At 72.5% G+C, this 56,156-nt stretch carries 55 protein-coding genes (1 of these 55 running past the window's edge); 32 read left to right on the plus strand and 23 right to left on the minus strand.

The features are described 5' to 3' along the window. Positions 1-225: 225 nt before the first annotated feature. Positions 226-627: a rhodanese-like domain-containing protein gene (locus tag ACRDTB_RS09915; protein WP_431429738.1), complete on the plus strand. Its 402-nt coding sequence runs from the start codon at positions 226-228 to the stop codon at positions 625-627. A 23-nt stretch (positions 628-650) separates the two neighbouring features. Beyond that, positions 651-1,133, plus strand: a complete 483-nt coding sequence (locus tag ACRDTB_RS09920; protein ID WP_431429739.1) for an SDR family oxidoreductase — start codon at positions 651-653, stop codon at positions 1,131-1,133. A 39-nt stretch (positions 1,134-1,172) separates the two neighbouring features. On the opposite strand, the gene ACRDTB_RS09925 is transcribed toward ACRDTB_RS09920, so the two are convergent. The 4 genes from ACRDTB_RS09925 to ACRDTB_RS09940 form a co-directional block, all read right to left on the minus strand. Then, on the minus strand, positions 1,173-1,520 hold the full coding sequence (locus tag ACRDTB_RS09925; RefSeq protein ID WP_431429740.1) for a hypothetical protein: 348 nt from the start codon (positions 1,518-1,520) through the stop codon (positions 1,173-1,175). Beyond that, on the minus strand, positions 1,520-1,744 hold the full coding sequence (locus tag ACRDTB_RS09930) for a DUF397 domain-containing protein (RefSeq protein ID WP_431429741.1): 225 nt from the start codon (positions 1,742-1,744) through the stop codon (positions 1,520-1,522). The genes ACRDTB_RS09925 and ACRDTB_RS09930 overlap by 1 nt, the downstream gene beginning before the upstream one ends. A gap of 222 nt (positions 1,745-1,966) precedes the next feature. Then, complete coding sequence (locus tag ACRDTB_RS09935; protein ID WP_431429743.1) at positions 1,967-2,872, minus strand: helix-turn-helix domain-containing protein; 906 nt, start codon at positions 2,870-2,872, stop codon at positions 1,967-1,969. Positions 2,873-3,013: 141 nt separating this feature from the next. Then, positions 3,014-4,147 carry a S1 family peptidase gene (locus ACRDTB_RS09940; protein WP_431429744.1) on the minus strand — a complete coding sequence of 378 codons (1,134 nt, stop codon included), beginning with the start codon at positions 4,145-4,147 and terminating at the stop codon, positions 3,014-3,016. Between the two features lie 120 nt (positions 4,148-4,267). On the opposite strand from ACRDTB_RS09940, the gene ACRDTB_RS09945 reads away from it, so the two are divergent. The 3 genes from ACRDTB_RS09945 (at position 4,268) to ACRDTB_RS09955 (ending at position 10,034) form a co-directional block, all read left to right on the plus strand. After that, entirely contained in the window at positions 4,268-5,209 is a 942-nt protein-coding gene (locus ACRDTB_RS09945; RefSeq protein ID WP_431429745.1) for an MBL fold metallo-hydrolase, read from the plus strand. A gap of 46 nt (positions 5,210-5,255) precedes the next feature. Then, positions 5,256-9,620 (plus strand): AAA domain-containing protein, encoded by a 4,365-nt coding sequence (locus ACRDTB_RS09950; RefSeq protein WP_431429747.1) that lies wholly within the window; start codon positions 5,256-5,258, stop codon positions 9,618-9,620. Positions 9,621-9,713: 93 nt separating this feature from the next. Further along, complete coding sequence (locus ACRDTB_RS09955) at positions 9,714-10,034, plus strand: hypothetical protein (RefSeq protein ID WP_431429748.1); 321 nt, start codon at positions 9,714-9,716, stop codon at positions 10,032-10,034. 247 nt (positions 10,035-10,281) lie between these two features. On the opposite strand, the gene ACRDTB_RS09960 is transcribed toward ACRDTB_RS09955, so the two are convergent. The 5 genes from ACRDTB_RS09960 to ACRDTB_RS09980 form a co-directional block, all read right to left on the minus strand. Beyond that, positions 10,282-11,061: an IclR family transcriptional regulator domain-containing protein gene (locus ACRDTB_RS09960; RefSeq protein WP_431429749.1), complete on the minus strand. Its 780-nt coding sequence runs from the start codon at positions 11,059-11,061 to the stop codon at positions 10,282-10,284. Between the two features lie 16 nt (positions 11,062-11,077). Continuing rightward, positions 11,078-11,623, minus strand: a complete 546-nt coding sequence (gene pcaG, locus ACRDTB_RS09965) for a protocatechuate 3,4-dioxygenase subunit alpha (RefSeq protein ID WP_431429751.1) — start codon at positions 11,621-11,623, stop codon at positions 11,078-11,080. Next, positions 11,623-12,324, minus strand: coding sequence for a protocatechuate 3,4-dioxygenase subunit beta (gene pcaH / locus ACRDTB_RS09970; RefSeq protein ID WP_431429752.1), 702 nt, complete (start codon positions 12,322-12,324; stop codon positions 11,623-11,625). Before pcaH ends, pcaG begins: the two co-directional genes overlap by 1 nt. 299 nt (positions 12,325-12,623) lie before the next feature. After that, on the minus strand, positions 12,624-13,358 hold the full coding sequence (locus ACRDTB_RS09975; protein WP_431429802.1) for a CoA-transferase subunit beta: 735 nt from the start codon (positions 13,356-13,358) through the stop codon (positions 12,624-12,626). Between the two features lie 29 nt (positions 13,359-13,387). Beyond that, positions 13,388-14,206, minus strand: a complete 819-nt coding sequence (locus ACRDTB_RS09980; RefSeq protein WP_431429803.1) for a CoA transferase subunit A — start codon at positions 14,204-14,206, stop codon at positions 13,388-13,390. A 210-nt stretch (positions 14,207-14,416) separates the two neighbouring features. Between ACRDTB_RS09980 and ACRDTB_RS09985 the strand changes: the two genes are divergently transcribed. The 9 genes from ACRDTB_RS09985 to ACRDTB_RS10025 all read left to right on the plus strand — a co-directional run bounded on the left by ACRDTB_RS09985 (position 14,417) and on the right by ACRDTB_RS10025 (position 23,395). Further along, positions 14,417-15,349 carry an ABC transporter substrate-binding protein gene (locus ACRDTB_RS09985; RefSeq protein ID WP_431429753.1) on the plus strand — a complete coding sequence of 311 codons (933 nt, stop codon included), beginning with the start codon at positions 14,417-14,419 and terminating at the stop codon, positions 15,347-15,349. Positions 15,350-15,529: 180 nt separating this feature from the next. Continuing rightward, positions 15,530-16,306 (plus strand): ABC transporter permease, encoded by a 777-nt coding sequence (locus tag ACRDTB_RS09990; protein ID WP_431429754.1) that lies wholly within the window; start codon positions 15,530-15,532, stop codon positions 16,304-16,306. 208 nt (positions 16,307-16,514) lie between these two features. Then, positions 16,515-17,291, plus strand: a complete 777-nt coding sequence (locus ACRDTB_RS09995; RefSeq protein WP_431429755.1) for an ABC transporter permease — start codon at positions 16,515-16,517, stop codon at positions 17,289-17,291. Beyond that, positions 17,288-18,070, plus strand: a complete 783-nt coding sequence (locus tag ACRDTB_RS10000; protein WP_431429756.1) for an ABC transporter ATP-binding protein — start codon at positions 17,288-17,290, stop codon at positions 18,068-18,070. The genes ACRDTB_RS09995 and ACRDTB_RS10000 overlap by 4 nt, the downstream gene beginning before the upstream one ends. After that, positions 18,067-19,539, plus strand: a complete 1,473-nt coding sequence (locus ACRDTB_RS10005) for an aldehyde dehydrogenase family protein (RefSeq protein ID WP_431429757.1) — start codon at positions 18,067-18,069, stop codon at positions 19,537-19,539. Before ACRDTB_RS10000 ends, ACRDTB_RS10005 begins: the two co-directional genes overlap by 4 nt. After that, entirely contained in the window at positions 19,540-20,718 is a 1,179-nt protein-coding gene (locus ACRDTB_RS10010) for a 4-hydroxybenzoate 3-monooxygenase (protein WP_431429759.1), read from the plus strand. Beyond that, positions 20,715-21,836, plus strand: a complete 1,122-nt coding sequence (locus ACRDTB_RS10015) for a 5-methyltetrahydropteroyltriglutamate--homocysteine S-methyltransferase (protein WP_431429760.1) — start codon at positions 20,715-20,717, stop codon at positions 21,834-21,836. The genes ACRDTB_RS10010 and ACRDTB_RS10015 overlap by 4 nt, the downstream gene beginning before the upstream one ends. Positions 21,837-21,878: 42 nt before the next feature. After that, entirely contained in the window at positions 21,879-22,460 is a 582-nt protein-coding gene (locus ACRDTB_RS10020; protein WP_431429761.1) for a TetR/AcrR family transcriptional regulator, read from the plus strand. 74 nt (positions 22,461-22,534) lie between these two features. After that, on the plus strand, positions 22,535-23,395 hold the full coding sequence (locus tag ACRDTB_RS10025; protein ID WP_431429762.1) for an alpha/beta fold hydrolase: 861 nt from the start codon (positions 22,535-22,537) through the stop codon (positions 23,393-23,395). Positions 23,396-23,800: 405 nt separating this feature from the next. Here ACRDTB_RS10025 and ACRDTB_RS10030 read toward each other — a convergent pair whose 3' ends face one another. Genes ACRDTB_RS10030 through ACRDTB_RS10040 form a run of 3 tightly spaced genes read right to left on the minus strand, consistent with a single transcriptional unit; the run spans position 23,801 to position 26,528 of the window. After that, complete coding sequence (locus tag ACRDTB_RS10030; RefSeq protein WP_431429763.1) at positions 23,801-24,547, minus strand: sugar phosphate isomerase/epimerase family protein; 747 nt, start codon at positions 24,545-24,547, stop codon at positions 23,801-23,803. A gap of 10 nt (positions 24,548-24,557) precedes the next feature. Then, a complete protein-coding gene (locus tag ACRDTB_RS10035) occupies positions 24,558-25,322 on the minus strand; it encodes an NAD-dependent epimerase/dehydratase family protein (RefSeq protein ID WP_431429764.1) in 765 nt (254 codons plus the stop codon). Positions 25,323-25,331: 9 nt separating this feature from the next. Continuing rightward, positions 25,332-26,528 (minus strand): CynX/NimT family MFS transporter, encoded by a 1,197-nt coding sequence (locus ACRDTB_RS10040; RefSeq protein WP_431429765.1) that lies wholly within the window; start codon positions 26,526-26,528, stop codon positions 25,332-25,334. A gap of 89 nt (positions 26,529-26,617) precedes the next feature. Between ACRDTB_RS10040 and ACRDTB_RS10045 the strand changes: the two genes are divergently transcribed. The 3 genes from ACRDTB_RS10045 to ACRDTB_RS10055 all read left to right on the plus strand — a co-directional run bounded on the left by ACRDTB_RS10045 (position 26,618) and on the right by ACRDTB_RS10055 (position 28,860). Continuing rightward, the gene (locus tag ACRDTB_RS10045) at positions 26,618-27,391 is read left to right on the plus strand and encodes a tyrosine-protein phosphatase (protein ID WP_431429766.1); all 774 of its coding nucleotides are present in this window, start codon (positions 26,618-26,620) and stop codon (positions 27,389-27,391) included. After that, positions 27,392-28,081: an SDR family NAD(P)-dependent oxidoreductase gene (locus tag ACRDTB_RS10050; RefSeq protein WP_431429767.1), complete on the plus strand. Its 690-nt coding sequence runs from the start codon at positions 27,392-27,394 to the stop codon at positions 28,079-28,081. It abuts the gene before it with no gap. A gap of 83 nt (positions 28,082-28,164) precedes the next feature. Beyond that, positions 28,165-28,860 carry a class I SAM-dependent methyltransferase gene (locus tag ACRDTB_RS10055; RefSeq protein WP_431429768.1) on the plus strand — a complete coding sequence of 232 codons (696 nt, stop codon included), beginning with the start codon at positions 28,165-28,167 and terminating at the stop codon, positions 28,858-28,860. 7 nt (positions 28,861-28,867) lie between these two features. On the opposite strand, the gene ACRDTB_RS10060 is transcribed toward ACRDTB_RS10055, so the two are convergent. After that, positions 28,868-29,731, minus strand: a complete 864-nt coding sequence (locus tag ACRDTB_RS10060) for an LLM class F420-dependent oxidoreductase (protein ID WP_431429770.1) — start codon at positions 29,729-29,731, stop codon at positions 28,868-28,870. A 119-nt stretch (positions 29,732-29,850) separates the two neighbouring features. On the opposite strand from ACRDTB_RS10060, the gene ACRDTB_RS10065 reads away from it, so the two are divergent. The 5 genes from ACRDTB_RS10065 to ACRDTB_RS10085 all read left to right on the plus strand — a co-directional run bounded on the left by ACRDTB_RS10065 (position 29,851) and on the right by ACRDTB_RS10085 (position 34,192). Further along, on the plus strand, positions 29,851-30,786 hold the full coding sequence (locus tag ACRDTB_RS10065; protein ID WP_431429771.1) for an ABC transporter ATP-binding protein: 936 nt from the start codon (positions 29,851-29,853) through the stop codon (positions 30,784-30,786). Next, on the plus strand, positions 30,773-31,636 hold the full coding sequence (locus ACRDTB_RS10070) for a hypothetical protein (protein WP_431429772.1): 864 nt from the start codon (positions 30,773-30,775) through the stop codon (positions 31,634-31,636). Before ACRDTB_RS10065 ends, ACRDTB_RS10070 begins: the two co-directional genes overlap by 14 nt. Positions 31,637-31,788: 152 nt before the next feature. Continuing rightward, a complete protein-coding gene (locus ACRDTB_RS10075; RefSeq protein ID WP_431429773.1) occupies positions 31,789-32,679 on the plus strand; it encodes an ABC transporter ATP-binding protein in 891 nt (296 codons plus the stop codon). Next, positions 32,676-33,389 (plus strand): ABC transporter permease, encoded by a 714-nt coding sequence (locus ACRDTB_RS10080; RefSeq protein WP_431429774.1) that lies wholly within the window; start codon positions 32,676-32,678, stop codon positions 33,387-33,389. Before ACRDTB_RS10075 ends, ACRDTB_RS10080 begins: the two co-directional genes overlap by 4 nt. Positions 33,390-33,433: 44 nt before the next feature. Then, positions 33,434-34,192, plus strand: a complete 759-nt coding sequence (locus ACRDTB_RS10085; RefSeq protein WP_431429775.1) for an HpcH/HpaI aldolase family protein — start codon at positions 33,434-33,436, stop codon at positions 34,190-34,192. Between the two features lie 32 nt (positions 34,193-34,224). Here the strand turns inward: ACRDTB_RS10085 and ACRDTB_RS10090 are convergent, their stop codons facing one another. From ACRDTB_RS10090 to ACRDTB_RS10105, 4 genes are all read right to left on the minus strand, one after another. Next, positions 34,225-35,349 (minus strand): MBL fold metallo-hydrolase, encoded by a 1,125-nt coding sequence (locus ACRDTB_RS10090; RefSeq protein ID WP_431429776.1) that lies wholly within the window; start codon positions 35,347-35,349, stop codon positions 34,225-34,227. A gap of 68 nt (positions 35,350-35,417) precedes the next feature. Further along, entirely contained in the window at positions 35,418-35,918 is a 501-nt protein-coding gene (locus tag ACRDTB_RS10095; protein WP_431429777.1) for a hypothetical protein, read from the minus strand. Positions 35,919-36,121: 203 nt separating this feature from the next. Then, positions 36,122-37,444, minus strand: a complete 1,323-nt coding sequence (locus ACRDTB_RS10100) for a carboxyl transferase domain-containing protein (protein WP_431429779.1) — start codon at positions 37,442-37,444, stop codon at positions 36,122-36,124. Then, positions 37,437-38,882, minus strand: coding sequence for an acyl-CoA synthetase (locus ACRDTB_RS10105; protein WP_431429780.1), 1,446 nt, complete (start codon positions 38,880-38,882; stop codon positions 37,437-37,439). The genes ACRDTB_RS10100 and ACRDTB_RS10105 overlap by 8 nt, the downstream gene beginning before the upstream one ends. Before the next feature lie 51 nt (positions 38,883-38,933). On the opposite strand from ACRDTB_RS10105, the gene ACRDTB_RS10110 reads away from it, so the two are divergent. Then, positions 38,934-39,431 (plus strand): nuclear transport factor 2 family protein, encoded by a 498-nt coding sequence (locus ACRDTB_RS10110; RefSeq protein ID WP_431429781.1) that lies wholly within the window; start codon positions 38,934-38,936, stop codon positions 39,429-39,431. Here ACRDTB_RS10110 and ACRDTB_RS10115 read toward each other — a convergent pair. Continuing rightward, the gene (locus ACRDTB_RS10115; RefSeq protein ID WP_431429782.1) at positions 39,428-40,567 is read right to left on the minus strand and encodes a cytochrome P450; all 1,140 of its coding nucleotides are present in this window, start codon (positions 40,565-40,567) and stop codon (positions 39,428-39,430) included. The genes ACRDTB_RS10110 and ACRDTB_RS10115 overlap by 4 nt on opposite strands. Before the next feature lie 112 nt (positions 40,568-40,679). On the opposite strand from ACRDTB_RS10115, the gene ACRDTB_RS10120 reads away from it, so the two are divergent. From ACRDTB_RS10120 to rhaI, 5 genes are read left to right on the plus strand one after another with little or no spacing between them, the layout of a single operon-like run. Further along, on the plus strand, positions 40,680-42,194 hold the full coding sequence (locus ACRDTB_RS10120) for a sugar ABC transporter ATP-binding protein (protein WP_431429804.1): 1,515 nt from the start codon (positions 40,680-40,682) through the stop codon (positions 42,192-42,194). Then, entirely contained in the window at positions 42,191-43,231 is a 1,041-nt protein-coding gene (locus ACRDTB_RS10125; protein ID WP_431429783.1) for an ABC transporter permease, read from the plus strand. The genes ACRDTB_RS10120 and ACRDTB_RS10125 overlap by 4 nt, the downstream gene beginning before the upstream one ends. Beyond that, complete coding sequence (locus ACRDTB_RS10130) at positions 43,231-44,286, plus strand: ABC transporter permease (protein WP_431429805.1); 1,056 nt, start codon at positions 43,231-43,233, stop codon at positions 44,284-44,286. The genes ACRDTB_RS10125 and ACRDTB_RS10130 overlap by 1 nt, the downstream gene beginning before the upstream one ends. After that, complete coding sequence (gene rhaS, locus ACRDTB_RS10135) at positions 44,180-45,253, plus strand: rhamnose ABC transporter substrate-binding protein (RefSeq protein WP_431429784.1); 1,074 nt, start codon at positions 44,180-44,182, stop codon at positions 45,251-45,253. The genes ACRDTB_RS10130 and rhaS overlap by 107 nt, the downstream gene beginning before the upstream one ends. Before the next feature lie 21 nt (positions 45,254-45,274). Continuing rightward, entirely contained in the window at positions 45,275-46,441 is a 1,167-nt protein-coding gene (gene rhaI / locus ACRDTB_RS10140; protein WP_431429786.1) for an L-rhamnose isomerase, read from the plus strand. Here the strand turns inward: rhaI and ACRDTB_RS10145 are convergent. Beyond that, entirely contained in the window at positions 46,438-47,313 is an 876-nt protein-coding gene (locus ACRDTB_RS10145) for an amidohydrolase family protein (RefSeq protein WP_431429787.1), read from the minus strand. The two genes, rhaI and ACRDTB_RS10145, sit on opposite strands and share 4 nt — an antisense overlap. After that, complete coding sequence (locus ACRDTB_RS10150) at positions 47,310-48,263, minus strand: aldo/keto reductase (protein WP_431429788.1); 954 nt, start codon at positions 48,261-48,263, stop codon at positions 47,310-47,312. The genes ACRDTB_RS10145 and ACRDTB_RS10150 overlap by 4 nt, the downstream gene beginning before the upstream one ends. Positions 48,264-48,366: 103 nt before the next feature. Between ACRDTB_RS10150 and ACRDTB_RS10155 the strand changes: the two genes are divergently transcribed. Next, entirely contained in the window at positions 48,367-49,077 is a 711-nt protein-coding gene (locus tag ACRDTB_RS10155) for a FadR/GntR family transcriptional regulator (RefSeq protein WP_431429789.1), read from the plus strand. Between the two features lie 183 nt (positions 49,078-49,260). Here the strand turns inward: ACRDTB_RS10155 and ACRDTB_RS10160 are convergent, their stop codons facing one another. After that, complete coding sequence (locus ACRDTB_RS10160; RefSeq protein WP_431429790.1) at positions 49,261-50,010, minus strand: SDR family NAD(P)-dependent oxidoreductase; 750 nt, start codon at positions 50,008-50,010, stop codon at positions 49,261-49,263. Continuing rightward, on the minus strand, positions 50,007-51,302 hold the full coding sequence (locus ACRDTB_RS10165; protein ID WP_431429792.1) for an enolase C-terminal domain-like protein: 1,296 nt from the start codon (positions 51,300-51,302) through the stop codon (positions 50,007-50,009). The genes ACRDTB_RS10160 and ACRDTB_RS10165 overlap by 4 nt, the downstream gene beginning before the upstream one ends. 191 nt (positions 51,303-51,493) lie before the next feature. Between ACRDTB_RS10165 and ACRDTB_RS10170 the strand changes: the two genes are divergently transcribed. Further along, positions 51,494-52,855, plus strand: a complete 1,362-nt coding sequence (locus ACRDTB_RS10170; RefSeq protein ID WP_431429793.1) for an NAD(P)/FAD-dependent oxidoreductase — start codon at positions 51,494-51,496, stop codon at positions 52,853-52,855. Here the strand turns inward: ACRDTB_RS10170 and ACRDTB_RS10175 are convergent. Further along, positions 52,837-53,685 (minus strand): class I SAM-dependent methyltransferase, encoded by an 849-nt coding sequence (locus ACRDTB_RS10175; RefSeq protein WP_431429794.1) that lies wholly within the window; start codon positions 53,683-53,685, stop codon positions 52,837-52,839. The genes ACRDTB_RS10170 and ACRDTB_RS10175 overlap by 19 nt on opposite strands. Before the next feature lie 151 nt (positions 53,686-53,836). On the opposite strand from ACRDTB_RS10175, the gene ACRDTB_RS10180 reads away from it, so the two are divergent. Continuing rightward, positions 53,837-54,874, plus strand: coding sequence for a monodechloroaminopyrrolnitrin synthase PrnB family protein (locus tag ACRDTB_RS10180; RefSeq protein ID WP_431429795.1), 1,038 nt, complete (start codon positions 53,837-53,839; stop codon positions 54,872-54,874). Further along, positions 54,861-56,156, plus strand: the start of a protein-coding gene (locus tag ACRDTB_RS10185; protein ID WP_431429796.1) for an SDR family NAD(P)-dependent oxidoreductase. 6,390 nt of this gene lie beyond the right edge of the window; the window shows 1,296 of its 7,686 coding nt (coding positions 1-1,296); it begins with the start codon at positions 54,861-54,863; its stop codon lies beyond the right edge, outside the window. The genes ACRDTB_RS10180 and ACRDTB_RS10185 overlap by 14 nt, the downstream gene beginning before the upstream one ends.

Genomic DNA, 56,156 nt, shown 5'->3' on the forward strand with positions numbered 1-56,156 from the left:
TCCGGGGCAGGAGCCAGACGGAGGCGAGGGAACCGACAGCGGAGAGGTCACTAACCGGCGCTCGATGGCGCGTCCCCTTGTCATCGCTTCACGGTTCCGGGGAAGCCGGGGGCGGCAGTGTCATGAAAGCCCTCGAAGGGCGACCGACGCAGGCCGTCACCCCGACTTCCGCCTAGTTCCTACCACAAGCCCCCTTAGCGAGCCTGCACGGAAGAGGGTGCACTAGTGACCGACGTCGTGACGGGCCTGCTCCAGCGGGCCCGTGCGCGGATCACGCGGTACCAGCCGGCCGAGGCGGCCGAGGTGATGCGCCGCGGTGCCATCCTCGTCGATCTGCGGCCCACCGAGTACCGGTGGCGCTTCGGCGAGGTGCCCGGCGCGATCGCGGTGTCCCGGCACGTGCTGGAATGGCGGCTGGACGTCACCAGCGAGCACCGGCTCAAGGAGCTTCGCCGCGGCGACCCGGACCAGGAGGTGGTCCTCATGTGCAACGAGGGCTACACCTCCAGCCTGGCCGCGCACCAGGTGATGACGCAGCTCGGGCTGCGGCGGGTCGCCGACGTGGTGGGCGGGTTCGCCGCCTGGCACGCGGCCGGGCTGCCCACGGTGTCGCGGCTGACCAGGTAGCCGCGCCCGTACGAGGAGGCCACTTGGCACGGACCGCCCTGGTCACCGGCGGGGCCGGGTGCGCGACGCGGCTGGCCGCCGACGGGCTCGACGTGGTCACCGCGGACCTCACGACCGGCGCCGACCTCCGGCTCGACGTCACCGACGCGGGCCAGGTGGCCACGGTGGTCGCCGAGCCGGGGCCGGGTCGACATGCTGGTGAACAGCGTGCTCGGCCCGGCCAAGCCGCTCGCCGAGGTGACCGACGCAGGGTGTGCGGCGACGTTCCAGCTGAGCTCGCGACCACCGGCGTACTGGTCGACGCGGTCGCTCCCGCGATGATCGAGACACCGAGCACGGCGTCAGTCGAACCGGCGACGCTGGATCGGCTGGTGAGCCGGATCCCGATGGGCCGGCCCGGCCGCGCGGCGGAGGTCGCCGAGCTGGCCGCCTGGCTGGGTTCGGATCGTTGCAGCTTCTCCACCGGCTCGATCCACGACATCGGCGGAGGCAGGGCCGTGTACTAGGGACGCACCTGGCGGCCAGGGATTCCGCCAGGTGCGGCCCTATGCGCTCACCCGGGTGGGAACCAGCAGCGCGCCTGGGGTGTGGTCGTCCGGCAGTGCAAGCATCGCCGCGAGCACCTCGCTCGCCGGGCCGACCTCCCGCCAGAACACCTGGCGCGGGGCGAGCACGTCCTGGTCGGGCGGCATCCGTGCGGCGACCACCTCGTCCTCGCCGTGCAGCCGCACCACGTCCACGATGTTGTGGTGGGCCCGCACGCCGACGACCGCCAGCACATCGCCGTTGTCGTCTCTGGGGTCGATGAACCGGAAGCCGCGCGCCACCAGCGCGCGGAGCTGGGCATCGGTGCTGGCCGCGGTGGACACCCGCGACGCGGCACTGGAAGCCATCAGTCCTCCCGTTCCCGCACGTCGGCCAGGAAGGCCACGAGGTGGGCCCGGGTGTAGACGAGCACCGGGCCGTGCGGGTCGCGGGAGTTGCGCACTGCCGCCATCTCATCGCCGGGCCAGCTGAGCTCGACGCAGTTACCCTGGGCGCCGCTGCGACTGCTCTTGCGCCACACAGCGGCCTCGAGCCGGTCAGCCGGCACGCCGTTTCGAACTTCGCCCGCCATGGTCCCACCTTTCCGACTATCAACAGTGGGGGTGCACCTGCACGTGCAGCTGCATACACGGACGATAACACGGGCTTCTGCAGTGGTAAATGCACGTGCAAGTGCGGTTTGCGCGTACGCGCGGACCAAGATCCGTTACCACTGGTATTCGCCCAGGTTGAGTGCAAATTGCCGATTGCACAGACGTTCAACTACTGAACGTCATCACCCGATCGAGTGCCGTCAGAGCTCCTGGCGCAGCTTCGACATGAACTGTCTGCTGCGGTCCGGCGTCTCCGCGTCGACCGCGAGCCGGTCGATGACGCGGCTGTAGACCTCGATCTCGTGCGGCCGGTCGAGGTACAGCGCGCCGCTGAGGTGCTCGATGTAGACCACGTCCGGCAGCGTCGGCTCGGCGAACCGCAGGATGCTGAACGGGCCCTCCGCCGCGTAGCCGCTCCTGTCGTAGGGCACGACCTGCAGCGTGATGTTGGGTTGCTTGGTCACCTCGAGCAGGTGGTCCAACTGCGCGCGCAGCGCGGCGGCACCGCCGATCGGCCGGTGCAGCACCGCCTCGTCGATGACCGCCCACAGCCGCGGCGCGCCCTGCCGGAACAGCAGCTTCTGGCGCTGCAGGCGCAGCTGCACGCGTCGCTCGGTCTGCTCGTCGAGGTGCACCGGCTGGCCGTGGCTGACCACCGCCCGCACGTACTCCTCGGTCTGCAGCAGGCCGGGCACGAACAGCAGCTCGTAGTTCTGGATGAGGGAGGCGGACTCCTCCAGGCCGACGAAGTTGGAGAACCAGTCCGGCATGAGGTCGGTGTAGCGGTGCCACCAGCCGCGCTCGTTGGACTTGCGCACCAGGTCCAGGTAGAACGCGCGCTCGTTCTCGTCCTCGACGCCGTACATCGTGAGCAGGTCGACGACGTCGCGTTCCTTGAAGCCGACCCGGCCGAGCTCCATCCGGCTGATCTTCGAGTCCGAGCCGCGGATCGCCCACCCGGCGTCGGCGCGCGTGATGTCCGCCGCCTCGCGCAGGCGGCGCAGCTGGGCGCCGAGGACGATCCGGCGGGCGGTCGGCGCTCCGCTGACCTCCGCGCCGGGAGTGGGGGACTGCTCCACGCCATCGCGAGGATCGTCCACCGCCATCTCGGCCTCCAGTACTCGATCAGCTGGTCACCATCAGTCAACTCAGAGTACGCGTTCGCCCGCCGCTCCGGGAGTAGCACCGCTCGGCGAAACCCGGGTCGGGCACCGCCGCACCCGGGTGAGCGCGACGGTGCGTCCCGGCTACGCGGTCACCAGGGACAGCCCGTACACCGCGAGGATCTCGTTCACCGGCTGGAACCACGTCTGTCCACCGCTGCCGCAGTTGCCCCAGCCACCGGACGTCACGCCCTGGGCCTGGTCGCCGGAGATGAACGAGCCGCCGGAGTCGCCCGGCTCGGCGCACACGCTGGTCTTCGTCATCTGGTGCACCGCGCCCTGCGCGTAGTTGACCGTCTCGTTCTTCGCCAGCACGGTGCCGCAGTGCCAGTGCGTGGTGGAGCCGGACCGGCAGATCGACGCGCCCACCGGCGCCTCGCCCGAGCCGCGCACGAGCTGGTCGGGCACGGTGCCCCAGCCGAGCACGACCGGCACGGTCCACCAGCCGTGGCCGATGCGGATGAACGAGTAGTCGTTGTCCGGGAAGGAGGATCCGGCGAAGCTGCCCATCGCCGAGCCGTCCCAGCCGGTCACCGACGCGCCGACGCCGCCGCAGTGCCCGGCGCTGACGAAGCCGCCGTGCACCGAGAACCCGATGGAGCAGCGGACGTTGCCGTTGATGTAGTACGGGTCGCCGCCGACCGTGCCCGCCGCGAACGGACGTGGCAGGTGGTCGGTCTCCGCGACCGTCACCGGACCGGCCTTCCTCGCCGCGTCGAGGAAGCCGGACACGGCCGCGCTCGACCGGGCGCCCCGGCGGACGGTGACGACCACGCTCCCCGACCGCGGGTCGACCTGCCAGCCCGCCACGTCCGCGGGCGCGCGCAGCCGGTCCACCTCGGCCTTCGTGGCATCCAGCGACGCCTGAGTGTGCTCGACCATCGCCACCTCGGCGCCGGTCGCCCGCACCGCGGCCGCACTGTCCGATGTGGTCAGTCCAACCACGAGCCTGCCGCGCTGCGGGTCGAACCACGCGCCGCCGTAGGCCGGGCCGGCCGCCTCGCGGGCCGCCGGCCCGATCCCGATGGCGGTCGACTCCTGACGCAGCCGCGTCCGCGCCTGCGCCTCGGACAGCCCGAGGTCACGACTCATCGCCGCGACCACGCCCTCCGACGCGACCGCGACGCCGTCCGCGCCGGCCGCGGCCGTGCTCGTGGCCGTGCCCAGTACGACGAGCGCACACGCGCCCACCGACACAAGCGTTCTCGCTCGCTTCATGGTGCTCTCGTTTCTCAGCAGGGATGAGAGGTGAGAGCGCTCTCACGGTTCACCGTGGTACGTCCGACACGACCGCGTCAAGGGTCTAGACCAAATTTCGTCGGTCCTAGGGTGTGCGACATGAGCACGACCGCGCACGACGTCACCTCCCCCGGCCCGCCGCGCGTGGAGGAGGTGAGCGACGGCGTGTTCGCCTACCTCCAGCCGGACGGCACCTGGTGGATCAACAACACCGGCTTCCTCGCCGGCACGCGCGGGGTGGTCAGCGTGGACGCGTGCTCGACCGAGCGGCGCACCCGCGCCTACCTCGCGGCGATCCGCCGGGTCACGCCGCGGCCGGTGCGCACGCTGGTGAACACCCACCACCACGGCGACCACACGTTCGGCAACTTCCTGTTCCCCGGCGCGACGATCGTGGCGCACGAGGGCACCCGCGACAGCGTGCTCGCCTTCGGCCCGCCGATCGACGAGCCGATATGGAACAAGGTCGACTGGGGCGCGGTGGAGATCGAGCCGCCCTTCCTCACCTACCCCGAGGGCGTCACCGTCTGGGTCGACGACCTGCGCTGCGAGGTCCGGCACGTCGGCACGCCCGCGCACACGACGAACGACTCGATCCTGTGGATCCCCGAGCGCGGCGTCCTGTTCTGCGGTGACCTGCTCTTCAACGGGGGCACGCCGTTCCTGATGCAGGGCTCGGTCGCGGGCGCGATCTCGGTGCTCACCGACGTCGTGAAGCCATTGGGCGCCACGACGATCGTGCCCGGCCACGGTCCGGTCGCCGGCCCGGACCTGATCGACCATGTGCTGGGGTACCTGCGGTTCGTGCAGGACAGCGCGCGGGCCGGGAAGGCCGCGGGGCTCGCGCCGCTGGAGGTGGCGCGCGAGCTCGACCTCGGTGCGTACGCCGGGCTGTCCGACCCCGAGCGGATCGTCGGCGACCTGCACCGCGCGTATGCCGAGGTGGACGGGGCCGCGCCGGGCGTGCGGCTCGACTCCATCGCGATGCTGCGGGACATGGTGGCCTACAACGGCGGAAAGCCGTTGTCCTGCCTGGCATAGCGCGAACCCTGTATCTTGGTGTCCTCCAAGGCAGGTGGTGGACCGGGTGACCGAAACGCACCGGGGGGCGAACCAGGAGGCCGACCCGATGGTCGGCCGCGCCGTGCGGCTGTTCGAGTTCCTCGGCCGAACCCAGCAGCTGCGCAACCTCCCGCCGCGAACGGTCGAGGGCTACCGCTCGGTGCTCTGGCTCGACGAGCTCCCCGACCACCCGGCCGTCACCGCCGCGCACCGCGGCGAGCCCGGGCTCGACGACCCGATCCTCACCGTCGACCGGGTCGCGCGCGTCGAGCCGCCGCCGCCCGATGGGTTCAACCTGGACCGCTGGGACGACCCCGACCTGCCCCCGGTGCCGCCCGAGGATCCGGTCCTGCGCGAGCGGTTCGACGAGTGGCTCGTCGACTGGCGGGAGTGGGCCGATCGGGAGCGTCGCGACCGGCCGGTTCGTGCCTGGTACGGCCAGCTGTTCGCCACCTACGTCGCGGCCACCGGCAACCCCGAGGAGCTGGAGCTGGTCGTCGGCGTCGGCTGCCTCGCGTGGGCGCCGCCCGGCCACCCCGAGGTGCGCCGGCACGTGCTCACCGCGCCCGTGACGATCACCCTCGACGACGACACCGGGCGGCTCGCCGTGTGCCGGGTGGAGTCGGTCGACGTGGCGGACGTCGAGCTGGACATGCTCGACCCGGGCGTGATCCCGAACCCGCGGCACGCCAACGAGATCCGCACTCAAGCCCGCGAGTTCGCCGGCCACCCGCTGGACCGCACGGAGGCCGGCGCGCTCGTCCGCCGCGTGGTGCACACGCTCGACGCCGCCGGCGAGTACCGCGACGCCGACTCGGTGCCCGCGGCGGCGGACCACGCGGTGGCGGCGTTCGCGCCGGCGGTCATCCTGCGCCGACGCTCGCAGCAGGGCCTGGTGGAGATCTTCTCGACGATCGTCGACCAGCTCACCGAGTCCGGCGAGGTGCCCGACGGGCTGCGCCCGCTCGTGGACCCGGACCACCACCCCGCCCCACGAGCCGCCGCCCCCGCCGGTGACGGCACAACGGGCGCGATGGTGCGGGTGGACGACGACGAGTTCCTGCCGCTGCCCGTCAACGACACGCAGCTGCGGATCATCCGGCAGGTCGACACCCAGGCACAGACCCTCGTACAGGGCCCGCCGGGCACCGGCAAGACGCACACCGCCGCCGCGCTGCTCTCGCACCTGCTGGCGCAGGGCAAGCGGGTCCTGGTCACCGCGCACACGGACCGGGCGCTGCGCGAGGTGCGCGACAAGCTGCCGGCCGCGATCAAGCCGCTGTCGGTCGGCGTCGTGGGCACGTCGCGGGAGGACATGTCCGACCTCAAGGTGGCCGTCGAGCGGATCGCCGCGGCGGCCACCGAGCACGACGAGGCCGTGGCCGCGCGGACCGTGCGCGGCTGCCTCGACGAGATCGAGCGGCTCCGCGGCCGCCGCGAGGACCTGCACGAGCAGCTCGTCGCGGCCCGCGAGGACGAGGTCCGCGAGCACTCCCACGCCGGCTACCACGGCACGCTCGCGGCGATCGCGCGAGCGCTGGAGGCGCGGCGCGAGCGGTTCGGCTGGCTCGCCGAGCACGTGGACGTCCGACCCGACGAGGCGCCGCCGCTGACCGGTGACGAGCTCGTCGAGTGGCGTGAGCTGCTGCGTGACAAGGCGCTGTCGTCCGACGAGCTCGAGGCCGGCGGCCGGCTCGTCGACCTGACCACGGTGCCCGAGTCTCCCCAATTCGCCGACCTGGTGGCCGCCGAGGAGGCCGCGGCAGCCGCCGACCAGGAGCGCGACCCGGAGAAGGGCCACCTGGCGTTCGACGCGATCCGCCGGATCGACGCGGCCGCGCGCGAGCAGCTGCGCCGGCGGCTGAGCGAGCTGGCCGACGAGGCGGACGACCTGGCACGGCGCCGCGAGACGTGGATGAACGACGCGCTCGGCGACATCCGGTCCGGCCGCGGGCGGGCGTGGCACGGCCGGGCGCAGCAGATCGGCGCGCTGGTGGCCCAGGCGAACCAGCTCGTGGCGCAGCTTGGTCCACTCACGACGGTCGAAGTGGACGGTAACGCGACGCTGCTCGTGCCGCCCGCCCAGCAGCTGGGTGCCCACCTCGGCGGCGGCGCGCTGAAGACCGGGCCGGACGGCATGCCGAAGCTCGGCGCGCTCACCCCGCGGCCGGTCAAGCAGGCACAGGCGCTGTTCGCGCAGGTGCGGGTGGACGGGCTGCCGCCGACCAACGCCGGGCAGGTGGCCGCGTTCCTGGTGTGGGCGGAGCTGACGAAGGTCCTCGCCGCGCTCGACCGGTCGTGGCCGGCCGGGGTGGCGGTGTCGGGCGGGTCGGTGCACGAGCGGGTCCAGTGGCACAGCACGGAGCTGGACCAGCTGCACCGGGTGCTGCGGCTGTCGGAGGCGCTGGAGACCGAGCAACGCCTGCTGGCCGAGGCCGGACTGCCGCGTCCCGATTGGACGGACCTGGACGCGGTGCGCGCGTACGTGAAGCTGGTCGACGTGGCCGCGGCGGCGGACGCGCACGCGGCGGCGACCGTGCCGCTGCACCGGATCGAGGCCACGCTGTCGGTCGCGGCCGGGCACGCGGACGCGGCGCCGTGCGTGCGGGCCCTGCGCGATGCGGCCCGCCGGCGCGACCCGGACTCGTACGCGTTGGCGCACAAGCGATTGGAGCGGTTGCACGAGGTGCGCCGGCTGGTGGGGCGGCGCGACGAGCTCGCGGCCCGCGTGCCCTCGCGGCTGCGGACCGCGATCGAGGCGACCGCCGACGAGTCCACCTGGGATGGTCGGCTGCCGTCGTTCGCCGAGGCGTGGGCGTGGGCGGCGACCGGCTCGTGGGTGCTCGACCAGGGCGCCGCGGACGTGAACGCGCTGCAGGCGGAGATCGGGCTGACCGAGCAGCGGATCCGCGGCGAGGTCGAGACGCTGGCGGCGACGCGGGCGTGGGGGCACGCGGTGTCGCCGGACCGGCTGACCGGGCAGGCGCGGGCGAACCTGGAGCACTACGCGTACCTGGTACGGCGACTGGGCAAGGGCACCGGTCGGTACGCGCCGCAGCGGCGGGTCGAGGTGCGCCAGGCGATGGACCGCTGCCGGCCGGCCGTGCCGGTGTGGATCATGCCGGTGTACCGGATCGCGGAGCAGCTGGCGATCCGCCCGGGCATGTTCGACGTGGTGATCGTCGACGAGGCGTCACAGGCCGGGCTGGAGGCGACGTTCCTGCAGTACCTGGCCCCGCGGATGGTCGTGATCGGGGACGACAAGCAGGTGTCGCCGTCCGCCGTCGGCGTGGACCAGCAGCAGCTGCGCGACCTCGCCGGCCAGTACCTCGCGGACGACCCGTACCGGTCCGCGTGGCAGGACCCGCAGCGCAGCCTGTTCGACGAGGCGAAGATGCGCTACCGCGGGCTGCTCACGCTGACCGAGCACCGGCGGTGCGTGCCGGAGATCATCGCGTTCTCCAACCGGGTCGCGTACGAGCCGGACGGGATCCGGCTGGTGCCGGTGCGCCAGTACGGTGCCGACCGGTTGGAGCCGATCCGCCCGGTGTACCTGCCGGACGGGCACGTGGTGGGCACGACGAACAAGGTCAACCCGGTCGAGGTCGAGGCGGTCGCGGAGGCGCTGGAGAAGTGCATCGCCGACCCGCGCTACGACGGGCTGACGTTCGGCGTGATCTCGCTGCTGGGCACCGCGCAGGCGAAGGCGATCGAGCGGCGGCTGCTGGAGCGGATCACGCCGGAGGAGTGGGCGGCGCGGCGGATCCAGTGCGGTGACTCGGCGGACTTCCAGGGTGCCGAGCGGGACGTGATGTTCCTGTCGATGGTGGCGGCCGGGCCCACGCAGGTGCCGCTGACGCGGGAGCTGTTCGTGCAGCGGTACAACGTCGCGGCGTCGCGGGCGCGGGACCAGATGTGGTTGTTCCACTCGATCCCGCCGGGGGCGCTGGACAACGCGGAGGACATGCGGTTCCAGCTGCTGGACCACTGCTACGGGGTGGTCGCGACGCCCGCGGACTCGTTCCTGAGCCTGCCGTCGCCTCCGGACACCCTCGTGGAGCCGTTCGACTCGCTGTTCGTCCAGCACGTGGCGAACCGGCTGGTGGAGCTGGGGTATTCGGTGGTGCCGCGGTACTCGGTGGACTCGGTGGTTCTGGATCTGGTGGTCGTCGGCGCCCGGTCCCGCCTGGCCGTCCTGTGCGAGGGCGACGAGTGGCGGGGCGCGGCCGCGTACGAGCGCGAGCTGGCGCGGCACCGGGACCTCGAGCGGTGCGGGTGGCGGTTCTTCCGGGTCCGGGCGTCCTCGTTCTACGTCTCGCCCTCGGCGGTGCTGGACCGGCTCGTCGCGACGCTGGGTCAGCTGGACATCCAGCCCCGCGCACACCACTAGTCCGCCAGACGTGCCCTAGGGGCGACCCGGAATCTTCCCGGATCTGTGCCGTTCGCCCTGTCCAGCGGCGTGGTGCGGGGTGACCCTGGGAGTATGAGTCACGAGTTGAGCAGCGCGGACCTGCGGGCCATCGCACAACTGGCCGACGACCCGGCGCGCCGCTACGAGCTGTCCGCGGAGATCACGATCATCGTCCACGACCTGGACGCGCTCCGGGCGGCGGCCAAACGGGCGTTCGACCACGGCCGCTTCGCGAGCGAGGCCGAACGCACCCGGGCCTGGCAAGCGATCGAGAACAACCCGACCGGCCTGATCTCGCAGGCGATCGACTTCGCCCGCCTGACCGAGGACATCCCCGGCATCCTGGGCCACACCGCCGACTGGCGGGTCCGCCCCGCCACCGACGCCCCCTGACCACGGTGAACGGCGCCACTCGCCGCCGGAACCTGTCCACAGCCCAACCCGCACACCCCGAAACCGTCGGCCCTCGCCGATACGCTGGAAAACGGGGCCCCCGCGCCGGCCGGGGTTGTCCACAGAGCTTGGTCGGCGGAGCAGGAATTGTCGGTGCCCGCTGGAAGAATGGATGCCGGGGGCCGGAGGCCAGCACCCACCCGATCCCGGCGAGACGACATTCCGCGCCCGTGACCCGCGCAGGCGGTCAGGTGCGGCGGGTGCGGGCGGGTAGGTCCGCCTCCACGCGGGCGGCCGCCTTCAGCAGCGGAGGCAGCAGGTCGCGGCGCATGGCCTCCAGGGACGTGCGGCTCGCGTGGGCCGAGACGTTCACGGCGGCCACGACCTTGCCCGTCCGGTCGCGGATGGGGACCGCCAGGGCACGCAGGCCCTCCTCCAGCTCCTGGTTCACCAGCGCCCATCCCTGGCCGCGCACCCGCGCGAGCTCGCCGCGCAGTGCCGCCACCGACGACACCGTCCGGGCCGTCAGCCGCTCGAGCCGCACCGACGACAGGTACGCCGCCAACTCCGGCTCCGGCAGGCCGGCCAGCAGGACGCGACCCATCGACGTCGCGTACGCCGGGAAGCGGGTGCCCACGCTGATCGACACCGTCATGATCCGGCTCACCGGCACCCGCGCCACGTACACGACGTCCTGACCGTCCAGCACGGACACCGACGACGACTCGTTCACCTCGCCGACCAGCGCCTCCAAGTGCGGCTCCGCCACGTCCGGCAGCGACAGGCTCGACAGGTACGCATACCCCAGCTCCAGCACCTTCGCCGTCAGCGAGAAGAATCGACCGTCGGACCGGACGTACCCGAGCGACGCGAGCGTCAGCAGGAACCGGCGGGCGACGGCCCGCGTCACGCCCGTCGACGCGGCGACCTCACTCAGCGTCAGCTCCGGATGCTCGTGGTCGAAGGCACGGATCACCGACAGCCCACGCTCGAGCGACTGCACGAAGTCCGACCCGCTCCCCGCCACGACACGCTCCTCACAGCTAGACACTGAAGAAGACTGTCTCACGCTCACCCTGGAGCCGGATGTCGAACGCGTACCCGTCGTCGGTCAACCTGGCCACCAGGGTGCTGCGTCCGGGCTCCGGAATGGACGAAAGTACCGGATCGTCTACGTTGGACGGCTCATCCGGAAGGTACACCCGGGTCACCACCCGGTCGAGCAGGCCACGGGCGAACACGGACAGGTCGATGTGCGGCGCCTGCGACCGGCCGTCCGCCCCGGGCACCCGCCCCGGCTTGACCGTGCGAACCTCCCAGCGGCCCTCGTCGTCGGTGGCGCACCGCCCGAAGCCGCGGAAGCCCGGCACGGCCCCGCGAGGGTCGTCCGGGTGGTCGAAACGGCCGTCGGGTGCGGCCTGCCAGCTCTCGACCAGCGCGTCCGGAACCGGCTCACCCGCACCGTCGAACACCCGCCCGCGCAGCCAGAACGCGCCCGGCGCGTCCGCGGCCACCACGAACGGGCCGTCCGCCCAGGTGAGCGCGTGCGCGAAGAACGGCCCGACGGTCTGCGAAGGCGTGAGGTCCATCAGGACTCCATGGGTGTCTGGTCCCGCCCGCGCAGGACGATGTCGAACCGGTACGCGAGCGCCCACTCCGGCACGGTCTCCGACAGGTCGAACGACGAGACCATCCGGGCGCGGGCGCCCGACGGAACCGCGTTGAAGATCGGATCCTGGTAGAACAGCGGGTCCCCGGGGAAGTACATCTGCGTCACCAGCCGCTGCACGAACGCCCGGCCGAACAGCGAGAAGTGGATGTGCTGGGCCCGCCAGGCGTTCTCGTGGTTGCGCCACGGGTAGGCACCCGGCTTCAGCGTGACGAACCGGTAGTGCCCGGTCGAGTCGGTCATGCAGCGGCCCACGCCGGTGAAGTTCGGGTCGAGCGGCGCCGGATGCTGGTCGCGCGCGTGCGAGTACCGGCCGGCCGAGTTCGCCTGCCACAGCTCCACGAGCGTGTCCGGCACGGCGCGGTCGTCGCTGTCGAGGACCCGGCCGTGCACGATGATCCGCTCGCCCAGCGGCTCCCCGTTGTGCTGCCTGGTGAGGTCGCTGTCCGTGGCCAGGACGCGGCCCTCCCCCAGCAGCGGGCCGGTGAGCTCGGTGAGCGAGTGCGGCAGCCGCACCGGCTCGCGGGTCGGCGCGCGCAGCACCGTCGAGCCGTACTCCGGGGACAGCAGCGGCGGGTGCGTGCCACCGGGATCGCGCCGGTAGCCCGGCACTGTGTTCATGGTTCGCTCCGCTCCTCCGCTACTCGCCGTCTTCCTCCGTGCGATGCTCGGCGCTGGCGCGCCCGCGCTTCTCCGCGGAGCGGAGCTTGCGGAGCGACCGTGTCTCCGTCCAGACGGCGAACGCTCCGTCACTCCCGCTCACAGTGTTGAATGGTTCGCTCCGCTCCTCCGCTACCCGCCGTCTTCCCTCCTCACGTACTCGGCGCTCACGCGCCCGCGCGCGATCGTCAGTCCAGACGACGAACACTCCATCACTCCCACTCACAGTGTTGAATGGTTCGCTCCGCTCACGACATCCGTCATGACTTGCTCTCCTCTATGAGCCGGCGCAGTGCCGCCAGCTCCTCGTCCGTGGGCGGCTCGGTGACCGCCACCTCGTCGGCGACCTTGAGGTCCCACCCGGTGGCCGCCCGCACGTCCGCGACCGCCACCCCCGGGTGTACCCGGGTCAGCGTGAGCTCACGCGAGACCGGGTCGGGCTCGAGCACGGCGATGTCGGTGACCACCCGCACCGGACCGCGGCCGCGCAGGCCGAGCTTCTCACGGGAGTCGTACCCGTCGCCGTAGCCCACCGAGGTGACGAAGTCGACCCGGTCCACGAAGGTCCGCGGGTCGTGCCGAACCATCACGAACACCTCGCGGCAGGACGCGGCGATCTCCGGCGCGCCACCCGAACCGGGCAGCCGCACCCGCGGGCGGGCGTAGTCGTCGCCGATGACCGTCGTGTTCAGGTTGCCGAAGCGGTCCAGCTGCGCGGCGGAGAGGAAGCCGACGTCGATCCGGCCGGGCTGCAGCCAGTAGTTGAACACTTCCGGCACGCTCACCACGGCGTCGGCGGTCTCGGCCAGCACACCGTCCCCAATGGACAGTGGCAGCAGGGACGGTTTGGCACCGATCGCGCCGGACTCGTAGATCAGCACGAGGTCCGGCGCGTGCACCCGGCGGGCCAGGTTCGCCGCGGTGGACGGCAGCCCGATGCCGACGAAGCACGACGTGTGGCCGGCGAGCGCCCGCGCGGCCTCGACCGACATCATCTCCTCGGCCGTCCAAGCCGGTGACCCGGTCACGCCGTCGCCGCCGGGGCGTCCACGTGCTCGGCCAGCCAGGCGGTGAACCGGTCGCGGTCGCGGCTCACCGCGTCCCATGCGCGGTACGCGTCGTTGTCCCGGTCGTAGTAGTCCTGCGCGTAGGACGGCCGCGCACCGCCCGGCACCGCCGCGACCGCGGTGACCACCCAGGACGGCAGCACCACCGCACCCGGTCGTGGCTCGAGCTCGTCGACGACCTCCTCGACGGTCACCAGCGACCTCCGCGCGGCCAGCACCGCCTCCTTCTGCACGCCGACGAGCCCCCACAGCTGGACGTTGCCCTTCCGGTCGGCGCGCTGGGCGTGCACGACCGTGACATCCGGCCGCAGCGCCGACACCGCGGCCAGCTCCTCACCGGTGAACGGGCAGGTGACCGTCCGGATCGTGTCGGTGTGCTTCGCGAGGTCCGTGCCCTGGTAGCCGCGCAGCGCGGCGAACGGCAGGTCGGAGGCGCCCGCCACGTACCGGTTCGCCATCCCCGCGTGGCTGTGCTCCTCCAGCTCCAGGGGCGCGGGCCAGCCATTCTCCACCGCGTCCCGCAGCCGGTGCAGCGAGCCGACGCCGGGGTTGCCACCCCACGCGAACACCAGCCGCCGCGCACAGCCGGCGCCGATCAGCTGGTCGTACACGATGTCCGGGGTCATCCGGACGAGCGTCAGGTCACGCCGGCGCCGGCGGATGATCTCCTGCCCCGCGCGCACGGGGATGAGATGGGTGAAGCCCTCCAGTGCGACCGTGTCCCCGTCCCGGACCAGCTCGGCGATCCCCTCGGCCAGCTCCACCAGCTCGGCCACCGATCGCCTCCCGTTCATGATGTGCGCATTACGAACGAACGTTCTCCAGTCGCACGATAGGGAACGCCGTCGTCGCACGTCAACGGTTGACGCTGCCGTGGCGTACCTCTACGTTCACCTTGAGAACGAGCGTGCGATCTCCGAACAACGCCAAACCGCTTCCGGGTGGATGGAGTCCCGCCGATGCGCCGACACCTCGCTGTTCTCCTGTTGACGACAACACTTCTGGCGACCGCCTGCGGCTCGGACGACGATGGGGGGCAGCAGCCGGGCGAGGGCCGGCCCGACAGCGTCACGGTCGGGGTGATCCCGATCCTCGACGTGGCGCCGATCTACCTCGGTATGGAGCAGGGCTTCTTCTCCGATCTGAACATCGAACTGAAGCTGGAGCGGGCCGAGGGCGGCGCGGCGATCGTGCCGGCGGTCGTCTCGGGCCAGTACCAGTTCGGCTTCAGCAACGTGGTGTCACTGCTGCTCGCCCACTCGCAGGGGCTCCCGGTCAAGATCGTGTCCAACGGCAACAACTCCACCGGCGTGGACGGCGAGGACTTCGCGGCGCTGATGGTCAAGTCGGACAGTCCGATCCGGTCCGCGGCCGACCTCGAGGGCCGGACGGTCGCCGCGAACACGCTGCAGAACATCGTGGACACCAGCGTGCGCGCGTCGGTGCGCAAGGCCGGCGGCGACCCGCGCAAGGTCGAGTTCACCGCGCTGCCGTTCCCCGAGCAGCCGGCGGCGCTGCAGTCGGGCCAGGTGGACGCCGTGTTCGTGGTCGAGCCGTTCCAGCAGGCGGTGCTCGCCGAGGGTGGCCGCAAGATCGCCTCCAGCTATGTGGACACCGCGCCGAACCTGACCGTGGCGACCTACTTCGCCTCCCAGCAGCTGATCGGCGAGAACCCGGACCTCGTCGAGCGGTTCACCGAGGCCATGCGGGAGTCACTGTCCTATGCGGACGCCAACCCGGACGAGGCGCGGCAGATCATCGGCAGCTACACGGAGATCGCCCCGGAGGTGATCGAGAAGCTCACGCTGCCGAAGTGGCCGGCCGAGGTGAACCGCGACTCCGTGCAGACGCTCGCGGACCTGGCGCTCGAGGACGGGTTGCTGGAGAAGGAGGCAGATGTGGACGCACTGCTCCCGTGAGCGGGAGCGGGAGCGGGAGCGGGAGCGGGAGCGTTCGCCGTCTGGACTGACGATCGCGCGCCAGCGCCGAGCACGTGAAGAGGGAAGACGGCGAGTAGCGCAGAAGCGAACCATTGAACACCGTGAGCGAGAGCAAGGCGCGGACTGTGAGCGGGAACGCACCATGAGCGAGAGCGCACCGTGAGTACCGCGAGGAGGGTCGTGCTCGGCCTGGTCGGGCTGCTCGGCTTCGCGGTGCTGCTGGAGGTGGCGCCCAGGATCGGCCTCGTGCCCGAGCGGTACGCCCCGCCGACGAGCCAGATCCTCGGCACGCTCGCCGGGCAGATGTCCGAGGAGCGCTTCTGGCTCGCCGTGCTCGACACGCTCCGCACGTGGCTGTTCGGCCTCGCCGTCGCGGTGGCGCTCGGCGTCGTGATCGGTGTGCTCGTCGGGACCGTCCCGGTGCTGCGTGCCGCGACCTCGTCCACGATCGAGTTCCTGCGCCCGATCCCGTCGGTGGCGCTGATCCCGCTTGTCGTCGTGCTGTACGGGTCGACGATCACCTCGACGCTGGTGCTCGTGGTGTACGCGGCGTTCTGGCAGGTGCTCGTCCAGGTGCTGCACGGGGTCGCGGACATCGACCCGGTCGCCCGGGACACCGCGCGCGCCTACCGGCTGGGCCGGTGGCACCGGGTGCGGTACCTGGTCTGGCCGACCGCACTGCCCTACGTCGCGACGGGCGTGCGGCTGGCCGCCACGGTCGCGCTGATCCTCGCGATCACCGGTGAGCTGGTCATCGGCTCGCCCGGGCTCGGCCAAGAGATCGCCACCGCGCGGGCCAGCGGCGCGGTGGCGGCGATGTACGGGCTGGTCGTGGTCACCGGCCTGCTCGGCGTCGTCGCGAACCTCCTCACCCGGGCCGCCGAGCGCCGCGCCCTGCACTGGCACCCGTCCATGCGCACGGAGGCCCCCACATGACCGCCCACCATCGCGAGTCCAACGCTCCCGACCCGCGTGTCCAACCGTCCCGACCCCTGAGTTCAACATTCGCGCGGTCGTCACGAACCGACGACTCGCGAGGCTGGAGCGTTGGACACGCGGGTTCCGAACGTTGGACACGCGGGTTCGGAACGTTGGACTCGCGGGTTCGGAGTGTTGGACTCGCGGGGTTGGTGGGGGTGGGGCGGTGAGTGAGGTGGTCCGGCGGGTGGGGGTCGCGGTTGGGTTGCCGGTTGTGCTGGTGGGCCTGTGGTGGTTCGCCAGTGCGGGGAGCACGGACTTCTACTTCCCACCGCTGTCGCGGATCGTCGAGGTGTTCCCGGAGACCTGGTTCGGGCCGCGGATGGTCGACGATGTGCTGCCCAGCCTCGGACGGCTCGCCGTCGGGTACGGAGCCGCGCTCGTGCTCGGCGTCGGGCTCGGCATGCTGATCGGCTCGAGCCGGACGCTGCGCGCGCTCGTCGAGCCGCTGCTGGAGTTCCTGCGCGCGGTTCCGCCGCCGGTGCTCGTGCCGATCCTCGTGCTCGTCGCGGGCATCGGCGACACCATGAAGATCCTCGTGATCATCTCCGGCTGCCTGTGGCCGATCCTGCTCAACACCGTAGAGGGCGTGCGCGCGGTCGACGAGGTCCTCGCCGACACCTGCCGCACCTACCGGATCCGCGGCCGGCTGCGCTGGTGGCACCTGGTGCTGCGCTCGGCCAGCCCGCAGATCGTCACCGGCGCGCGGCAGGCGCTGTCCATCGGCATCATCCTCATGGTCATCAGCGAGATGTTCGCCGCGAGCAGCGGGCTCGGCTACACGGTCATCCAGTTCAAGGACGGCTTCCAGATCCCGCAGATGTGGAGCGGGGTGATCCTGCTCGGGCTGCTCGGCGTGCTGCTGTCGGTGCTGTTCCGGTTCGTCGAGCACCGCGTCCTCGACTGGTACCACGGCGTCCGGGCCGTGCAGAAGGAGCGATGATGCTGTCGGTCAGCGAGCTGCACAAGGTGTACGACGGGCGGGGCCGGCGGGTCGAGGCCATCGGCGAGATCAGCTTCTCCGTCGACGAGGGCAGCTTCGTGTGCGTCGTCGGGCCGTCCGGCTGCGGCAAGACGACCCTGCTGCGCTGCATCGCCGGGCTGCTGGCGCCGACCAGCGGCGAGGTGACCGTCGCCGGCGCACGCGTGACCGGGCCGCCCGCGGGCCTCGCGATCGTCTTCCAGGACTACGGCCGCAGCCTGTTCCCGTGGCTGCGCGTGGCGGACAACGTCGACCTGCCGCTGCGTGCGGCCGGCACGCCGCGGGCGCAGCGGCGCGGGCTGGTCGATGAGGCGCTCGAGGCGGTCGGGCTCGCCGACGCGCACCAGGCCTACCCGTGGCAGCTCTCCGGCGGCATGCAGCAGCGGGTCGCGATCGCCCGGGCCATCGCCTACCAGCCGAGCGTGCTGCTGATGGACGAGCCGTTCGCCGCGGTCGACGCGCAGACCCGGGCCGACCTGGAGGACCTGATCCGCTCGGTGTGGCAGCGCCTTGGCGTCACCCTGCTGTTCGTCACCCACGACATCGACGAGGCCGTGTACCTCGGCCAGCGGGTGATCATGCTGTCCGCGTCGCCGACGCGCGTGGCCGAGGACCTCGTCATCGACCTGCCGGACGACCGCGACCAGCTGAGCACCCGCGGCGACGCCCGGTTCACCGAGTTGCGTGGCCGGGTGTACGCGCAGATCCAGAAGGCCAAGCTGGAAGGGAAGACCCGATGACCACGACCGAGACGAGACCGCTGCTCGATCCGGGCACGTTCGCCGGAAGTGTCTACAGTGGAGGGTGGGCCACCCCGCGCGGCGGTGTCGCGCCGATCGTCGAGCCGGCCACCGGCGCGGAGCTGGGCACCACCGGTGTGGCCGACGCGGCGGACGTCGCGGACGCCTGTGCCGGCGCCGCCGCCGCGCAGCGCGACTGGGCCGCGGCGACCTACGCCGACCGCGCCGCGGTGCTGCGCAGGGCGGGCGCGCTGATCGAGGCGAACGCCGACGAGCTGTGCGGCTGGGTCGTCCGGGAGACCGGCGCGGTGGCCGGGCTCGCCGAGTTCGCGGTCGGCGTGGCCGCGCAGGAGTGCTACGAGGCGGCGGCGCTGGCGTCCAGGTCTCCGGGCGAGATCCTGCCGACCGCCGAGCCGCGGCTGTCGCTGCTGCGCCGGGTCCCGGTGGGCGTGGTCGGGGTGATCTCGCCGTTCAACGTGCCGCTGATCCTGTCGATCCGCTCGGTCGCGCCGGCCCTCGCGCTGGGCAACGCCGTGGTGCTCAAGCCGGACCTGCGCACCCCGGTCAGCGGCGGCTTCGCGATCGCCCGGGTGCTCGCCGAGGCGGGGCTGCCCGACGGCGTCCTGCACGTGCTGCCGGGCGGTGCCGAGGCGGGCACGGCGCTCATCGAGGACCCGTGCGTGCGGCTGATCTCGTTCACCGGCTCGTCGTCGACCGGCCGGCAGGTCGCTTCGCTCGCGGCCCGGCACCTCAAGCGGGTGCACCTGGAGCTCGGCGGGAACTCCGCGCTGATCGTGCTCGACGACGCGGACGTCGACCGCGCGGTGTCCGCCGCCGCGTGGGGCTCCTACCTGCACCAGGGCCAGATCTGCATGACCGCCGGCCGGCACCTGGTACACGAGCGGCTCGCCGACTCCTATGTGGAGGCGCTGGCCGCGCACGCGAGCGCGCTGCCGGTCGGCGACCCGACCGGCGAGGTGGCGCTCGGCCCGCTGATCGACGCCGGGCAGCGGGACAAGGTGCACGGCCTTGTGACATCCACTGTGGACTCCGGAGCGCGGCTCGCGGCCGGCGGCACCTACGAGGGCCTGTTCTACCGGCCGACCGTGCTCGACGGCGTGCGCACGGACATGCCGGCCTATGCCAACGAGGTGTTCGGCCCGGTGGCGCCGGTCGTGCGGTTCTCCTCCGCCGAGCAGGCCGTCGAGCTCGCGACGGACAGCGAGTACGGGCTGTCGCTGGCGATCCTGACCACAGACGCGATGCGCGGCCTGGCGCTCGCCGAGCGGATCCCGACCGGGATCGTGCACATCAACGACCAGACCGTGAACGACGAGGCGGTCGCGCCGTTCGGCGGCGTGCTCGACTCGGGCACCGGCGCGCGGTTCGGCGGCTCGGCGAACCTCGACGCCTTCACCGACGCCCGCTGGATCACGATGCGCGGCGAGATCCCGGAATACCCATTCTAGATGCGGACCCAGGTAGCCATCGTCGGCGCCGGCCCGGCCGGCCTGCTGCTCGCGCACCTGCTGGCTCTGCGCGGCATCGACTCGGTCGTGCTGGAGCGCCACACCCGCGCCCACATCGAGGCACGGATCCGGGCCGGCGTGCTGGAACAGGGCACCGTCGACCTGCTGACCAAGGTGGGACTGGCGGACCGGCTGCACGCCGAGCGGCTGATCCACCACGGGCTGGAGCTGCTGTTCGACGGGGTCGGCCACCGCGTGCCGCTGACCGAGCTCGCCGGCCGGGAGCTGACGATCTACGGCCAGCACGAGCTGGTGAAGGATCTCGTGGCGGCGCGGCTCGACACCGGCCGGCCGCTGCTGTTCGAGGCACCGGCCGTGGCGGTCGAGGGCGTGGACACCGACTCGCCCGTGGTCCGCTATGTCCACAACGGACGGACCGAGGAGCTGCGCTGCGACGTGGTGGCCGGCTGCGACGGCTTCCACGGGGTGAGCCGGGCCGCGGCGTCGGGGCTGACGGTGTACGAGCACGAGTACCCGTACGCGTGGCTCGGCGTGCTGGCCGAGGTGGCCCCCTCGTCGGAGGAGCTGATCTACGCCTCGCACGACCGGGGCTTCGCACTGCACAGCATGCGCTCCCCCGCAGTGACCCGGCTCTACCTCCAGGTGCGGCCGGACGAGCCGCTGTCCGAGTGGCCCGACTCTCGCGTGTGGACGGAGCTGCGCACCCGGCTCGACCGCACGGCCGGCTTCGAGCTGGCCGACGGACCGATCGTGGACAAGGCGATCACCGCCCTGCGCAGCTTCGTGGTGGAGCCGATGCGCCGCGGCCGGCTCTTCCTCACCGGCGACGCCGCGCACATCGTGCCGGCGACCGGGGCGAAGGGCCTCAACCTCGCCGTCGTGGACGTGGCCGTGCTCGCGTCCGCGCTCGGCCGCTGGTTCGCCGACGGCGATCCCGCCGGCCTGGAGTCCTATTCGGACACCTGCCTGTCACGGGTCTGGCGGGTGCAGCACTTCTCGTGGTGGATGACCTCGATGCTGCACCGCGCGCCGGACGCCGACCCGTTCACCCGGCGGCTGCGGCTCGCCCAGCTGCGCTACCTGACCAGCTCGACCGCGGCCGCGACCTCGTTCGCCGAGAACTACGTCGGCCTGCCGTTCCCGGAAGGAGCATCATGACCGTTCGAGACCTTCCTCCGTTCCGCGCCGACCACGTCGGCAGCCTGCTGCGACCTGCGAAGCTGCTGGCGGCCCGGGAAGATCGCGCGGCCGGCCGGATCTCCGCCGGGCAGTTGCGCGCCGTCGAGAACGAGGCGATCCGCGACGTGGTGGCGATGCAGGCCGAGGTCGGCCTGCGCTCGGCGACCGACGGCGAGTTCCGTCGCACGTCGTGGCACATGGACTTCATCTACCGGCTCGGCGGCATCGGCGCGGGCGACGAGTCGATCAAGGTCCGGTTCAAGAACCCGGACGGGGTGATCGAGTTCAGCACCGCCGCGCTGCATGTGGACAGTCCGGTCCGGTTGCGGGAGACCATCTTCGCCGACGACTTCACGTTTCTGACGTCGGTCGCCGGGCCGGGCGTCACGCCGAAGCTGACGATCCCGTCGCCGAGCATGGTCCACTACCGCGGCGGCCCGGCGGCGCTGAACCCGGAGGTGTACGCCGACGAGGACCTGTTCTGGGCGGACCTGTCCGAGGCGTACGCGCAGCAGATCGCCGCCGTTGCCCGGCTCGGCTGCCGGTACCTGCAGCTGGACGACACGAGCCTCGCGTACCTGAACGACCCCGACCAGCGCGCGCAGCTGGCGGCCCGCGGCGACGACGCCGAGCACCAGCACCTGCGCTACATCAAGCAGATCAACACCGCGCTCGCCGGCCGCCCGGACGGGCTGCGCGTCACCACGCACATGTGCCGCGGCAACTTCCGTTCCTCGTGGGCGGCCGAGGGCGGCTACGACTTCGTGGCGGAGGCGCTGTTCTCCGAGCTGGCCGTGGACGGCTTCTTCCTGGAGTACGACGACGCCCGGTCGGGCTCGTTCGCACCGCTGCGGTTCGTGCCGGCGGGCAAGCAGGTCGTGCTGGGCCTGATCACGACGAAGCGCGGCGCGCTGGAGGACAAGGACGACGTCAAGCGGCGCATCGACGAGGCGGCGCGGTACGTGCCGCTGGAGCAGCTGTGCCTGTCCCCGCAGTGCGGCTTCTCCTCCACGGCCGAGGGCAACGTGCTCAGCTACGACGAGCAGGTGGCGAAGCTGGCACTGATCGCGGAGGTCGCCGCCGAGGTATGGGGCTGAAACTCGCCAGCAAAAGCGAACGGTCGTGCTACTGTGACGGACGTGAGCAAGGGTGAGGCCACCCGGGAGGTGATCCTGGACGCCGCCGGCGAGCTGGCCAGGACGGTCGGCTTCGCGGGCATGTCCATCGGCACGCTCGCGGCCAGCACCCGGCTCTCCAAGAGCGGGCTGTACGCGCACTTCAAGTCGAAGGAGACGTTGCAGCTCCAGGTTCTCGAGCACGCGAAGGCGCGGTTCCTGCGCGAGGTCGTGGTCCCGGCACTCGCCGCGCCCCGCGGCGAGCCGCGCGTGCGGGCCTTGTTCGAGAACAAGCTGCGCTGGAACTCCCAGCCTGGCGGGTGCATCTTCGTCGCCGCCGCGAGCGAGCTCGACGACCAGCCGGGCCCGGTGCGCGACCGGGTCGTGCGCGACCAGCGCGACTGGCTCGACACGCTCGCCGAGGTATGCCGCACCGGCGTCACCGAAGGGCACTTCCGCGCGGACACCGACCCGGCGCAGCTCGCGTTCGAGCTGGACGGCGTGATGCTCTGCCACCACACCTGCGAGCGCCTGCTCGACGACAGGACGGCAGGGGGCCGCGCCCGCACGGCGTTCGAGTCACTGCTCGCCCGACACCGGGCCTGATCCACTTCGCTTCTTGGAAGGCAGACATGTCCACACAAAAAAGCACGATCGTTCGTTTATCTCGTTCGCTCCGGTTGACCGCCGTCCGCACCGCGTTCGGCACGCTCGAGCGGGTCGCGCCCGACCTCGGTGCCCGCTGGGCCGAGCGGCTCTGGCTGACCGCCCCGCCCTATCGGGGCAGACCCGCGGAGCTGGTCCACCCGGGCGAGTCCCACACCGTGCCGGTGGGCGACCGGCACGTGATCAGCCGGGCCTGGGGCACCGGAACCGGACCGGTCGTGTACCTGGTGCACGGCTGGGGCGGCAGCGGCGGGCAGCTGCGCGAGTTCGTCGAGCCGCTGGTGGCCGCCGGCCGCCGGGTGGTCACCTTCGACGCGCTGAGCCACGGCGACTCGGAGTCCGGCGAGCTCGGCCCGCGCCGTGCGACGATCCCCGAGATGGCCGCGGCACTCGAGGCGGTGGTGGCCGCGCACGGGCCCGCGCACGCGATCATCGCGCACTCGCTGGGCGCCAACACCACGTTCTACGCGCTGCGCCGCGGGCTGTGGGCGGGCCGGCTGGTGTTCCTCGCGCCGATGACCCAGCCGATGCCCTACCCGGTCCTGTTCGGCGCGGCACTCGGGTTCGACCACCGGATCCGTACCCGGATGGTGGCGCGGGTGGCCCGTCGGGTGGGCGTGCCGTGGTCGGCGTTCGACGTGCCGAGCCAGGTGGCCGACATCGCCACGCCACCGCTGCTGACCGTCCACGACCCGAACGACCGGGAGACCCGGTACGCGGACAGCAGGGCGCTCGCGAAGGCCTGGCCCGGAGCGGAGCTGGCGACGGTGACGGGGCTGGGCCACTGGGGCCTGCTGCGCGACCCGGCGACGGTCGAGCGCGCGGTGTCGTTCGTGACCGCCGGCGCGGTCGGTGACCGCGCCGCCGCCAGCTGAGCGCTGGGTGGAGCCGGCGTGCGTTACCGGCCCCGATGTCGTACGCGAGGCGCTCGGCGTCCGCGTTGGTGAGCGAGCCGCCGGCGAGCCACTCATCGAGCAGGTGACCGAGCCGGTCACCGCACCGCGCCGAGGTGGTGGCGTTCGGGCAGGTCGCAGCGGTCGGAGGAGTGGAGGACCGCGTCGAATGGCGCGATCTCCAGAGTTCGGCGAGCAGCGGGACAGCCCGGGACAGGTCGGGCACCAGCCGCAGGTCCCGTCCGGTCCGCCTCGAAGCACGGCGACACGCCGACGCCGGCCGCCACCGCCGCCTCGACCCGGTCAGCGGCACCGTCTTCACCCGCGTGACGCCCGCGTTGTCCACAAAGGACAGATCCAGCATGCGCGCCGGCCGCGCGCAGCTCGTCAACCTTGGTCGCCGTCGATCCATTCTGGCCGAAGCCAGCCGAGCAGTGTCGCCGCGTCCTCGGCGAAGGCGGCGGGATCGTCGTCGCGGACGAACTCCAGCAGGGCGTAGCGGGTGCCGGGCAGCTCGCCGAGCGCGCCCAGCACCGGGCGCCACAGCGACTCACCGGCCGCGAGCGGAAGCCGAGTGCCGGCGTCGTCCCAGCTGAACACGTGCGCGGTGACCGGGCGCAGCGCCTGGACCGCCGCGAGCGCGGTGGCGGGCCGGTCGCCGACGGGCGGCTGCCAGTACGACCGCACCGCCGGCACCGCGCGCAGAAGCTCCATTGTGGACTCGAGTGTGTCGGTGAGGGTGTTCGCGTGGTACTCCAGACAGACCTCGACGCCCTCCCCCGCCGCCTGCGCCGCGGCCCGGGCGAGGTCGGCCACCACGGCGGCGCGGTCGGGCTCGGCCGCCGAGCCGTGTCGGCCGGCCCAGACCCGGATCCGCGGCGCGCCCAGCGCGACGGCCGTCGCCAGCACGTCCGCGAAGCCCGGGCCGCCCCGGTAGTACGAGCCGTAGGCGGCGATCTCCAGGCCCGCGTCGGCACACCGCAGCGCGACCTCGCGGGCCACCGGCGGCGACGGCACGTGCACGTCGCCGCCCCACTCGACCGCGCGCAGGCCCGCGCCCGCCACGAGCGCGACGATCTCCGCGACGCCAAGCCGGCGGAAGGTCACCGACACCAGGCCGGGCACGACGGTCATCGGCCCGGCATCAGGCGGTGGGGTCCCGCGGCGCCCAGCCGAGCTCACGCTTCGCCTTCGCCAGGCTCATCGCGCGCTCGCTGGCGTCGCCGCTGATCGCGTACACGTCGAATCCCCTGCCACGCCGGGCGAGCGCGGCATCGATGGCGGCCGCCACGTCCCGGGCCGACGTCGCGATCGCCCGCTGCATCGCGGTCCCCCGGCGCGGCCACTCGTCCTCCGCGGTGGGAAAGCACAGCCGCAGGCAGACCGCGTCCATGCCGTACCCGACGGTCGCGGTGCGGCAGACCTCCTCGCCCAGCCGCTTGGCGAGGCCGTAGAAGTCGCCCGCGTCCGGTGGCGTCGTCTCGTCCGGGTACCGGCCGATCCGCTCGTCGGCGGGTGGCTCCTGGTCGGGCGGGGGATGGTCGCCGTCGAGCGGGTAGCGGTAGACCGACATGCTGCTCGTGTAGACCAGGTGCGTGACCCCGGCCCGGTGCACGCCGGTCAGCGTCGCGTACATGCCCGGCACGGCGACGTCGAGGTGCGCCCGCGCGGTGGCCGGGCTCCCCCAGTCCCGTTTGGGCCCCATCGCCAGGTACACCAGCGAGTCCACGCCCTCGGCGAGCGAGGCGACCAGGTCGACGTCGTGCAGGTCGCCGGCGTGGTAGCGCACCCCGGGCACGGGGCCGGCCGGGGCGGCGAGGTCGAGCACCCGGATCTCGTGCGCGGCCACGAGGTGTGGCAGCACCATCGCCCCGACGAGCCCGCAGCCGCCGACCACCAGCAGACGCATTGCGACCCCCTAAGCCACCACGTGCGCGTCCCGACCGGCGCGCCACCCGACGACAGTGTGCACGGCCGCCACCACGGCGAGAACCGCGAGCGGGACCCGCCAACCACCGGTGGCGTCGTGCAGCGCGCCGACCGCCACCGGCCCGGTCGCGGCGAACAGATAGCCGATGGACTGCCCCATCCCGGCCAGCGACGCCGACGAGCGAGAGTCGGCCGCACGCAGGCTGAAGAAGGCGAGTGCGAGGAAGAACAGCGTCCCCATGCCGACACCGGTGACCACCGCCCACAGCAGCGGCAGCCCCGGCGCGATCAGCAGGCCGAGATACCCGAACATCGCGAGCAGCGCCCCACCGGCCGCGACCGGACGCTGGTCGGCCAGCTTGGGCAGCAGCAACGGCACGGCGCCGCTCATCACCACGCCGAGGATCTGGTACACGAACAGCATCCAGCCGGCGTACTCCTCACTCGCGCCGGTGCTCACCACGATCGACGGGAACCAGGCGAGCATGGTGTAGAAGCCGCACGCGGACAGCGCCATGAACGCCGAGACCTCCCAGGCGAGCGGCGATCGCCAGGGCGCGCGGGGCCGGCGGGTGTCGAGCCCCGGCTCGACCGCCTGATCCCGGTCCGGGCGGCGCAGCTGCGGTGTCCACGCGGCGAGCGCGATGAGCGCGAACCCCGCCCAGATGCCGAGCGAGGTACGCCAGCCGCCGGGCAGCACGCCGGCCAGCGGCACCGCCACGCCGGCCGCGGTCGACGCGACCACCCCGATCACCGCGGTGTAGACGCCGGTGACCGCACCGATGCGGTCGGGGAAGTCACGCTTGATCATGCTCGGCAGCAGCACGTTGGCCACGGCGATCGCGGCACCCAGCAGGACCGTGCCGACCCACAGCAGCCCGACGACCGGCAGCGACCGCAGCACGATGCCGGTCGCCAGGGCGGCCATGGCGAGCCACAGCATCAGGTCGATGCCGAAGCGCCGGGCCAGCCGCGGCACCTGCGGCGAGACGGCCGAGAAGGTGAGCAGGGGCAGCGTGCCGATGAACCCGGCCTCGCCCGCGGTCAGGCCGATGTCCCGGCGGATCGTGTCCAGCAGCGGGCCCACCGAGGTGAGCGCCCCGCGCATGTTGGCCGCGACCAACAGGAAGCCGACGACGAGCAGGCCCATCGACAGTCCCGCCCGCCGCTCCTTAGCCGTCCTCACGACCGTTCACCTCGCCACGGTGTCACACGCTCCGAGCCAAATTCCACCTGTATGGGTGACGCCACGTGGACGTCTGCTGGAATGGGGTCGTGGCCTGGATTGATCTCGAGCATGCTGTCAACGCGCGCGATCTCGGTGACCTGCCTACCGAGAACGGCGTCCGAACCCTGCCGCGGCGGCTCGTCCGCGCCGACAACCTGCAGGACCTCTCCCCCGCCGACATCATTCGTCTGGTCGACGAGATCGGCGTGACCACGGTGGTCGACCTGCGCAGTACGAACGAGCTCAAGCAGGAGGGCCCGGGACCGCTGACCACGGTCGACGCGGTACGGCACGTGCACCTGTCGGTCATCCCGGAGAGCCTCGGCAACACCGACGCGTCCAGCGAGGCGCTCGCGGTGAACCGGCGCCGCGCGGCCGAGCGCGATCCGTCCGACCTGATGCGCTCGTTCTACCTCGGCTACCTCGAGGACCGGCCGGAGAACATCGTCGGCGCGCTGCGCACGGTGGCGAGTGCGCCCGGGACCGCGCTGGTGCACTGCGCGGCGGGCAAGGACCGTACCGGCGTGGTCGTCGCGATGGCGCTCACCGTGGCCGGCGTGCCGCGCGAGGTCGTGGTCGACGACTACGTGGCGACCGGCGAGCGGATCGAGCTCATCCTGGACCGGCTGCGCGGCTCGCCCACCTATGCCGACGACATCGACAGGCTGCCGGCCGAGGAGCACCGGCCGCGGGCGGACACCATGCACGGCTTCCTCGAACGGCTCGACGCCGATCACGGCGGGGTGCTCGGCTGGCTGGCCGGGCACGGCTTCGGCGCGGAGGATGTCTGGCGGTTGCGCGACAAGTTGCTGGAGGCGTGAATGGGACGGTCGGTACTGGTCACCGGGGGTACCGGTGGGCTCGGGGCCGCGGTCACGACGGCGTTCCTGGACACCGGGTGGCGCGTGGTCGTGCCGTGGATCGTCGAGGAGGAGCTGTCCCGGCTGCCGGAGCGGGACGGGCTCGTGCTGGTCAAGGCGGACCTGTTCGACGTGGCGTCGGCCCGCGACTGCGCGACGGTCGCGTCGTCCGATGTGGACAGCCCGCTGCGCGCGGTGGTGAACCTGGTCGGCGGCTTCGCGGCGGGCGGGCGGGTGCACGAGACGCCGGTCGAGGAGTTCGAGGAGCAGCTGCGGCTGAACCTGCGCGCCACGTACCTCACCTGCCAGCACACGCTCCCGCACCTGACCGCGGCCGGCGGCGGGTCGATCGTGTGCATGTCGAGCCGCTCGGCCCTGCACCCGTTCGCGGGCGCGGCCGGGTACGTCACGTCGAAGGCCGCGGTGCTGGCGTTCGTCGCGGCGCTGGACGCCGAGTACGCCGACGCGGGCGTGCGGGTCAACGCGGTGCTGCCGGGCATGATCGACACACCGGCCAACCGCGCGGCGATGCCCGACTCGGACCGCGAGGGCTGGGTGGCCCCGGCCGACATCGCCCGCACGATCCTGTTCCTGTCGAGCGACGAGGCCTCCACCATCAGCGGCGCCCAGGTCCCCGTACACCGCGCCTGACCCGCGAGTCCAACACTCCGAACCCGCGAGTCCAACGCTCCGAACCCGCGAGTCCAACACTCGGGCGGCCTAGGATCGGCCGAGTGCCTGATCGAGGGATCTTCGCCGAGCACGCCGACACCTACGCGTCGGTCTCCGAGCACAGCGGGCCCAACGTCCACTACGACCGCCCGGCGATCCTGCGCCTGGCCGGCGACCTCGCGGGCAGGCGCGTGCTGGAGCTCGGGTGTGCGGCCGGGGTGCTCACGGCGCAGCTGGTCGAGCGGGGCGCGGACGTGCTCGCACTGGACCGGGAGCCACGGATGGTCGAGCTGGCCCGGCAGCGGCTGGGCGGGCGGGCCCGCGTCGAGGTGGCCGATCTCGAGCGGCCGCTGGACCTCGTGCCCACCGGCGGCGTCGACGTGGTCGTGGCCTCGCTGGTGCTGCACTTCCTCGAGGACTGGGCACCCGTGCTCGGCGAGCTGCACCGCTGCCTGGTGCCCGGCGGCGTGCTCGTCTTCTCCGTGCACCACCCGATCACCGGCTGGCTGCTCTCCGACCGCGCCGACTACCACCGCACCGAGCTGATCAGCGAGGACTGGAACTGGGGCGCCCGGCGGGTCACCGCGCGGATGTACCGGCGGCCGTTGTCGGCGATCTTCGGCCAGCTGCGCGCGGCCGGCTTCACCGTGGACGTCGTCGACGAGCCACGACCACAGCCGGACGCGGACGTCGACCCGGAGCTGTTCGAGATCCTCGACACCAAGCCGGTGTTCCTCTTCGTGCGCGCCCTGCGGTGAGCCTGGCTCAGAGGTCGGCCAGCCGGGTGGCGATCGGGGCACCCAGGTCGTCGATCCAGCGCGCCGGTGCGTCGCCCGGGGGCATCACGATCGTCGTGTCGATGCCGAGCTTGGCGTAGTCGGCCATCTCCGTGACGAACGCGTCCACGTCGGCCGGCGACGTGTGCACCGACAGGGTCTTCTGGATCGTGTCGTAGTCCCGGCCCTCCGCGTCGCAGTGCCCGCGCAGGATGTCCAGCTTTCGGCCGATCTCCTCCGGAGAGGTCGCGAACAGGTTGCACGCGTCGGCGTACCGGGCGACCAGCCGCAGGGTCTTCTTCTCGCCGCCCCCGCCGATGAGGACGGGCGGCTTGCCGATCGGCAGCGGCGAGCACAGCGTCTCCGCCAGCTGGTAGTACTTGCCCTCGAACGCGCCGTTGTCGTCCGGGTCCCACATCTGCCGGCAGATCCGCAGCGTCTCCTCCAGCCGCTCGAACCGCTCGGCGAGCGGTGGGAACGGCACCCCGAGGCCGCGGTGTTCCCGCTCGTACCACGCGGCGCCGATACCGAGCTCGGCCCGGCCTCCGGACAGGACGTCCACAGTGGACACGATCTTGGCCAGCAGGCCGGGATGGCGGTAGCTGACGCCGGTGACCAGCAGGCCGAGCCGCGCGGTGGACGTGTGCGCGGCGAGGTAGCCCAGCGTGGTGTACCCCTCGAGCATGGGGTCGGTCGCGGGAAAGTATCGCTCCATCTGGAAGTAGTGGTCCATGACGGACAGGTGGGTCACGCCGGCGGCCTCGACCGCCTGCCCCACCCTGGCCAGCTCCGGCGCGATGCCGGCCGGTCCGCCGGGCACCGTGAACGCCATGACGTGCACTCCGAGTCGCATACGAACGACCCTACGAGCTGGAGCGCGCTCCAGCTCAAGCTCACGGTCTCAGGGTCCCTCAGGGAGATATCAGGGGTCGGCCCGATGTCACCGTCAGTGCGTGGCCATAGTGTGGGCCCGTGGTGCTCATCGAGACGAAGGCGCTGGAAAAGCGCTATGACAACAAGGTGACCGCGCTCGCGGATCTCACGGTCACCATCGAGCCCGGAATCGTCGGGCTCGTGGGGGTGAACGGCGCCGGCAAGAGCACGCTGATCAAGCTCGCACTCGGGCTGCTCGACCCCACCAACGGCAGCATCCGGGTGTTGGGACTCGACCCGCGCGCCGACGGGGAGGCGGTGCGCGGGCGGGTCGGGTACATGCCCGAGCACGACTGCCTGCCGCCGGACCTGATCGCGGCCGAGTTCGTCACGCACATGGCCCGGGTGAGCGGGCTGCCCGCGGCGATGGCCCGCGAGCGTGCCTCCGAGACGCTGCGCCACGTCGGCCTCTACGAGGAGCGGTACCGGCGCATCGGCGGCTACTCCACCGGCATGAAGCAGCGGGTCAAGCTCGCGCAGGCGCTCGTGCACGACCCGGAGCTCCTGCTGCTCGACGAGCCGACCAACGGCCTCGACCCCGAGGGCAGACGCGCGATGCTCGACCTGGTCCACCGGATCGGCACCGAGTTCGGCATCTCCGTGGTGGTCTGCTCGCACCTGCTCGGCGAGATCGAGCGGATCTGCACCTCGCTGGTGGCGATCGACGCCGGCCGGCTCCTGCGCTCGGCGTCGCTGTCGGCCATGACCAAGCACTCCGACCTGCTGCTGGTCGAGATCGACGAGGACCCCGAAACACTGCTCGCCATGCTGGTCTCGGCCGGCCTGGAGGTGCGGCGGGACAGCCGCGCGCTCATGGTCCGGCTGGGCGAGCAGGCGGACGAGACCTATGACCTCATTCGCGACGCGGTCGCCGACCTCGACCTGTCGCTGCACCGGCTGGAGCGGCACCGCCACCAGGTCGCCGACCTGTTCCGGGACGTGCCCACCGCGGAGGCCAGCTATGCCCGGTCCTGAGAACACCGGCGTCATCCACGACATCGGCTACCAGCGCTACGACGGACCACGCCTCGGGCGGTCGTACGCGTCGCGGTCGCTGTTCACGCACAGCGTGCGGGGCGCCTACGGGCTCGGCCGCAGCGCGTGGGCGAAGGTCCTGCCGGTCGGGGTGCTCTCGCTCGCCTGCATGGCCGCGCTCGTGCTCGTGGTGGTCAACACGCAGCTGCCGGTGCAGGTGATCGACTACGTGGGCATCGCGTCCACGTTCACCTACTCGACGATCGTGTTCGTCGCGGTCGTGGCACCCGAGCTGGTGTCGACCGACCTGCGCGGCAACCTGCTGTCGCTGTACCTGTCGCGGCCGCTGCGGCGCGCCGACTACGCGCTGACCAAGCTCGCGGCGCTCGCCACCGCGGCGTTCGTGATGCTCGGCGCACCGATGCTGATCCTGTTCCTGGGCATGGCGTTCAGCACCGACGACGGGATCTCCGGGGTGTTCGCCGAGGCCGGCGGGCTGCTCCAGGGCCTGGTTGCGGCGGCCATCCACGCGGCCGTGCTGGCCGCGCTCGCGTTGCCGTTCGCGGCGCTGTCCGGGCGGCGGGTGTTCGCCACGGGCATGATCGTCGCCGTCTCGCTGCTGACCGCCCCGATCTTCGGTGCGCTGACGGCGTTCAGCACCGGCGACGGGGCCTACCTCGCGGGGCTGGTCAACCCGGTCAGCCTGGTCAACGGCATCGACCGGTGGCTCTTCGACGGCGGCACGGTCGACGTCGGTCCCTACGGCGTGATGTACGGCCTGGTCGCGCTGGCCGTGGTGGCCGCCGGCACGGCGTGCACGGTGTGGCGGTACAAGGAGGTGAAGGCATGACGCACGAGCTGCGCGGCTCGCAACCGCACCCAAGGGGAACGGGACGCAACCCGGCCACAGACACGTCCCGAACTGGACCGCGCCAACCCACGCAACCACAAGAGTTAATCCCGGGGAGGCGGACCGGAGGCGGGACAATAGAGTTGTCCGCGGTGTCGCGCTGGTACGGCAACGTGGTCGCCGTCAACGACGTGACGCTGACCGTCGGACCGGGGCTCACCGGCCTGCTCGGCCCGAACGGCGCGGGCAAGACGACCGTGCTGCACCTGATGGCGGGGCTGCTGGCGCCGTCGCAGGGCAGCGTGCTGGTCGGCGGGAGCCCGGCGTGGCGCAACCCGTCGATGTACCGCACGCTCGGGCTCGTCACGGAGCGGGAGAGCGTGCCGGGGTTCCTCACGGCGTGGGAGTTCGTGCTGGCGTCGGCTCGCCTGCACAAGCTGCCCGCACCGGAGACCGCCGCCCGCGCGGCACTCGGCATCGTGGAGATGCGCGACGCGCAGGACCGGCGGATCGCCACGTACTCCAAGGGCATGCGCCAGCGCACCCGCGTGGCGGCGGCGCTGGTGCACGACCCGCGCGTGCTGCTGCTCGACGAGCCGTTCAACGGCATGGACCCGCGGCAGCGGCTGCACATGATGGAGCTGCTGCACCGGATGGCCGAGGTGGAGGGCCGGACGATCCTGTTCAGCTCGCACATCCTCGAGGAGGTCGAGCAGCTGTCCGGGACCGTGCAGGTGATCGTGGCCGGCCGGCTCGCCGCGTCGGGCGACTACCGGCACATCCGGCGGCTGATGACCAACCGGCCGCACGTGTTCACCATCCAGTCCTCGGACGACCGCCGCCTGGCGACCGTCCTCATGGGACAGGACTCGGTGTCCGGGGTGTCACTGGACGGCGGCACGCTGCAGGTGCACGCGTCGGACTACGGCACGTTCACCCGGGCGCTGGCGAAGCTCGCCAAGGCGTCCGAGGTCCGGCTGACGAGCATCCTGCCGGCCGACGAGTCCCTCGAGAAGGTCTTCTCCTACCTGGTGGCGACATGAACCTGACGATCATCGGCATCACCGTGCGGGCCCTGCTGGGCCGGCGGCGCGTCCTGATGCTGCTGCCCATGCCCCTGATCCTCGTCGGCCTGACGCTGCTGGGCATCTACTCGAACGTGCCCGACGGCGACTGGGGGCCGACGGTGTTCGGCAACCTGGGCCTGAGCGTGATCCTGCCGCTGACCGCGCTGATCATCGGCAGCAGTGTGCTCGGCCTGGAGATCGACGACGGCACGATCACCCACCTACTGACGAAACCCTTGCCGCGCAGCGAGATCGTGCTGTCGAAGCTGGCGGTGGCCTGGGTGGTGACGACGGTGGCCACCGGCGTGCCGCTGGTGGTGGCCGCGCTGATCGCGGGCTCCGGCACCCTCGCGGTGGGGCTCGTGCTGGGCGCGGCGCTGGGCGCACTGGCCTACAGCGCGCTGTTCCTGGCGCTGAGCGTGGTGACGAAGCGGCCGGTCGCGGTCGGGCTGGTGTACATCATGCTGTGGGAGAACGTGCTGGTCGGTTTCGTCGACGGGGCGCGGGTGTTCAGCGTCCGCGAGCACGCCACGACGCTCGCCGACACCGTGGGGAACACGCCGCTGCTCGCCTCGTCGGTCGCACTGGGCACGGCCATGGTGATGTCGGTGCTGTTCATCGTGGCCGGCACGGTCGGCGCGACGCAGCGGCTGCGCTCGTTCGCGCTGACAGGCGAGGCGAACTAGGTATTGGGAGAATGGCGGGCAGCCGCATCGATGGGAGGCCCGCCATGACCACCGCCTCGTCGGCCGCGTTGGCTCGGAAGCTGCGTGCCCGAGAGACCGTGATCGGGTACTGGTCGGCTCTGGACGTGCCCGTGGCGACCGAACGCATCGCGCGGCTGGGGTACGACTATGTGTGCCTGGACGGGCAGCACGGGTACCTCGGGTACTCCGGTTTGCTCGGGTCCCTGCAGGCGATCGACGCCGCCGGTGGTGCCGTCGGGCTGGTCCGGGTGGAGGTTAACGACATCACGCCGATCGGCCGGGCGCTGGATGCCGGGGCGGGTGGGGTGATCGTCCCGCTGGTCGACACCGCCGCCGATGCCGCCGCGGCCGTGGCGTCCGTCCGGTACCCACCGGTGGGCCGGCGGTCGTTCGCGTCCAACCGCTCGGGCCTGTCCCCCGCCGACGCCAACGTCGCGAACGTGGTCGTCGCGATGATCGAGACCGCGAGCGGTCTGTCCGAAGTGGACGCCATCTGCGCCACGCCCGGTCTCGACGGCGTATACGTGGGCCCGTCGGACCTGAGCCTCGCGGTAGGCGGTGCCTTCCCCCTCGACCCGGCGGTGTCGTCGGAGTTCGAGGCGGCCGTGGTCCGGGTGCGCGAGGCCGCCCGCCGGGCCGGCATCGCGGCCGGCATCCACACCCCGAACGGCACCACGGCGGCCCGCCGTCTGGCCGAGGGCTTCACCGTCGCCTCCGTCGCCTCCGACCTCGCCCACCTGGAGCAGATCGCGCACGCCCACCTCGAGGTGGCTCGCGGCTGACGCCGTTACCCGCGTCGTGCTCGTGGCCGCGGTCAGGCGACCTCGCGCCACCAGTCGTCCGGGTCGGGCGGGGTCGCGGTGGTCACGGGCTCGCCCGGGCGGGGGATGGCCACCTGGACGTCGTCGTGTCGGGCTGCCTCGTGCAGGAGGCGTTCCACGGGCTCGGACCAGGAATGGATGGCCAGGTTGAACGTGCCCCAGTGCACCGGGATCAGCAGCGTGCCGCGCACCGCCCGGTGGGTGGCCACGCCCTCCTCCGGGGTCATGTGGACGTCCGGCCAGTACGGGGAGTACGCCCCGATCTGAACGAACGTCACGTCGAACGGGCCGTGCTCCTCGCCTATCTCGCGGTAGGCGTCGAAGTAGCCCGAGTCGCCCGTGTAGAACACCCGGTGGTCACGGCCGGCCACCACCCACGACGCCCACAGCGTGCCGTTGCCGCCCGGGCGCAACCGGCCCGAGAAGTGCCGGGCCGTCGTCGCCGTGAGCGCGATGCCCGACACCGTCGCCCGCTCGGTCCAGTCCAGCTCGTCCACACGGGACGGTGCGACGCCCCAGCGCTCCAGGTGAGCCCCCACGCCGAGCGGGACCACGAAGCGGGTCCGTGGCCACAGCGCGGCGATCCGGCGGATCGTCGTCATGTCCAGGTGGTCGTAGTGGTCGTGCGAGATGACCACGGCGTCGACCGGGGGCAGATCCTCGAGCGGTACGGGGACCGGATGCAGCCGGCGTGGACCGAGCACGGTGGACGGTGACACGCGCTCGCTCCACACCGGATCGAACAGTAGCCGCCGGCCCTCGAGCTCCACGAGAACCGTGGCGTGGCCCAGCCACGTCACGCGCAGCCCGTCCGTCGGCGGCTCGTCGAACGACGGGACCACCAGCGGCACCGCGCGGGTCGGCTTGCGTAACTCCTTGCCGAACAGCATCTCCCGCACCACGCTCGGCCCGCTCGACGGTGGTGCGATGCTCGCCGGGACCAGGTTGTGGAACCGGCCGTCGCGGAAGTGCGGCGACCGGCGCATCCGCGCCAGTCGCCCGCCCTCCGGCCGGCCGCCGATCGCGGCCGGTACCTGCCAGCCCGCCCTCATGATCGCCGCCCCGGCGCCCACCGGCACCAGCAGCGCCGAGCGTCGCACCACGTCGTTGAGCCTCATCGTGTCGTCCTTTCGGTCCTTCTTCGATGGTGCCCGGCGTTTCCTGAGGACGGACTGAGAGATGTGGTTCAGGCCTTGCGACGACCGTAGAGAACCAGGACGGCGCTCAGCAGGATGAGGTTCTTGATCACGAACTCACCCTCGGTCGTCAGCATCAGCGGGTTGCCGTCCTGGAAGGTGACGTCGGCCTGGGCAACCAACGCCAGGAACGTACCCGTCAGGTGCGCGAACAGCAGGGGCAGCACCACCCGCAGTCCGGTGTGGCACAGCAATGCCAGGCCCAGCACCACCTCGACGACGCCGAGGACCGGTACGAACCAGGTCCCGCTGACGCCGGGGATCCAGTCGACCGTGCCGGCCACGAAGTCGCCGACCGGCGTGTCGTTGGTGATCTTCAGGGCACCGAACCAGAGGAACGTGATCGCCAGGGAGATCCGCAGTGCCGGCACGCCGATGCGCCTGGCCAACGCGATGAGCGCGTTCTCGGTGGCGATGCCCGGGCGGGGCCGGGCGGTGGGCCGCTGCTGGTTCGTGGTCCGGTTCGTCGGCCGGGTCTCTGTCGTGGTCATCTCTGATCTCCTTTCGCCTGGCAAAAATGTTCGCCTGCGAAGGGGGTCCGGCGCGTCCGGTGCACGGCGGCATCCGCGCTGCTCAACCGGGGTGAGCGGGCGCGGTCGCGACGACGCCCCCGGGCGTAGCGACCTCTCGGCGGCTACTCCCACCGGACCAGCATCGGGTGGTCAACCAGGCGCGCTGCCTGCCGGGACAAGGCCTAGCGCGACGCGATCCCCCGTACCACGCCGAGCTCCAGCAACTCCTCCGGACGTAGCCGCAGCTGGTCCGCCAGCTCGGGCACCCGCGCCGGGTCACGCTTGAGGATCGCGCTCGCGAGCTCCGGGGCGATGACCGAGAAGTACGCGTCCGGCGTGATCCACAGCCGGTCCGGCGAGCACAGCGCCAGCGCGCCGCCCGAGCCACCCTCGCCGATCACCAGTGTCGTCACCGGCACCCGCGCGCCCGCGATCACCGCGAACAGCTCCGCGATCGCCGGTCCCGCACCGGCCCGCTCGTCGGCCGGTCCCGCGGCCGCGCCGGGCGTGTCGACCAGGGTCAGCACCGGCAGACCCAGCCGGTCGGCCAGCCGGACCAGCCGGCTCGCGGTCCGGTAGCCGGCCGGAGTCGTCGCGGTGCCCGCCTGCGCCGCGTACGCGACGGCCCGGCCACTGCCCGGGTCACCGTGCCACCCGACACCGCACAGCATGCCCTCGTCGACCCCGCCGGCCCGGTCGCCGCGGATCGCCCGGCGCGCGGAGAAGTAGTCGTCGAGGTAGGCCGCCGCCCGGGGCCGCTCGGGCGAGCGAGCGCGCCGTACCGCCGCCCACCCGGACGGCACCGGCGTGAGCGAGCCCAGCGCGCGGGGCACGGGCGCCGGGTCCGGGGATCCGCCGGACAGCAACGCGAGCCAGTCGGCCAGCGGCTCGCGCAACCCGGTGACGAGCTCGTCCACGTGCCCCGCCGCGAACTGGCCCTCCGCCGTGTACGCGGGATCGCCGGCCGTCTCGGCGAGCCGGACCCGCCGGCCGGCGAACGCGACCTGCGCGCCCCGCTCCGCCAGCACCACGTCCGCACCCGCGCCGAGCGAGGCCCACACCCCGCCGGTCGTGGGATCGCGCAGCACCGCGACGTGCGGCGTCCCGGTCCGCGCCGCCGCGCCCGCGATCAGCTGCAGCTGGCGCAGCGACACCATGCCCTCCTGCATGCGGGTGCCGCCGGTCGCGATCAGCGACACCACCGGCAGGCCCGCCGCGCGTGCCCGGGCGAACGCGCCGGCGATCCGCGCCCCGGTGCCGGAGCCGACCGACCCGCCGAAGAACCGGAAGTCGAACGCGATCAGCACGGTCGCCACCTCGCCGACCAGGCCGCGCCCGCACACCACCGACTCCGCCGTGCCGGACCGCGCCGCCGCGTCCTTGCGGGCCACGCCGTACCCGGCCCAGGACAGCGGCCCGTCCGGCCCGTCCGGCGAATCGTCCACATCGAACTCGGAGAAGCCGGCCGCGACCGAGGCGATCACCGAACGAGCCCCGTCAGCCATCCAGCGCCCGCTTCAGCACCTTGCCCATCTCGTTGCGCGGCAGCGACTCCCGGAACCGCACCACGCGCGGCCGCTTGTGGGGCGCGAGCAGCCGGGCCACGTGGTCGGTCAGCTCCGCCGCGTCCGGCGGCGCGCCCGCCGGCACCACCCACGCCACGATCCGCTCCCCCAGGTCCTCGTCGGGCTCACCCGTCACCGCCGCCTCCGCGACCGCGGGGTGCTCGAGCAAGGCGTTCTCGATCTCACCGGCACCGATCTTGTAGCCGCCGCTCTTGATCAGGTCCGTGGCGCGCCGGCCGACGATGCGGACATACCCGTCCGGGTCACGCACGGCCATGTCGCCGGTGCGGAACCAGCCGCCGCGCATGGCCTCCGCGGTGGCGTCCGGCCGGTTCAGGTAGCCGAGGAACAGGTTCGGCCCGCGAACCTCGATCTCCCCGACCGTCTCACCGTCCCCTCTGGCGTTCCCGGTGCCGAGCGGGGCGCCGGAGTCGTCGACGAGCCGGAGGTCGACGCCCGGCAGCGGCGGCCCGACGGCACCCGGCCGGCGGTCCCCGTCCGCGCGCACGCTGCAGTTCATCAGCGTCTCGGTCATCCCGTACCGCTCGACCACGCGCTGGCCGGTCAGCTCGGCGATCCGCGCGTGGTCGGTGGCGGGCAGCGCGGCCGAGCCGGACACCAGCAGCCGCGCGCGGGCGACGGCCGCGGCGAGTGCCGGGTCGGCCGCGCAGTCCGCGGCGAGCCGGTGATACATGGTCGGCACGCCGAAGAGCATCGTGGCGTCGCGAGCCAGCTCCGCGCCGGCGGCCTCGGTGGAGAACCGGCCGAGATGGCGCAGCGAGCAGCCGCGGCGCAGCGGGCCGACGACGCCGAGGATCAGCCCGTGCACGTGGAACAGCGGCAGCCCGTGCACGAGCACGTCGTCCGCGGTCCACGCCCACGCCTCCGCGAGCGCGTCGAGGTTCGTCGCGAGCGCCCGCCGGGGCAGCACGACGCCCTTCGGCGGGCCGGTGGTGCCCGAGGTGTACACGATGAACGCCGGGGTCTCGCCGTCCGGCTCGGCGGGTGCCGATGGTGGCGGGGTGTCGGCCGGGGTCGCCAGGACGGGCAGCCGGGGCAGTTCGGCCAGGGGTCCCGGCAGCTCGACGTCCGGTGCCGACAGCACGACCTCCGGTGCGCTGTCGGCGAGGATGTGCGCCAGCTCCCGCTCGCCGATCCTGGGGTTGAGCGGCACGACCGGCACCCCGGCGACCAGCGCACCGACCACCGCGACGCAGGTCTCGAGGGTCGGCGTGGCCCAGACGGCCACCCTGTTCCGTCCGCGCAGCCGGCCGGCGAGGTGGCCGGTGAGCCGGGCGAGCTCGCGGTAGGTCAGCTCCGCGCCGGGGAAGCGCAGCGCGCTCCGGTCGCTGCCGGTGACCAGTTCGGGGAGCAGCACACGAGCCTCCTGGACGTCGGACTGATCGCACCTCGAGTCGTGGTGGTCACGATGCCAGGCATGGACGTGCGCGCGCTCTCGGACAGGGCGGAGATCACCGACGCGGTGGTCCGGATGGGCTGGTACCTCGACCGGCGCGACTGGGACGGGCTGCGCGACCTGTGCACCGAGCGGGTGTACACCGACTACACCGCGCTGTGGGGCGGCCAGCCGCGGGAGGACCCGGTCGACGAGCTGCTGAGCACCTCGGCGCAGGGCTCGTGGCGACGCACGATGGACGGGCTCGAGGCGACCCAGCATCTGATCACGAACGTCCTCGTGGACGTCGACGGGGACACGGCGCGGGCGAGGGCCAACGTGCTGGGCGTGCACCGCCTGGCGAACCCACACGGCTCTCCACTGTGGACGGTCGGTGGGACGTACGACCTCGGGCTCGTGCGCACGGCCGCGGGCTGGCGCATCCGGGCCATCACGCAGGGCCTGTCGTGGGTCGAGGGCAACCAGCAGATCCTGTTCCGCGCCGTGGCCGGGAGTTCCGCGGCCGCCTAGTCCCAGCGGACGTGCAGCTCGGGCGGCCGGCGGAAGACCAGCCCGCGCGGCTCGTGCGGGTGCGCCGGGTCCAGGCGGAGCCCGGGCAGTCGCTCGAACAGCGCCCGGACCGCGATCTCCGCCTCCGTGCGCGCCAGGCGCGCCCCCAGGCAGAAGTGCGGTCCCTGCGCGAAGGCCAGGTGCTGGCGCAGGTTCGGGCGGCCGGGGTCGAAGCGGTCCGGGTCGGCGAACACCGCGGGGTCGCGGTTCGCGCCCGCGATCGACACGGTCACCAGGTCGCACGCCTGGATCTGCGCACCGCCCAGCGACACGTCGCGCGCCGCGTAACGGTCGATCACCGCCGCCGACGGCTCCAGCCGCATCGACTCCTCGATCGCACCGGGCAGTTCCGCCGGGGCGGGCCGGCCCGGGCCGAGCAGCAGGTGCCGCACCAGGTTGGTGATCATGCCGGCGGTCGTGTCGATGCCGCCGAACAGGAGCACCGCCGCGTTCGGCACCACCTCGTCCTCGGTCAACCCGTCCGCCGCGGCCACGAGCACCGAGTGCGGGTCGCCCGACTCGAGGGTGCGCGCGACCGCCGAGCGCAGCGAACCGAAGGCCGCCGACCCGGCCGTCGTCGGCGCGCCGCCCGCGGTCACCGACGACACCGAGTCCACGATCGCCGCGTACCACGACAGCACGGTCGCCGCGTCGACCCCGGCGAGCCCCAGCGCGTCGGCGACCACCGCGACCGCGAGCGGTCCGGCGAACGCCGAGCGCAGCTCGACCGCTCCGGCCGGCGCGAACCCCGACACGAGGTCGTCCGCGCACGTGGACACGAACCCGGCGAACCGGTCACGCACCGGCGCCGGCCGGAACGGCGGCACGAACGGCTCGCGGTGCCGGGTGTGCGCCGTGCCGTCCAGCGACAGCATCGACGGGCCCAGCACGCGGGCGGTCGAGAAGCGCGGATCGTCCACGGTGAACGTCGCCGCGTCGCGCATCACCCGCACCGCCAGGTCGTGCCGGGTGACGAGCCAGCCGTTCAGCGCCGGCAGCCAGGACACCGGCTCGGCCGCTCGCAGCCGGGTGAGGTGCGGGTGCGGGTCGGTGTCGAGGTCGTCGAGCGTCACCCGGCCGCCGATCGGGAACGTCATCGCCGCAAGTCTAAGCGTGACAACGGATCTGGAACGTCTCAACAGGGTCCCTTGCGCTCCGCGGGACGCTCGGTTAGCTTGCCTAGGACACCCGTGAAACGTTTCACATCGACTGACGGAGGCGGGTGAGCCGGTGACAGCGCTGCTCGAGCTCCGCGACGTGCACAAGTCGTTCGACGCGGTGTGGGCACTGCGCGGGGTCTCGCTCGAGCTGCACGCCGGCGAGGTGCACGCGCTGGCCGGCGAGAACGGGGCCGGCAAGTCCACGGTCGTCCGCGTCATCGGCGGCGAGCACCAGCCGGACGCGGGTGAGCTGCTGCTGGACGGCGAGCCGCACCGGTTCGCCGGGCCGCGTGACGCGCAGCGGCACGGGATCGCCGTGATCCACCAGGAGCCGACCCAGTTCCCGGACCTCACGGTCGCCGAGAACGTGTTCATGGGCCGGCAGCCGCTGCGGTCCGGACGGCGCATCGACCGTGCCGCGATGCGCCGCCGGACCGCCGAGCTGTTCGACTCGCTCGGCGTGCCGATCGACCCGGACCGGGTGACCCGCGGACTGTCCATCGCGGACCAGCAGATCATCGAGATCGCCAAGTCGCTGGCCGCCGACGCGCGGATCATCGTGATGGACGAGCCGACCGCCGCACTGTCCACTGTGGAGGTCCAGCGGCTGTTCCGGGTCGCGCGGCGGCTCGCCGAGGGCGGTGCCGCGCTGCTGTTCATCTCCCACCGGCTCGAGGAGCTCGAGGAACTGTGCGAGCGGGTGACCGTGCTGCGCGACGGCGAGCTCGTCACCACCGCGCCGATGGCCGACCTCGACCGGGACGGGCTGGTGCGCAGCATGGTCGGCCGCGCGGTGGAGGTGCTCTTCCCCGACCGCACGGCCGAGCCGGGCGACGAGGGGCTGGTGGTGGACGGGCTGACGCGGACCGGGGTGTTCCACGACGTGTCGTTCACCGTGCGGCGCGGGGAGATCGTCGGCCTCGCGGGGCTCGTCGGCTCCGGCCGCTCCGAGGTGGCCCGGGCGATCTTCGGCGTCGACGGGCGGGACGCGGGCGCGGTCACGGTCGACGGCCGCCCGCTGCGGGCCGGCGACCCGCGCGCGGCGATCGCCGCCGGGCTCGCGATGGTCCCGGAGGACCGCCGCGAGCAGGGGCTGATCCTGGACCTGTCGATCGAGCGCAACGCCACGCTCCCCCGCCTGTCCGCGGTGTCCCGGTGGGGCCTGATGAACCCGGGGCGGGAGCGCTCGGTCGCCGGCGAGTGGACCCGCCGGCTCGGGGTCCGGCTGCGTCGGCTCACGGACCCGGTCGCGACGCTGTCCGGCGGCAACCAGCAGAAGGTGGTGCTGGGCAAGTGGCTCGCGACCGAGCCGGCCGTGCTGATCGTCGACGAGCCGACCCGTGGCATCGACGTGGGCGCGAAGGTCGAGGTGCACGCGCTGCTCGCGGACCTGGCCGCGCGGGGCATCGCGGTGCTGATGATCTCCTCGGAGCTGTCGGAGGTGCTGGGCATGGCCGACCGGGTGCTCGTCATGCACGAGGGCCGGCTCACGGCCGAGCTCGACCGCGCCGAGGCCACCGAGGAGACGGTCATGCACGCGGCGACCGGCCGTGATGCCACATGACGACCACGGCCGGCCGGGAGGCACGCAAGGCCGCCTTCACGGGGCGGGAGCTGGGCATCGTGATCGCGCTCGTCGTCGTGGTCGGGGCGGCCACGGTCGCGCGGCCGGGTTTCCTGTCCGGCCAGGGGCTGCACGATCTGTTCCTCAACGCCTCCATCATCGCGCTGCTGGCGATCGGCCAGGCGCTGCTCGTGATCACCCGCAACATCGACCTGTCGGTGGGCTCGGTGCTCGGCCTGACCGCGTTCCTCAGTGGACAGATGTTCCTCAACGACCCGAACACGCCGGTGATCCTGGTGGTGCTGGCCGGGATCGCGATGGGCGCGGCGTGCGGGGCGCTCAACGGCGCGCTCGTGGCGGTCGCCAAGGTGCCCGCGCTGGTCGTCACGCTCGGCACGCTGTACGTGTTCCGCGGCGTGGACTACGCGTGGGCGTCGGCCAGCGGCGTGCAGCAGGTCAACGCCTACCAGATGTCGCCGGAGTTCCTCTCCCTCGGCAGCGGCTCGGTCCTCGGCATCCCGAACCTCACGTTGATCGCGCTCGTCGTGCTCGCGGTCGCCGCCTACGGGCTGCACAACTACCGGGCCGGCCGCGAGCTGTACGCGATCGGGTCCAACCCGGATGCCGCGCGGCTCGCCGGCATCCCGACCGGGCGGCGGGTGTTCGGTGCCTTCGTGATCTCCGGCGCGCTCGTCGGGCTCGGCGGCGTGCTGCACGCGGCGTACTTCGGCACGATCAACGCCTCGGTCGGCACCGGCGAGGAGCTGTCCGTGGTGGCCGCGGTCGTGGTCGGCGGGGTCGCGATCTTCGGCGGCAGCGGCACGGTCGTCGGTGCGGCGCTGGGCGCGCTGTTGCTCACCACGGTCACGGGCGCGCTGCCGATCCTCGGCGTGCCGGCGTTCTGGCAGCGCGCGGTGGACGGCGCGGCGCTGCTGGTGGCGATCTCGCTGGACCGCGCGGTCATGGTCCGGCTGGCCGCCCGCCTGCGGGCGGAACGCGCGCGCCGACGTGCTCTGCCCAGCGGAGGCGTCGAATGATGCCGCGCGCCATGCCGGGTGGGTTGCTGCGCTGGGAGCGCGTGCTGCTCGCCCTGTGCGTCGCGGTGCTGGCGTTCGGCGCCATGAGCACCGACGGGTTCGCCGAGCAGGGCAACATCAGCTTCCTGCTGCTGGACTACAGCGAGGTCGCGCTGCTCGCGTTCGCGCTCGTGCCGATCATCCTGACCGGCCGGATCGACCTATCGGTGGCCTCGGTGCTCGGCTTCTGCTCGGCGCTGACCGGCGCGCTGTGGGACTCCGGCATGCCGTTCGAGAGCATCGTGCCGCTCGTGCTCCTCGCCGGCGTCGTGCTGGGCTCGGTCAACGCCGTGCTGATCGTCCGCTTCGGGCTGCCCTCGCTCGCGGTCACCATCGGCACGCTCGGCCTGTACCGGGGTCTCGCGTACGTGATCCTCGGCGACCGCGCGGTCACCGGGTTCCCGGAGAACTACCGTCCACTCGCGACGGACGCGATCGGGTTCCTGCCGTACGCCACGATCGTCGTGCTGGTGGTGGGCGTCGCGGTCGCGGTGCTGGTGCACGTGACCCCGGTCGGCCGGTCGTTGTACGCGATCGGGCTCGGCGAGCGGACCGCGCGGTTCTCCGGGATCCGGGTCGACCGGGTGACGATGGCGCTGTACCTGCTCTCCGGCGCGCTCGCCGCGCTGGCCTCGCTGATCTACACCCTGCGCTACAACAGCGCCCGCGCGGACAACGCCAGCGGGATGGAGCTCGTCGCGGTGGCCGCGGTGCTGCTCGGCGGCGTGTCGATCTTCGGTGGCCGCGGCACGGTCCTCGGGGTGGCGGCGGCCCTGCTCGCGATGGCCGGCCTGCGCAACGTGCTGTTCCTCGACGACGTCAGCAACGAGATCCAGAACGTGATCACCGGGCTGCTGCTCATTCTCTCCGTACTCGTACCCGTCGTGTTCAAACCGAGGAGGACCAAGGATGTTCCGCTCGAACCGTCTTCTGTGGACACTGAGCGCCGCGCTGGCGCTGACGCTGGTCGCCGGCTGCGGCGCGACCACCAAGGGGTCCGAGGCCGCGCGGGGTGAGGACGACGCCGGCAGCGAGCGCAGCGCCGACCCCGGGGCGGAGATCAAGGAGGGCCTGAAGATCGCCTTCCTGCCCAAGGAGATCGACAACCCGTACATGACGATCATGGACAAGGGCGGCACCGACGCCGTGGCCGAGGTCAAGGGCGAGGGCAAGGCGGTCGGCCCGTCCGACGCGCAGGCGTCGTCGCAGGTGTCCTACATCAACACGCTGATCCAGCAGCGGCAGGACGCCATCGTGATCGCGGCCAACGACCCGAACGCGGTCGCGCCGGCGCTCAAGGACGCGATGAGCAAGGAGATCGCGGTGGTCACCGTCGACTCGGACGCCGCGCCGGACGCCCGCGACCTGTTCGTCAACCAGGCGAGCTCGGAGGAGATCGGCCGCTCGCAGGTCAAGCTGATCGCCGAGCAGATCGGCGGCGAGGGCAAGATCGCGATCCTGTCGGCGACGCCGAACGCGACGAACCAGAACACCTGGATCGAGTTCATGCGTGACGAGCTGACGAAGCCGGAGTACTCGAAGATCCAGCTGCTGCCCACGGTGTACGGGGACGACGACGACCAGAAGTCGTTCCAGGAGGCGCAGGCGCTGCTGCGGTCCACACCGGACCTGAAGGGCATCATCTCGCCGACCACGGTCGGCATCGCGGCGGCCGCGCGGTACCTGTCCTCCTCCCCGTACAAGGGAAAGGTCAAGCTGACCGGGCTGGGCACGCCGAACCAGATGCGCGAGTTCGTCGAGGACGGCACGGTCACCGAGTTCGCGCTGTGGGACCCGGCCGAGCTCGGTTACCTCGCCGGGTACGCGGCCGCGGCGCTGGCGTCCGGCCAGATCAGCGGCGCGGAGGGCGAGAAGTTCACGGCCGGCAAGCTCGGCGAGTACACGATCGGCAAGGACGGCGAGGTCATCCTCGGGCCGCCGACCGTGTTCAACGCCGACAACATCGACGACTACGACTTCTAGGCTTCATCCTCGGGAGCAACAATGATCGACCACGTAGCCGTACGGGCGGCGCTGCGGGCGCAGCACATCGAGACGCCGTCGTGGGCGTACGGCGACTCCGGCACCCGGTTCAAGGTGTTCGCGCAGGAAGGCGTGCCGCGCGACGCCTACGAGAAGATCGACGACGCGGCCCAGGTGCACCGGTTCACCGGGGTGGCGCCGACGGTGGCGCTGCACATCCCGTGGGACGCGGTCGCCGACTACGCCGACCTCGCCCGGTACGCGCGCGACCGGGGCGTGGGCATCGGGGCGATCAACCCCAACGTGTTCCAGGAGGACGACTACCGGCTCGGGAGCGTCTGCCACCCGGACGCCGGGGTGCGCCGCAAGGCGCTCGACCACCTGCTGGAGTGCGTCGACATCATGGACGTCACGGGGTCGGCGGACCTGTCGCTGTGGTTCGCCGACGGGACGAACTACCCGGGCCAGGACTCGATCGCGGCGCGTCAGGAGCGGTTGTCCGAGGCGCTGCGGACCGTGTACGCCCGGCTGGGTCCCACGCAGCGCATGCTGCTGGAGTACAAGCTGTTCGAGCCGGCCTTCTACACGATGGACGTGCCGGACTGGGGCACGTCGTACGCGCACTGCGTGGACCTCGGCCCGGCCGCGCGGGTGCTGGTGGACACCGGGCACCACGCACCGGGCACGAACATCGAGTTCATCGTGGCGTTCCTGCTCGGCCGCTCGCGGCTGGGCGGGTTCCACTTCAACTCGCGGTTCTACGCCGACGACGACCTGATGGTGGGCGCGGCAGATCCGTACCAGCTGTTCCGGATCATGGTGGAGATCGTGCTGGGCGGCGGCCTGTCCGCGGCGGCGGGGGTGGCCTTCATGCTCGACCAGTGCCACAACATCGAGCCGAAGATCCCCGCGCTGATCCGGTCGGTGATGAACGTCCAGGAGGCGACCGCCAAGGCGCTGCTGGTGGACGCCGAAGCCCTGCGCGGCTACCAGGCCGCGGGTGACGTGCTCGCCGCGAACGCGGTGCTGACGGATGCCTTCGCCACCGACGTGCGCCCGCTGCTCGCCTCCGTGCGGGAGGAGCTGGGCATCGATCGGGACCCGATCGCCGCCTACCACCGGTCCGGCTACTTCGAGAAGATCCGCGAGGAACGGGTCGGCGGCGCCGCGGCCGGCTGGGGCGCCTAGCCGGCGGACCGGTGATCCGATTGCCGAGCGCCCGGTCTCGTAGGCGCTAGCCGAGCGGCAGGCGGTACGCCCGGCGCGCGGTGCCCACGAAGATCTCGTGCCGCTCGGGTTCCGACAGCGCGGCGGGTGAGTGTGCGCGCGGCGTCGACCACCTCGCCGTACGTCGCGGCCAGTTCGCAGACCGGCCAGTCGGAGCCGAACATCACCCGCTCCGGACCGAACACGGCGAGCACGTGGTCGGCGTACGGGGCGAGGTCGCGGACCCGCCACCACGTCCGGTCCGCCTCGGTCACGAACCCGGACAGCTTGCAGAACACGTTGGGGCGCCGGGCGATCTCGGTGATCGCGCCGGCCCAGTCGTCGAGCTCGCCGGTGGCGATCGGGGGCTTGCCGGCGTGGTCGAGGACGAGGCGGGCGTCGGGGAGCCGGTCCGCGAGCTCGGCGGCCGAGGCGTACTGGGCCGGGTTGACCAGCAGGTCGTACGCGAGACCCGCGCCGGTCACCGCGGACAGGCCGCGCAGCACGTCCGGGCGGAGCAGCCAGCCGGCGTCCGGTTCGTTCTCGACCTGGTGGCGCAGGCCGACGAGCAGCTCGCGGTGGCGCGGTGCGGCCAGCCGGTCGGCGATGTCGGGCGCGGCGAGGTCCGCCCAGCCGACCACGCCGGCGATCAGCCCGCCGCTCGCCGCGGCCGTGTCGACGAGTTCCTGGGTCTCGCGCGCCGACGACACGGTCTGGACGAGCACGGTGGCGTCCGCCGCGGACACCCGGCGCAGGTCGTCCACTGTGTACGGCCGGCGGATCGGGTCGAGGCCGGCCAGCCACGGGTAGTCCCGGCGCGCCGGGTCCCACAGGTGGTGGTGTGCGTCGATCACGATGCCTCCCGGGGAACGGGGGTGTCCGCGCGCAGCAGCCCCTCGGCGATCAGGTCGGCCCACAGGGCGGGCGGCACGGGGGCGGCCGCGCGGTCGGCGTTCGCGGCGACCTGCTCGGGTGTGCTGGCGCCGAGCACGACGCTCGCGACCGCGGGGTGTGCGGCGGGCAGCGCGATCGCCGCCCGGGGCAGCTCGACGCCGTGCCGCAGGCAGACCTCGGCGATCCGGGTCGCACGGGCCACCAGCTCGGCGGGCGCGGCCGCGTAGTCGTAGGTGCGGCCCGGGGTCGGCGAGGCGAGGATGCCGGAGTTGAACACGCCGGCCGCCATCACCGCGACGCCGCGCTGCTCGCACAGCGGCAGCAGGTCGTCGAGCGCGGGCTGCTCCAGCAGCGTGTACCGGCCGGCGATCATCACGACGTCCACGTCGGCCCGGCGGACGAACCCGGCGAGCACCGAGGCGAGGTTCATGCCGAGCCCGATCCCGGTGAGCACGCCCTGGTCGCGCAGCTCGGCGAGCGCGGGCAGCGCGCCGTCGAGCGCGTCGGGCACGTGGTCCTCGGGATCGTGCACGAACGCGATGTCGACCCGGTCCACACCGAGCCGATCGAGGCTCGACTCGAGCGAACGGAGCACGCCGTCGCGGCTGTAGTCGCGGCGGCGCACGTGGGTGCGCGGCACGTCGAAGCCCTCGGTGTCCCGCTCTCCCGTGCCGCCGGAGTTGTCGACGAGCAGCCGGCCGACCTTGGTGGAGAGGACGTAGTCGTCCCTGGGTCGGGCCGCGAGGCCGGCGCCGAGGCGGCGCTCGGACAGGCCGAGGCCGTAGTGCGGGGCGGTGTCGAAGTAGCGGATGCCGCGCTCCCACGCGGTGTCCACGACGGCCCGCGCGGTCTCGTCGGACATCGCGCGGTAGAGGTTGCCGAGCTGGGCGCAGCCGAGACCGAGCCTCACGGCACGCCCACCGTGCCCGGTTTGAGCGGAGCGGCACGCATCGGGCCTCCATTCATGGCACTCTGACGAGTAAACATCCGAGGTCTGCATGAAGGGTTGTGCCATGCCGGTCACCGACGAAGCGATCGACAAGATCAAAGGCATGATCATCTCCGGCGAGCTGGCGCCCGGCGACCGGCTGCCGAAGGAGGCCGACCTCGCGTCCCGGCTGGGCCTGTCGCGCAGCTCGCTGCGCGAGGCGGTCAAGGCGTTGTGCCTGATCCGGGTGCTCGACGTGCGACAGGGCGACGGCACGTACGTCACCAGCCTGGAGCCGAAACTGTTGCTGGACGCCATGACGTTCGTGGTCGACTTCCACCGCGACGACACCGTGCTGGACTTCTTCGCGGTACGCCGAATCCTGGAGCCGGCGGCGACCGCGATGGCCGCGCGGCTGATGACCGAGTCGGACATCGCCGAGCTGGCCATGCTCCTGGAGGGGCTGGACGAGGCGCCGACCGTCGAGGCGCTGGTGTCCAACGACCTGGAGTTCCACCGGCGGATCGCGCAGGGGTCGGGCAACCCGGTGCTGTGCTCGCTGATCGACAGCCTGTCCGGCCCGACCACGCGGGCACGCATCTGGCGCGGCCTGACCCAGGAGGGTGCGGTCGCCAAGACGCGCGAGCAGCACCGGGCGATATACGAGGCGATCGCGGCGCACGAGCCCGAGGTGGCCCGCTCGTGGGCGACGGTGCACGTGTCCGGCGTGGAGCAGTGGTTGCGCAAGGCCCTGGGGAGCGCCGACCCGGGCGAGTCCGGGGCGGGCGTGGCCTGATGGCCTCCGGCCCCCGGTTTCCAGCCTACGCCGGGGGACAGACGATTCCGTCGCACTCCGCGTCGCATGTGGACAACCCGCTCCCGTTCCCGGGGGCCCCCGATTTCCAGTCTAGTGGCGGGGTCTGACGGTTCCGGGCCGGTTGGTGCGGGCTGTGGACAGGTCCGCGGTGCGAGTGGCATGTCAGGTTTTCGGGCGGGGGCGCAGGCCGTACATGCCGCCGTCCACGGACAGGGCCGTGCCGGTGGTCGACGAGGACAGCGGGCTCGCCAGGTAGGCGATCGCCTGCGCGACCTCGTCCGCGGTGACCAGCCGACCCATCGGCTGGCGGGCGGCGAGCGCGGCCCGCTCCGCCTCGGGGTCGTCGGCCGCGTCGAGCAGGCGGCCGACCCACGGGGTGTCCGCGGTGCCGGGGCACACGCAGTTGATCCGGATGCCGTCGTCGAGGTGGTCGGTCGCCATCGCGAGCGTCAGTGAGTACACCGCGCCCTTGCTCGCCGAGTACAGCACTCGGTTCGGCAGCCCTTGCACCGCGGCGATCGAGCAGGTGTTGACCACCGCCGCCGCTGCCGACGCCCGCAGGTGCGGTAGCGCGGCACGGGTCATCCGGGCCATGCCCACGACGTTCACGTCCAGCACCCGGTGCCACTCGTCGTCGGAGTTGGCGGTCACGTCGCCCTGCGCGCCGATGCCCGCGTTGTTCACCAGCACGTCGACACCGCCGAGCTCCGCCGCGGCCGCGGACACCGCCGAGGTCACCGACCCATCGTCGGACACGTCGCACCGGAAACCGCGCAGCGGCGCGGGAACCTCCGGGTTCAGGTCGAGCACGGCCACCCGCGCGCCGCGGGCGGCGAGGAGCGAGGCGGTGGCCAGCCCGATGCCGGACGCGCCGCCGGTCACCACCGCGCGCAGGCCGTCGAAGTCGGTCATCTCGAACTCCACTGCGGACCGTCGGGGTAGGCGTACCACTCCAGGCTCTCATCGCGGATGCGGGCCGAGAACCCCGGCTGATCCGGCGCGAGGTAGCGCCCGCCCCGCACCACGGCCGGATCGGTGAAGTGCTCGTGCAGGTGGTCCACCCACTCGATGGCCCGGTCCTCGTCGGATCCGGAAACGGCTACGTAGTCGAACATCGACAGGTGCCGCACCAGCTCGCACAGCCCCACCCCACCCGCGTGCGGGCACACCGGCACGCCGAACTTGGCCGCCAGCAACAGGATCGCCACGTTCTCGTTCACGCCGCCCACCCGCGCGGCGTCCAGCTGCAGCACCGACAGCGCACCGGTCTGCAGCAGCTGCTTGAACACCACCCGGTTCTGCACGTGCTCGCCGGTCGCGACGCGGATCGGCGCGAGCGCCTCGGCGATCGTCCGGTGGCCGAGCACGTCGTCGGGTGAGGTCGGCTCCTCGATCCAGTACGGGTCGTACGGCGCGAGCGCGCGCATCCACTCGATGGCCGGCCCGACGTCCCACCGCTGGTTGGCGTCCACCGCGATCCGCACCCCGTCGCCGACCGCCTCGCGCGCCCGCCGCAGCCGCCGGACGTCGTCGGCGAGCGAGCCGCCGACCTTGAGCTTGATCATGTCGAAGCCGTCCGCGACCACTTGTTTGGCCAGCCGCACGAGCTTCTCGTCGGAGTAGCCGAGCCAGCCCGGGCTCGTGCTGTACGCCGGGTAGCCGGCCGCCCGCAGGTGCGCCGAGCGCTCCTCGCGGCCGGGCTCGGCGGCGCGCAGGATGTCCAGCGCCTCGGCCTCGGTGAGCGCGTCGGTCAGGTAGCGGAAGTCGACGAGCCCGACGATCTCCTCGGGCGCCAGCGTGGCCAGGAAGCTCCACAATGGACGTTCAGCGCGCCGTGCGGCGAGGTCCCACGCGGCATTGACCACCGCGCCGACCGCCATGTGCGCCACCCCCTTCTCCGGACCGAGCCACCGCAGCTGCGAGTCGCCGACGAGGTCGCGGGACAGTGCCGCGAGTCCGGCCGCCGTGTCCGGAGTGGACCGTCCGACGACCATGCCGGCGAGCGCCCGGATCGCGGCGGCCTGCACGTCGTTGCCGCGCCCGATGGTGAACGCGAACCCGTAGCCGTCCGGCCCGTCGTCGGTGCGCAGCACGACGTAGGCGGCGGAGTAGTCGGGGTCGGGGTTCATCGCGTCCGAGCCGTCGAGGTCCCGGGACGTGGGGAACCGGATGTCCAGCACGTCCATGCCGACGATGCGCGCCACGCGTTCCCCTTCCTCGCCCCACATACATCCGATGTATACCCGATCCCGGTCGCACAATCCAGAGTCACAGGGCCCTACCCATGCCATTGATCCGACGACCGCTCAGCGCCAGAGAACCGGGACGATCCTTGCCTTCACCCCGGGAGATCAGCACACTCTGTGGCCAGTCCGACGGAAGGGGTTGGCAGGGAATGACACCCGATCATGCGGTGGTGATCGGCGCCAGCCTCGCCGGGGTGCTCGCCGCACGCGTCCTCGCCGACCACTTCGACCGGGTCACGGTCGTGGAGCGAGACGCGCTGCCGGACACCCCCGAGCCGCGGTCCGGCACGCCGCAGGCGAAACACCCGCACATCCTGTTCGCGGGCGGCCGCCACGCGATGGACGCCCTGGTGCCCGGCCTGTCGGAGGATCTCGTCGCGGCCGGCGCGGTGCCCGTGGTGCTGCCGAGAGACCTGATGCTGCGCAACCGCGCCGGCTGGCTCGACCGTGACCTCGACGACCGGCACAGCCGGGGCGGCCTGCACACGCTCTCGTTCAGCCGGCCACTGCTCGACTGGGCCATGGGCCGCCGCGTGCTGACGCTGCCGTCGATCGAGACGCTGGAGCGGCGCGAGGTCGTCGGGCTGCTGGTCGGCGGCGGCGCCGTGCGCGGCGTGCGGGTGCGGGACCGGTCGACCGGAGACACCGGCGAGCTGCGGGCGGACCTCGTGGTCGACGCGAGCGGGCGGACCTCACGCGCGCCTCGGTGGCTGTCGGCGGCCGGGCTCCCCGAGCCGCGGGAGAGCCGGGTGACGGTCCACCCCGGCTACGCCACCCGCGTGTTCCGGCGCGCCGAGCCGTTCGGTGACTGGAAGTCGATGATCGTCCTCGCCTACCCGGGCAGCCCGCGCGGCGGCGTGCTGCTGCCGATGGAGGGCGACCGGTGGATCGCGAGCCTCAACGGCATGGGCGACGACCACCCGCCCACCGACGGCGCCGGCTTCCTCGCCTTCGCCCGCAGCCTGGCGACCACACTGCTGCACAACACGATCAAGGACTGCGAGCCGGACGGCCCGGTGCTCGGCTTCCGCCACGGTGACAACGTGGCACGCCACCACGAGAAGTCCTCTGTGGACGGTCTGCTCGTCACGGGGGACGCGTTCCGCTCGTTCAACCCGGTCCACGGGCAGGGCATGACCGTGACCGCGACCGGCGCGCGGGTGCTGGCCGAGTGCCTGGCCGAGGGCCTGTCCGGGCTGGCGCCGCGTTTCCATCGCGCGCTCGCCCGGTCCGCGGCTCCGGCGTGGCAGTTCGCGACCGGGCAGGACATGCGCTACCCGGTGGCCGACGGCCCGCCGCGGCGGCTGCCGGACCGGCTGGTCGGGCGCTTCATCGGCAGGGTCGAGCACGCGGCCGTCGCCGGTGGACCGGCGACCCGGGCGTTCCTGGAGGTGATGCAGATGGTCTCGCCGCCGAGCGTCCTGTTCCGACCGCGGGTGCTGTGCAGCGTGCTGCGCGCGCGACCGGTGACGACCGCCGCGCCGCCACTCGCTCAGCTCTCCGGCGACTGACCGGCGAACCGGGCGTGCACGTAGCTGGGTAGCTTGTCCCGCAAGCGTTTCAGCCGGTGCAGGTGCGGGTTCAGCACGTCCCAGACGAACCCGCGCCCGGGCGGGAACAGCAGGTCGCGCACCCCGACGATGTTCTCGTCGGCCCGGCCGAACTCCGCGAGCTCGGCGGCGGTCGCCGCCCAGCGCCACGGCGGCAGCTGGTAGGACCGCCTCTTGCCGAGCATCAGCAGCTGCCGCAGCCGCGCCTTCTTCGACGGGTTCGCGACGGCCCAGTGCGGCACCATGTCGAACAGCATCTCGCCGCCGGGGAAACGCTTGGCGCACGCGGAGATCAGGCCCTTGGCGTCCGTCTCGTCGAGATACATCAGCAGGCCCTGCGCGGTGATCAGCACCCCGCCGGCCGGGTCGACCTCGTCCATCCAGCGCAGGTCCAGCGCCGAGCAGGCGAGACTGCGGCACCGGTCGGTGTCCGGCAGGAACTGGCGGCGCACCGCCACCGCCTCCTCGAGGTCGACCGCGAGCCAGCGGACGCGGTCGTTGTCCACCCGCCAGAACTGGGTGTCGAGCCCCTCGCCGAGCGCCACGACCGTGCCGTCCGGGTGGCGGGCCAGGAAGTCGCGCACCCGCTCGTCGAAGCACAACGCCCGCAGCGCGAACGTGATCGGCGGCCGGCCGAAGTTGTCCCGGAACGGATAGTCAATGCGTTCGCACACATCTACCGCGAGCGGGTCGCGGAGTAACGCGTCCGGCCGGCGCGTTTCCACCGCCCGGCAGTACAGCGGCCACAACAGCGTTTCGGCGACGCCGCGGAGCTCCACCGGGGTCTTCACGTGGCAACCGTTTCGATGAGGACACCGCCTGTCAAGGTCTTGACGGCGGGGTTGCCATCCACCACCATCCCGAAACCATGCGTGATTCATCGGGGGAGCACGCGTGAGAACTCCGGGAGTTCCCCACCCCACAGAGTCCGATCCGGATTTAGTGGCCGGCGCCGACCCGCTCGGCGCTGACGAGTTCGCCCGCCGCCTGCCCGCGCTCAATGCCGCCGCGGATCGCGCCGGGCTGGTGACCGCGTTCCGCGACCTGCTACCCACCCCCGACGCGCTGGCCGGCCTCGCGCCGCACGAATGCCTCGCCGCCATGCGCGACCTCGGCATGCTCCTCGGCTCGCTCAAGCGGCATGGTGTCGAGCCGGCCGACGCCGTGCCCGAGGCCGTCCCGGTGCTGTGCGAGCTGGGCGCGCGAACCGACATGGTGCCGAGGGACACCGTGCAGCACTACGGCCCGTGGAACCCCGCGGACCACCGATGTCGCGCGTATGTGGGCTCCTCTCAGGAGGACGCGATGCAGGCGTCGATGCGCCTGGTCCACCCGCACATGCGGCGCGCGCTCGACCTCTGCGACGTCTTGGCGGGCACCGAGCCGCGGGACCCGGCCTTCCCGGCCGCACTCGGCGAGCTCACCGAGCGGACCGAGGTGATGACCGAAGCCATGGACCTGGTGTCCGGCGCGGTCACCCCTTCGTACTTCGCCCACATCATGCGGCCGTACTACGAGGAGGTGACCATCGCGGGCGACGTGCTGCTCGGCCCGGCCGCCGCACAGGTCCCCCTGTGGCTGGTCGACCTGGCCGTCTGGGCGTCGGACCGCAGCGAGCCCGACTACCAGCAGTTCCTCGCCGAGTCGGTCCGCTACAGCCTGCCGAAATGGCGCGCGTACCACACGGCGTGGCTTTCCCGCGAGTCCGTGGTGACCCGCGTCGTATCCGCCCTCCGGGAGGCCGAGGACTCCCCCGCGCTGACCGAGAGCGCCACCCTGCTGGCCGATCTGCTGCGCACGATCACGGTATTCCGCGGCCGACATCTGAGTATGGCCAGACGGTCGTACCGGATAGAGGTCCGGCTCTACGACCTCGGCAGCGGCGGGGGAAACGTCCCATTGCTCGGCCAGATTCTCGACCTGACCCGACAGGCGGCCAGCCTCGTACGCGCGCGAGGGGCGGCGAATGCCGCCCGATGATCTGGTCCATTCGGACGTTCGGCCGCTGCCCGATCTGCTGCGTTCGCACGCCGAGCGGGCCGGCGGCAAGGTGGCGTTCCGCGACGACCGGCGCGCGGTCACCTACGCGGACCTGGAGCGGCGGACCCGGTGGCTCGCCGGGCACCTGGCAGGCGTGGGCGTCGGCCGTGGTGACCGCGTGGCCGTGTGCCTCGACAACGGCGTCGCCGTCGTCGAGAGCCTCCTGGCGATCACCCGGGCGGCCGCGGTGGGCGTGCCGCTCAACCCGCGCGCGTCGGACGCCGAGCTGACCCACCTGCTCGACGACAGCGGCGCGGCCGCGGTCATCACCGACCGGGGCCAGGGCCGGTTGGTGATCACGAGCGAGTCGTGCGCGGCGCTGGCCGAGACCGACCCCGGCCGGCCCGCCCGCGACGACCTCGGGCTCGACGAGCCGGCATGGCTCCAGTACACGTCCGGCACCACCGGGCCGGCCAAGGGCGTGGTGTCCACGCAGCGCGCCGCGCTCGGCGCGGTGCTGACCCGGTTCCTGCCGGCCGTCGGCCTGGTGGCGGCCGACGAGGTGCTGTGGCCGCTGCCGCTGTTCCACAGCTTCGCGCACTCGGTGTGCGTGCTCGGCGTGACCGCGGTCGGCGCGAGCGCGTGGATCACGACCGGCTTCCGTCCCGAGGCGACACTGGACCTGTTGCGGGAGCACCCGTTCACCGTGCTGGCCGGGGTGCCGGCGACCTACCACCAGCTGGTGCGCGCGGCCGGCCCGGGTGTCTCGGTGCCGAAGCTTCGGCTGTGCCTGAGTGCGGGCGCGCCGTGCCCGCCGGCTTTGCGCGGCGCGTTCGAGGACACATTCGGTCTGGAGCTGCTCGACGCGTACGGCAGCACCGAGACGTGCGGCGTGATCGCCGTGGACCGGCCGGGCGGGCCGCGGGTCGAGGGCACGTGCGGCCCGCCGGCGCCGGGCCTCGAGGTCCGCCTCGCCGACCCGGAGACCGGCGCCGAGGTACCCGCCGGCGCCGAGGGCGAGATCTGGATCCGCGGCGCCGGACTGATGCTGGGGTACCACGGCCAGCCGGAGGCGACGGCGACGGTGCTGCGGGACGGGTGGTACCGGTCCGGCGACCTCGGCCGGCTGCGCGAGCACGGCCACCTCGCGGTGACCGGTCGCATCAAGGAGCTGATCATCTGCGGCGGCGAGAACATCCACCCCACCGAGGTGGAGCGGGTGCTCTCGCGGGCGCCCGGAGTCGCCGACGTGGTGGTCGCCGGCCGGCCGCACGACGTGCTC

Origin of the sequence: Actinophytocola sp. (genome assembly GCF_050699935.1) — a bacterium.
Classification (GTDB): Bacteria; Actinomycetota; Actinomycetes; order Mycobacteriales; family Pseudonocardiaceae; genus Actinophytocola.

Bases quoted from the DNA above. Each gene is read 5' to 3' on its own strand.
- ACRDTB_RS09925 (WP_431429740.1), bottom strand. From the start codon at position 1,520: ATGGCTTCCAGTGCCGCGTCGCGGGTGTCCACCGCGGCCAGCACCGAT.
- ACRDTB_RS09930 (WP_431429741.1), bottom strand. From the start codon at position 1,744: ATGGCGGGCGAAGTTCGAAACGGCGTGCCGGCTGACCGGCTCGAGGCC.
- ACRDTB_RS09935 (WP_431429743.1), bottom strand. From the start codon at position 2,872: ATGGCGGTGGACGATCCTCGCGATGGCGTGGAGCAGTCCCCCACTCCC.
- ACRDTB_RS09940 (WP_431429744.1), bottom strand. From the start codon at position 4,147: ATGAAGCGAGCGAGAACGCTTGTGTCGGTGGGCGCGTGTGCGCTCGTC.
- ACRDTB_RS09945 (WP_431429745.1), top strand. From the start codon at position 4,268: ATGAGCACGACCGCGCACGACGTCACCTCCCCCGGCCCGCCGCGCGTG.
- ACRDTB_RS09955 (WP_431429748.1), top strand. From the start codon at position 9,714: ATGAGTCACGAGTTGAGCAGCGCGGACCTGCGGGCCATCGCACAACTG.
- pcaG (WP_431429751.1), bottom strand. From the start codon at position 11,623: ATGGACCTCACGCCTTCGCAGACCGTCGGGCCGTTCTTCGCGCACGCG.
- pcaH (WP_431429752.1), bottom strand. From the start codon at position 12,324: ATGAACACAGTGCCGGGCTACCGGCGCGATCCCGGTGGCACGCACCCG.
- ACRDTB_RS09975 (WP_431429802.1), bottom strand. From the start codon at position 13,358: ATGATGTCGGTCGAGGCCGCGCGGGCGCTCGCCGGCCACACGTCGTGC.
- ACRDTB_RS10000 (WP_431429756.1), top strand. From the start codon at position 17,288: ATGATGCTGTCGGTCAGCGAGCTGCACAAGGTGTACGACGGGCGGGGC.
- ACRDTB_RS10005 (WP_431429757.1), top strand. From the start codon at position 18,067: ATGACCACGACCGAGACGAGACCGCTGCTCGATCCGGGCACGTTCGCC.
- ACRDTB_RS10010 (WP_431429759.1), top strand. From the start codon at position 19,540: ATGCGGACCCAGGTAGCCATCGTCGGCGCCGGCCCGGCCGGCCTGCTG.
- ACRDTB_RS10015 (WP_431429760.1), top strand. From the start codon at position 20,715: ATGACCGTTCGAGACCTTCCTCCGTTCCGCGCCGACCACGTCGGCAGC.
- ACRDTB_RS10030 (WP_431429763.1), bottom strand. From the start codon at position 24,547: ATGACCGTCGTGCCCGGCCTGGTGTCGGTGACCTTCCGCCGGCTTGGC.
- ACRDTB_RS10035 (WP_431429764.1), bottom strand. From the start codon at position 25,322: ATGCGTCTGCTGGTGGTCGGCGGCTGCGGGCTCGTCGGGGCGATGGTG.
- ACRDTB_RS10050 (WP_431429767.1), top strand. From the start codon at position 27,392: ATGGGACGGTCGGTACTGGTCACCGGGGGTACCGGTGGGCTCGGGGCC.
- ACRDTB_RS10060 (WP_431429770.1), bottom strand. From the start codon at position 29,731: ATGCGACTCGGAGTGCACGTCATGGCGTTCACGGTGCCCGGCGGACCG.
- ACRDTB_RS10070 (WP_431429772.1), top strand. From the start codon at position 30,773: ATGCCCGGTCCTGAGAACACCGGCGTCATCCACGACATCGGCTACCAG.
- ACRDTB_RS10080 (WP_431429774.1), top strand. From the start codon at position 32,676: ATGAACCTGACGATCATCGGCATCACCGTGCGGGCCCTGCTGGGCCGG.
- ACRDTB_RS10085 (WP_431429775.1), top strand. From the start codon at position 33,434: ATGACCACCGCCTCGTCGGCCGCGTTGGCTCGGAAGCTGCGTGCCCGA.
- ACRDTB_RS10090 (WP_431429776.1), bottom strand. From the start codon at position 35,349: ATGAGGCTCAACGACGTGGTGCGACGCTCGGCGCTGCTGGTGCCGGTG.
- ACRDTB_RS10095 (WP_431429777.1), bottom strand. From the start codon at position 35,918: ATGACCACGACAGAGACCCGGCCGACGAACCGGACCACGAACCAGCAG.
- ACRDTB_RS10100 (WP_431429779.1), bottom strand. From the start codon at position 37,444: ATGGCTGACGGGGCTCGTTCGGTGATCGCCTCGGTCGCGGCCGGCTTC.
- ACRDTB_RS10110 (WP_431429781.1), top strand. From the start codon at position 38,934: ATGCCAGGCATGGACGTGCGCGCGCTCTCGGACAGGGCGGAGATCACC.
- ACRDTB_RS10115 (WP_431429782.1), bottom strand. From the start codon at position 40,567: ATGACGTTCCCGATCGGCGGCCGGGTGACGCTCGACGACCTCGACACC.
- ACRDTB_RS10125 (WP_431429783.1), top strand. From the start codon at position 42,191: ATGACGACCACGGCCGGCCGGGAGGCACGCAAGGCCGCCTTCACGGGG.
- ACRDTB_RS10130 (WP_431429805.1), top strand. From the start codon at position 43,231: ATGCCGCGCGCCATGCCGGGTGGGTTGCTGCGCTGGGAGCGCGTGCTG.
- rhaS (WP_431429784.1), top strand. From the start codon at position 44,180: ATGTTCCGCTCGAACCGTCTTCTGTGGACACTGAGCGCCGCGCTGGCG.
- rhaI (WP_431429786.1), top strand. From the start codon at position 45,275: ATGATCGACCACGTAGCCGTACGGGCGGCGCTGCGGGCGCAGCACATC.
- ACRDTB_RS10155 (WP_431429789.1), top strand. From the start codon at position 48,367: ATGCCGGTCACCGACGAAGCGATCGACAAGATCAAAGGCATGATCATC.
- ACRDTB_RS10160 (WP_431429790.1), bottom strand. From the start codon at position 50,010: ATGACCGACTTCGACGGCCTGCGCGCGGTGGTGACCGGCGGCGCGTCC.
- ACRDTB_RS10170 (WP_431429793.1), top strand. From the start codon at position 51,494: ATGACACCCGATCATGCGGTGGTGATCGGCGCCAGCCTCGCCGGGGTG.